Below are 56244 nucleotides of genomic sequence, written 5' to 3' on the forward strand. Positions count from 1 at the left end.
ATGACAGACGACACATGGGGTCTATTAAGAAAACGTTTGCTAAAAACGGTCGGGCAGAACAACTTCACCACTTGGATCGAGCCGCTTGAGCTGGACCAGGTGGATGGCGGCGTGGCGACGTTCCACGTGCCCACAAATTTCATGGGGAATTATGTGAGCCAGAACTTTGCAGATCTGATCCTGCATGAGTTCAACAAATCTGGCGAAGCTGTACAGCGACTGGCGTTCAAGGTCGCGGCCAATTCTCCGACCCGCCCGGTGCAACCAACGATGTCCGAAGCGATCGAGGAACCTGCCCCGCTTCAGACAACCGTTGTGGATCAACTGGGCAATCAAGAAGGGAATACGTCTGTGAAATCGCCGCCAGAAGACCTTCAGGCAGCGCCGCTTGACCCCCGTTTCACATTCGACAGTTTTGTGGTCGGCAAACCCAACGAGCTGGCACATGCGGCCGCGCGCCGTGTGGCCGAAGGTGGCCCGGTGACGTTCAATCCGTTGGTCCTTTATGGCGGCGTGGGTCTTGGTAAGACACACCTGATGCATGCGATCGCCTGGGAGTTGAAAGAGCGCAATCCCGAGCTGAACGTCCTGTATCTTTCCGCCGAACAGTTCATGTATCGGTTTGTTCAGGCGCTGCGCGAGCGCAAGATGATGGATTTCAAACATCTCTTCCGCTCTGTTGATGTGCTGATGGTGGATGACGTGCAGTTCATCGCCGGCAAGGATTCTACCCAAGAGGAGTTCTTCCATACCTTCAATGCGCTGGTGGACCAGAACAAGCAGATCATCATCTCCGCCGATCGCGCACCCGGCGAGATCAAGGATCTCGAGGATCGCGTAAAGTCGCGCCTGCAATGTGGTCTGGTGGTGGATCTGCATCCAACCGACTACGAACTGCGTCTGGGCATCCTTCAGACCAAGGTGCAGCAGAACCGCAAGAACTACCCGGATCTGAAAATCGCAGATGGTGTTCTGGAGCTGCTTGCGCACCGGATCTCGACCAATGTGCGCGTGCTCGAAGGCGCGTTGACACGCCTGTTTGCGTTCGCATCCCTTGTGGGCCGCGAAATCGACATGGACCTTACGCAGGATTGTCTTGCGGATGTGCTGCGCGCCTCCGAGCGCAAGATCACCGTCGAGGAAATCCAGCGCAAGGTGTCGGAGTATTACAACATCCGGATGTCGGATATCATCGGCCCCAAGCGCCTGCGGTCTTATGCGCGCCCGCGTCAGGTGGCGATGTATCTGTGCAAACAGCTGACCAGCCGCTCGCTACCGGAAATCGGGCGCCGTTTTGGTGGTCGGGATCATACCACCGTTATGCATGGTGTGCGTCGCATCGAAGAGTTGAAGACCATCGACGGCCAGATCGCCGAGGATGTGGAGATGCTGCGCCGCTCGCTCGAGGCGTAATGCACCGGTAGAATTGGCAGGCTGCGCCTCAACAGGTCTGCCAAGGTTTTTGCGGCCCCGGATGCCCACCGGGGCCGTTGCCATTTTTGGCGCGGCAATTGAGACGCATCTTGGATTGTTTTGCGACTTTGTGGTCGGGTGCGTCGCTCTGCTCTTGACGCTCCGCTCAATCCCTTGGAGAAATCAATAAAAACCTTGTGTTGAAGGGTAGGAACGTTAATCTGCCGCTCCGCTCGAACCACATGTTTCCAAAGACTGCCAGCCGAAGAGGATAGAGGGAAATGAAGATCAGCATTGAACGCGCAACGCTTCTGAAGGCTGTGGCCCAGGCGCAGTCGGTGGTTGAGCGCCGCAACACCATTCCGATCCTCGCCAATGTCCTGATCGAGGCCGAAGGCAGTGATGTGATGTTCCGCGCAACCGACCTCGATATCGAGGTCGTCGACAAGGCGCCCGCACAGGTGGAGCGTGCAGGCGCCACCACCGTTGCGGCCACCACATTGCATGAGATCGTGCGCAAGCTGCCCGACGGGGCACTGGTCACGCTTGATGCCGACGCGGCCAGTGGTCGCCTCACCGTGGAGGCTGGCCGGTCGAATTTTTCGCTGGCAACGCTGCCGCGAGAAGATTTTCCGGTTATGGCGACGTCGGAGTATCACTCCAACTTCACGGCAAATGCCGCCATGTTGCGGCGCCTGTTTGACAAGTCAAAGTTTGCGATCTCCACCGAAGAGACGCGCTATTACCTGAACGGTGTCTATATGCATGTGGCCACCGGTGAAAGCGGTGGCAAGGCGCTGCGCTGTGTGGCAACCGACGGGCACCGTCTTGCGCGTATTGATGCGGATTTGCCGATGGGTGCCGAGGACATGCCAGGCGTGATCGTGCCCCGCAAGACTGTGGGTGAGTTGCGCAAACTCCTCGACGAGGACGACATGGATATCGCTGTCTCTGTCTCAGAAACCAAAGTGCGCTTTGCCACGCCCAATATCACTCTGACATCCAAGGTGATTGATGGGACTTTCCCCGATTACACCCGCGTTATTCCGGTCGGCAATACCCGCCGTCTGGAGGTGGATGCCAGTGAGTTTGCGAAAGCTGTGGACCGGGTTGCCACGGTGTCTTCAGAGCGGTCACGCGCGGTAAAGCTGCAACTTGATGAAGATCGGCTTGTGTTGTCGGTGAATGCGCCTGACAGCGGTGCGGCCGAAGAAGAGCTGGCTGTTGCCTATAGCGACGAGCGGCTGGAAATCGGGTTTAACGCGAAATATCTTCTGGAGATTGCCAATCAGGTTGATCGAGAGAATGCCGTGTTCATGTTCAACTCTTCTGGTGATCCGACATTGATGCGCGAAGGCAGCGACGAAAGCGCGGTCTATGTGGTCATGCCGATGCGCGTCTGACCGGTGTTGCAACGGGTCTGACGGCCCGGCCTCCGGCGGAGGTATTTTTGAAAAGATGAAGCCCCGTGTTGGCACTGACGTCCCTGTTCATGTCTCACTTCCGCTCGCATTTGCGGGCGGATTTGCATTTGGATACGCGCCCGGTCGCGATCCACGGCAACAATGGTGCGGGCAAGACCAATATCCTTGAGGCAGTATCGTTGTTTTCCCCGGGGCGGGGGCTCCGGCGCGCCTCCGCGGCAGATATGGCGCGCCAGCCAGAGGCCCTGGGATGGAAGCTTCGGGGTGTGCTTCAGTCCTCCGGCCAGGCCTATGAGGTGGAGACCTCGTCTGAAGTTGGTAACGCCAGACAGGTCAAGATCGACAACAAGAGTGCAAGCCAGGTTGCGCTCGGGCGGATCGCTCGCGTTGTCTGGTTGGTTCCGGCGATGGATCGCTTGTGGATCGAGGGGGCTGAAGGGCGGCGGAGATTTCTCGATCGCATCGCGCTCAGTTTTGATCCGGATCACGCTGAGGCAAGTCTTTCCTATGAAAAAGCGATGCGGGAGCGCAATCGCCTGCTAAAGGACAACGTCCGGGATGCGGCATGGTATCGCGTGCTTGAGGGACAGATGGCCGAAACCGGTTTTCGCATCCATGAGGCCCGTATGGATGCGGTGGCACGGCTGACAGCGGCTCAAGCTGAGGCAGAGACCGCATTTCCGGTGGCGCAGTTGCAGCTTGTGCAGGCAGAAGGGGATATGCCCGCCAGTGCCGAAGCGCTGCGCGAAATGCTGGATGCAGGACGGATGCGCGATCTGACGGTTGGGCGAACTCTGGTCGGGCCACACCGAAGCGATTTGATTGGCACCTTCTTGGCCAAGGGGTTGCCAGCAAAGGATTGTTCCACAGGAGAGCAAAAGGCGCTGTTGGTCTCCTTGATCCTCGCCAATGCGCGCGCGCTGCAGGCACAGGAAGGGGCGGCCCCGATTCTGCTGCTGGACGAAGTGGCGGCGCATCTGGATGCGGGGCGGCGGGCCGCGCTCTATGACGAGATTTGCGCGTTGGGCACGCAGGCCTGGATGACGGGCACGGGACCTGAGCTGTTTCAAGAATTGGGCTCCCGCGCGCAACATTTGACCGTGAGCGATCGGGGCGGGACAAGCGAGGTTACACTGCAATGAGTCTGAGCCTTTGGGATCTGGTGATTTATGCCAGCGCTGTTTTTGTGCTGTTTCTGACGCCCGGACCGGTCTGGCTGGCCTTGGTGGCGCGGGCGATGTCTGGTGGATTTCACGCTGGGTGGCCGTTGGCGCTTGGAGTGGCGATTGGCGATGTGGTCTGGCCTCTGGTCGCCATCCTCGGAGTCGCGTGGATTACCGCAGCCTCAGCCCAGATTGCACTGGTCTTGAAAGGCGTCGCCGTTCTCGTGTTTGTGCTTATGGGACTCTCGACAATCCGCAGTGCGGGTCAGCCGATTTCAACAAACAGGCGTTTGACCAAGCCCGGACGATGGGCTGGGTTTGTGGCGGGCGTGATTGTTATTCTTGGCAACCCGAAGGCTGCCTTGTTCTATATGGGGATCTTACCCGGGTTCTTTGATCTGTCGCAGGTGGCATCGGCAGATATTGCCCTGATCTGCGCGGTTTCCATGGCAGTGCCGCTGATTGGAAACGTGATGCTGGCCGGATTTGTGAGCCAGGTGCGGGTGCTTCTATCGTCTCCGGTGGCGTTACGACGCATGAATCTCGGTGCCGGCTACCTGTTGATCGCTGTCGCCTGCATAATCCCCTTCACTTGAGGAGCCATTGCTCAAGATAGGGCACAAGAGCCTTTGACGGCGGTGGGGTGTTACTGTGTTCCATGCAGAAACCCGTTGCAAGGACATGGTTGAGAAAGCCCTGTATGCCTTCCGCCAGAAGCTCGGGATTGCCGTTTTGGGAAATCTGCCCCTTGGCCTGCATATTGGTTATCCAACGGATGAACAGTGCGATCTGGCGCAGGAAGCCTTCGGTGACGACTTCTTCGATTTCGGCGCCAGTGGTGCCGGAGTAGCGTAGCAACAGATCAAAGATGATCCGATCCTGGGATATGAAATCCAAGAGTGGCGCGAGTCGCTGCGCGATTTCTGCCGGGCTACTTGGTGCAGGTGCGTCTTCCATGTCCTCAATGTAGCGCATGACGCGCGCGCCCAGGATCACTGCCAGCAATCCGTCCTTGTCTCCGAAATGAGAAAAGAACGTGCCCTTTGCAACGCCGGCCTGCGCAACCACGTCTTCGACCCGCAATGCAGAAACACCATGTGAATCAATTATTTCTGCGGCAACCGTCAGCAGTTTAGCACGTGTTTCTAGGCGTCTTCTCTGCGGCGCGCGACCCATGTCTGAATGTCTCCCACATTTAATAAATTGACCAGGGTCAAAAATAAACTTGACCGCGGTCACTTATGGGGTCATTAAATTGACCGAAGTCACATTTAGCAATGCGGAGCCACAAATGTCCACGCGAAAGATTCTCGTTCTGAATGGCCACCCCGGTCAAAACTCGCTCAATAAATCCCTTGCCGATGCCTATCGGCGTGCTGCCGAAGCCGCCGGGCATGAGTTGCGGTATCAGGATCTGTCCCAGATGCAGTTCGATATGGATTTTGGCGAGGGGGGCTATCACGACACAAAGCCGTTGGAGCCCGCGCTGCAATCCTTTGTGGCAGATCTCGAATGGGCGGAGCATCTGGTGGTGACCACGCCACTTTGGTGGGGGGCGTTCCCAGCAAAACTCAAAGGTCTGTTTGACCGGGCGCTGTTGCCGGGGCAGGCGTTTGACACGCGCAACACAAACGCCTTTGGTGTGCCTGCGCCGATGATGACCGGCAAGACCGCACGCGTCATGCTGACCAGCGACACGCCGTCCTGGTTCCTGCGTCTGATCTACGGCAATGCCATCAAGAAGATCATGTCACGTCAAATCCTCGGCTTTGTGGGCATCAAGCCTGTGCGCTACACCAGCTTTGCGGCGGCCTCACATCCCAAGCCCGGACAGGCGGATCAATGGCTGAAAACAGTGGCTAATCTGGGGCGTGCGGCAGCGTGATTCAGCCAAGAAAAAAGGGGGCTTGCGCGTGACATCTCCCCTCGGAACGCGTATAAAATCCGAAAGCAAGAATAGGATCACGTGAATGTCCGAAAACGAGCAAGCCCCAGCAGAATATGGCGCAGATTCCATCAAGGTTCTCAAGGGGTTGGAGGCCGTGCGCAAGCGGCCTGGCATGTATATCGGCGACACCGATGACGGCTCCGGTCTGCACCACATGGTTTACGAAGTCGTCGACAACGGCATCGACGAGGCGCTGGCCGGCCATGCGGACCGGGTGACGGTCACGATCCACGCCGACTCCAGCGTCTCCGTGAGTGATAATGGTCGTGGTATCCCGGTTGATATCCACGCCGAGGAAGGCGTCTCCGCAGCAGAAGTCATCATGACCCAGCTGCACGCGGGCGGTAAGTTCGACAGCAATTCCTACAAGGTTTCCGGCGGCCTGCACGGGGTTGGCGTATCCGTTGTGAACGCGCTGTCGGATTGGCTCGAGCTGCGCATTTGGCGCAATGGCAAAGAACACGTCGCTCGCTTTGAGCGCGGGGATACCGTGAAACACCTCACCGTGGTGGGGGATTGTGGCGATCGCACCGGGACCGAAGTGCGCTTTTTGGCGTCTACCGATACGTTCTCGAACCTCGAATACTCCTTCGAGACACTGGAAAAGCGCCTGCGTGAACTGGCGTTTCTCAACTCCGGGGTGCGGATCGTGGTGGCGGACGAGCGCCCGGCCGAACGTCTGGAGAGCGAGCTTTTCTACGAGGGCGGCGTCAACGAGTTCGTGAAATACCTCGATCGCTCCAAAACCCCGGTGATGGATGCCCCGATCTATATCAAGGGCGAAAAAGACGACATCGGCGTTGAGATCGCGATGTGGTGGAATGACAGCTATCACGAGACGGTTCTGCCCTTCACCAACAACATTCCTCAGCGTGATGGAGGCACCCATGTCGCGGGCTTCCGTGGCGCGCTGACGCGGACCATCAACAGCTACGCGCAATCCTCCGGCATCGCGAAAAAGGAGAAAGTCTCCTTCACCGGCGACGACGCGCGCGAAGGCCTGACTTGTGTGCTCTCTGTCAAAGTCCCGGATCCCAAATTCTCGTCCCAGACCAAGGACAAACTGGTCTCCTCTGAGGTGCGCCCGGTTGTAGAGAGCCTGATGGGGGAAAAACTTGCCGAGTGGTTCGAGGAAAACCCCAACGTTGCCAAGCAGGTGGTCGGTAAGATCATCGAAGCGGCTCTGGCGCGCGAGGCCGCCCGCAAGGCGCGCGAACTCACACGTCGCAAAACCGCGATGGACGTGAATTTCCTCGCCGGAAAGCTCAAGGATTGCTCGGAGAAAGACCCCGCCAAGACCGAAGTCTTCCTTGTCGAGGGGGACTCTGCGGGGGGCTCGGCGCAGACTGGACGCGATCGCCAAACCCAGGCGATCCTGCCCTTGAAAGGTAAGATCCTGAACGTGGAACGCGCGCGCTTTGATCGGATGCTGTCGAGCCAGGAAATCGGCAATCTCGTGATGGCGCTGGGCACGGGCATCGGCCGTGACGAGTTCAACATCGAGAAACTGCGCTACCACAAGATCGTCATCATGACCGACGCGGACGTGGATGGGGCGCATATCCGGACGCTGCTGCTCACGTTCTTCTATCGCCAGATGCCGGAACTCATCGAAGGTGGCTATCTTTATATTGCGCAGCCGCCGCTTTATAAGGTCAGCCGTGGCAAGTCCGAGGTGTATCTCAAGGACCAAGCCGCGATGGACGACTATCTGATCAATCAGGGCGTCGACGGCGCGTTGCTGCGTCTGGGCGACGGGTCCGAGATTGCGGGTCAGGATCTCACGCGTGTCGTTGATGAGGCACGCCGTCTGAAGCGTCTTTTGGACGCGTTCCCGACGCATTACCCGCGTCACATCCTTGAACAAGCTGCCATTGCTGGGGCTTTTGTGCCCGGTGCGGTGGATGCGGATCTGCAGGGCGTTGCGGATAAGGTTGCGGCACGACTTGATTTGATCGCGCTGGAGTATGAGCGTGGCTGGCAGGGCCGTATCACGCAGGATCATGGCATCAGGCTGGCACGTATTTTGCGCGGGGTTGAAGAGGTCCGCACATTGGATGGCCCGATGCTGCGCTCTGGCGAAGCACGCAAGACCGGTAGCTTCACCAAGTCGCTCCAAGAGATTTACGGCGCCCCGGCCATACTGCATCGCAAGGATCGTCAGCAAGCGATCTACGGTCCTCTAGATCTCCTTAAGGCGATTTTGGAGGAAGGTGAAAAAGGTCTGACTCTCCAACGCTACAAGGGTCTGGGCGAGATGAACCCCGATCAGCTCTGGGAAACGACGCTGGATCCTGATGCAAGAACCCTGCTGCAGGTTCGTGTCGATGACATGATCGAGGCAGATGACCTCTTTACCAAGCTGATGGGCGACGTGGTGGAGCCGCGCCGCGAGTTCATCCAGAAAAACGCCCTGAGTGTCGAAAACCTCGACTTCTAAAGCAGGCCTTCGGAGCGAAAGGACAGCTCGTCCGACGCCCCGATGATCAGGTGGTCATGTAGCGTGATGTCGAGTGCGTCGAGCGCGGCCTCTACCTTGCGGGTCATGCCGATATCCGCCTGAGAGGGTGTCGGATCACCGGACGGATGATTGTGGACTAAAATCAGGGCGCTGGCGTTGAGCTCCAGCGCCCTTTTTGCGACCTCTCGCGGATAAACCGGGACGTGATCCACGGTGCCACGCGCCTGTTCTTCATCCGCGATCAAGATGTTCTTTCGGTCCAGATAGAGCACGCGGAACTGCTCTGTCTCACGATGCGCCATCGCTGTATGGCAGTAATCCAGCAGTGCATCCCAGCTTGCGATCACCTGGCGTTGAAGGACACGCGATCGCGCCATGCGCTGAGCTGCGGCCTCAAATATCTTGAGATCACAGATTACAGCCTGTCCGATGCCTTGCACCTCAGCGAGCCGCTCCGGAGAGGCGGTCACAACGCGGTTGAGATCACCAAAACTGGCAAGAAGCTGATGCGCCAAGGGCTTCACGTCCTTGCGTGGAATGGAGCGAAAGAGGATCAGCTCCAGAAGTTCATAGTCTGGCAGGCCGATTGCCCCTGCGCTCATGAAGCGTTCGCGCAAACGGGCGCGATGATCTCTGATGTAGGATGGGATCCGCCCCTGCATGATGGGCAGGAGAGGCGCCTCGTCACTGTCGCCATTCGCGCCCTCAAAGAGAGGCAGCATCTGTTCCTCAAAGCGTTCTGATTTCCCCATGCTGCCATGGTGTCGCCTTAATGGTTATCAAAGTGTTAACAGCGTTGGCGCAGATCGTGAGACTACCAAAAAGAAAAACGCCCCGAAGGGCGTTTTGAAGATCAAGACGGGCCAGATGGCCCGTCAGAGGGGGGTAATCACCCTTTCATTCCGTCCCAGAAGCTCTTGACCGAGGAGAAAAAGCTGCGCGTTTCAGGGTTGGTGTTTTCCTCTGAAATCTCGTCAAACTCCTTCAGGATCTCCTTCTGGCGCGGCGTCAGGTTGACAGGTGTCTCTACCGCAAGTTCGATGAACATGTCACCGGTCCCACCGCCACGCAGCGCAGGCATGCCTTTGCCTCGTAGGCGCATCTGGCGGCCCGACTGGCTGCCTTCGGGGATCTGGACACGCCCGCGACCACCGTCGATGGTGGGCACCTCGATCGCGCCGCCCAGCGCCGCCTTGGCCATGGAGACAGGAACCCGGCAGTGAAGGTTGTTGCCTTCGCGCTCAAAGAGTTCGTGGCGTGCGACCTCGATAAAGATGTAGAGATCGCCCGGAGGTCCACCACGCAGGCCTGCCTCGCCTTCGCCAGCGAGACGGATGCGGGTGCCGGTTTCAACACCTGCAGGAATGTTCACCGAGAGCGAGCGATCCTTTTCAACGCGGCCATGACCGTTACAGGTCTTGCAGGGGTTTTTGATCATCTGGCCCAGACCCGAACAGGTCGGGCAGGTCCGTTCCACCGTAAAGAAGCCCTGCTGCGCGCGGACCTTCCCCATCCCCGAACAGGTCGGGCAGGTTGTTGGCTCTGCGCCGCCCTCGGCACCTGTACCCTCACAGGAGGTGCAACTTACGGAGGTGGGCACGTTGATGGTCTTGTGAAGGCCGGCAAAGGCTTCCTCAAGCGACAGGCGCAGGTTGTAGCGCAGGTCCGCGCCGCGAGTTGCGCGCTGACGCGCGCCCGCGCGCCCGCCACCTCCGCCCATGAAGTCGCCAAAGAGGTCGTCAAAGACATCCGAAAAGGCAGAGGAGAAGTCCCCTCCAGGGTGACCGCCTGCGCGTCCACCGCCTCCGCCACCCATGCCGTTTTCAAAGGCGGCATGACCATAGCGATCATAGGCTGCCTTGCGTTCCGGATCTTTCAGAACGTCATAGGCCTCATTGGCTTCTTTGAACTGGGCTTCTGCGTCCGGGTTGTCCGCATTGCGATCCGGGTGCAGCTCTTTGGCCTTCTTGCGAAAGCCCTTTTTGATTTCGTCGGCGCTGGCCCCCTTAGAGACACCGAGCACCTCGTAATAGTCACGTTTTGACATCGGAAAATCCCTTCTGCCTCAACGAAAGAGGGCCGGTCCGGGATCGGACCGGCCCATCTTTGGCCAAGGTGCTGCCTTAGCGCTTGTTGTCGTCCAGATCTTCAAACTCGGCATCAACGATGTCGTCGTCACCGGGGCCTGCGGAAGCATCTTCATCAGCGGCAGAGGGCTCGTCCGCGCCACCTTCTTCGGCTTGTGCCTTGTAGATCGCCTCGCCCAGACGCATCGCCGCTTCGGTGACGTTCTGGATCCCGGATTTGATCTTCTCGGCATTCGCCTTGTCGCCTTCGAGATCGTCTTTGAGCGCCGCAATCGCCAGTTCAATCGCCTCGATGGTCGAGGGATCAACCTTGTCGCCGTGATCTTCGATCGATTTCTCGGTCGAGTGGATCAAGCTCTCGGCCTGGTTGCGTGCTTCGATGAGCTCGCGACGTTCCTTGTCAGCCTCGGCATTGTCCTCGGCGTCCTTGACCATCTTTTCGATGTCCTCGTCGGACAGGCCACCAGACGCTTGGATGGTGATCTTCTGCTCTTTGCCGGTGCCTTTGTCTTTGGCGGACACCGAAACGATACCGTTGGCGTCGATGTCAAAGGTCACTTCGATCTGAGGCATGCCGCGCGGTGCGGGCGGGATGTCTTCGAGGTTGAACTGACCGAGCATCTTGTTGTCGGCTGCCATTTCGCGTTCACCCTGGAATACGCGAATGGTCACGGCGTTCTGGTTGTCCTCGGCGGTGGAGAAGACCTGAGACTTCTTCGTCGGGATCGTGGTGTTGCGGTCGATCAGGCGGGTGAAGACGCCACCAAGGGTTTCGATGCCGAGCGACAGCGGGGTCACGTCGAGAAGAACAACGTCCTTCACGTCACCCTGCAGAACACCAGCCTGAATGGCGGCGCCCATGGCAACCACTTCGTCCGGGTTCACACCCTTGTGCGGCTCCTTGCCAAAGAATTTGGTCACCTCTTCGATGACCTTCGGCATGCGGGTCATACCACCGACCAGAACCACCTCGTCAATGTCGGACGCGGACAGGCCAGCATCCTTCAGCGCGGCGGCGCAGGGCTTCATGGAGTTCTTGATCAGATCGCCCACGAGGCTTTCGAGCTTTGCGCGGGTCAGTTTGATGACCAAGTGCAGCGGCTGGCCAGACGACGGGTCCATCGAGATGAACGGCTGGTTGATCTCGGTCTGCGAAGAGGACGACAGCTCGATCTTGGCTTTCTCTGCCGCTTCTTTCAGACGCTGAAGCGCCATCTTGTCTTTGGTCAGGTCGACGCCATGCTCTTTTTTGAACTCATCCGCGAGGTAGTTCACGATGCGCATGTCGAAGTCTTCACCACCGAGGAAGGTGTCACCGTTGGTGGATTTCACTTCAAACAGGCCATCGTCGATCTCGAGGATGGTAACGTCAAAGGTACCGCCACCAAGGTCATAGACTGCGATGGTCTGGGTTTCGGCCTTGTCGAGGCCATAGGCCAGCGCCGCTGCAGTCGGCTCGTTGATGATGCGCAGCACTTCGAGGCCAGCGATCTTGCCGGCGTCTTTGGTGGCCTGGCGCTGAGCGTCGTTGAAATACGCAGGAACGGTGATGACCGCTTGCGTCACTTCTTCGCCAAGATAGCTCTCGGCGGTTTCCTTCATCTTACCAAGGATGAAGGCGGAAATCTGGGAGGGGGAGTACTTCTCGGACTTCGCTTCGACCCATGCGTCGCCATTGCCGCCGTTGATTACGGCGAAGGGCAGATTTTTCTTGTCCTTGGCGAGGTCGCTGTCGTCAAACCGACGGCCAATGAGGCGCTTCACACCAAAGATGGTGTTGTCCGGGTTGGTCACGGCCTGGCGTTTTGCAGGCTGTCCAACAAGGCGCTCTTCATCGGTGAAGGCAACGATTGAAGGGGTGGTGCGTGCACCCTCGGCGTTTTCGATCACGCGCGGCTGAGAGCCGTCCATGATGGCAACGCAGGAGTTGGTGGTCCCGAGGTCAATCCCGATCACTTTGCTCATTGTGTTCGATCCCTTTACTTCATAAGGCGATTACCCGAAGCCGAAACCCGTTTTGGCATTCCGGCCCCGATTCAGTTGCGGTAGGAACAAGATCCGACCGCTTCTCGGCGTATATAGGGAGCGAAATTCACCCCTGCAACCGCGCGATTGCCCCGTCATAGGCAATTATCAGCGGTTTTGCGACAAACAGAGTAAAGATAGGGTAAATGACACGGCTGAAGGTGCGTGGATTCGAAATCCATAAGGGATTTCTATCAGTGCAGGCCCAAAAGGAGCTGATCTCAGCGCTGCGTCCAGTGCTACGGGCGGCCCCTTTATTTTCGCCCGAGGTTCCAGGGGGCGGGCAAATGTCCGTGCGGATGACCTCTGCGGGAGAATATGGCTGGTTCAGCGATCCCAGCGGCTATCGCTATGAAGGCAAACATCCCTCGGGGCGTAAGTGGCCGGAGATCCCGTCAGAAGTTCTAAACGTTTGGACCACTCTCGTTGATCGAGAGCGCCTCCCCGATTGTTGCCTCTTCAACTACTATGGAGAAGGCGCGCGGATGGGACTTCATCAGGACAAGGATGAAGCGGATTTCTCTTTCCCTGTGGTGTCGATTTCTCTGGGTGACGATGGGCTGCTGCGCCTTGGGGGTACCTCGCGCAAAGAAAAGACCCAGACGGTTTGGCTCAATTCGGGAGATGTTGTGGTAATGGGTGGCGAGGCTCGCCTCGCGTATCACGGGATCGACCGTATCCGGTTCCGCTCCTCGCGCTTGCTGCCTAAAGGGGGGCGCGTGAACCTGACGCTGCGCGTTGTAACGTAGTGGGAGTGTCGCAGGATTAGCGCCGTGCACCCCAGCTGAGCGAGACCGCGCGTCTTGTGTAAAACTCTCCCATCAGCCCCAAGACGAGGAAGATAAGCGCAAGCCACATGGTGTACTCCCACCAGGTGACATGGGGGTTATAGTTGATGAAGATGTAGCCACGTGCCTGATCGATCGTATGGAACAGAGGGTTCCAGATGAACATTGGCAGCATGTAGCCCGGCAGGGTGTTCGCCAGCACCATTTTGCCTGAAAACAACATGTTGGAGCGCTGGTAAATCGTTGAAATGATCCCGATCGCACTTGGCATCCAGGGTTTCAGAACATAGAGTACCAGGCCGATTGCAGCCCCGGAGGCCCAGGCCAATAGCAGCATGCCAAAGGCGGGGACCGGCTCCTCGATGTGGATCGGGGTAAATGCGACATGATACGCAAAGAGAATGATCAACATCGACAACACTTGCAGATAGAGCGCCCCAAGGGCCGCCGACAGGATTGCGATGGTTGTGTTCATCGGGGCGTGCTGCATCATGGGGCTCGAGGCCCCTTCGGCACCAACCACGGCGCCCACGGTTTTGGTGTGGGTCATGAACAGGAACACGCCGGACATCATGTAGAGTAGAAAGTCGCCCCGGATGGCGGCACCCTTGATGCCCATGACCGTGAACATGAAGTAGAAAAACATCACGAACAGCACAGACTGGATGATGTTGATCCCGAGCGCCATAAAGGCGTTGTTGTGCTTCGACCGCACGCTGCGCACCACTGAATGAAAGACAACTTCACTCAGCGTGATGGCGCGGGACAGCGGTGACTTATCGGTGCGATATCGAAACATGGCCTCAGAATTCAGCAGCAAGTGGCTTATTCTCACATGGATTTCTTGCTGATCCATTGAGAAGCAAGCATAAGAAGCGCAAACCATTGTGGCAATAAGTAGGTCTTTGGGAGACTCCGAGTGAATTATGATGATCTGGTAGTGGTGATGCGGCGCTTGGCCCTGGAAGCGGGCGACAAGATCATGGAGATCTACAACTCCGATGATTTCGACGTGAAGCAGAAATCAGACGATAGCCCTGTTACCGTTGCGGACGAGGCGGCAGACGCATTGATCTCGGCGGGGCTGCGCTCGGCTTTTCCGGACGTGATGCTCGTCACCGAAGAGCAAGCCGAGTCTCATAGCGCAACAGGCGATACATTCCTGATTGTTGACCCTCTGGACGGCACCAAGGAATTCATCAATCGCCGTGGCGACTTCACCGTCAATATCGCCTATGTCGAGGCAGGCGTGCCCACGCGCGGTGTGGTCTACGCGCCCGCCAGAGACCGTATGTTCTACACTCTTGCCGATGGATCAGCGGTCGAGGAAAAAGGCCCCTTCAGCAAGAATGAAGTGGGCGAGACCACGGCGCTCAAAGTGGCTGAGAGCGACAATAGCGCTCTGCTGGTGGTCGCGTCGAAATCCCACCGCGATCAGGCCACAGACGATTACATCAACAAATACAGCGTGAAAGACACCCGCAGCGCAGGGTCTTCGTTGAAATTCTGCCTTGTTGCGACGGGCGAGGCCGATCTTTATCCGCGCGTTGGCCGCACGATGGAGTGGGATACGGCGGCAGGGCATGCTGTTCTTGCGGGCGCGGGTGGCCGCGTTGTGCGTTTTGATGATCACAGCCCGCTGCGGTACGGCAAGGAAGGGTTTGCGAACCCGTTCTTTATCGCCCACGCGCCTGCGGTCGAGTTGAAAGACGCGTAAATGTCTGTTCTGATTGTCATTCCCGCGCGCTACGCCTCTACACGGTTTCCCGGTAAGCCTTTGGCTGAGCTGACTGGTGCTACAGGTAAGACACGGTCGCTTATCGAGCGCTCCTGGCGTGCGGCCTGCGCCGTGAATGGCGTGGACCGCGTGGTGGTTGCAACAGATGACGATCGCATCAAAGCGGCGTCAGAAGCCTTTGGGGCTGAGGTCGTAATGACCTCAGAGACATGCGCCAATGGTACCGAGCGCTGCGCCGAGGCGCATGCAGCCCTCGGGGGAGGCTATGAGGTGGTGGTGAACCTTCAGGGCGACGCCCCACTGACACCGCCTTGGTTCATCGAGGATCTGATCAATGGCCTTCAGGCGGCAGAAGGAATGGGGCTGGCGACGCCCGTGCTGCGCTGTGATGGCGCCACGCTCAACAGCTTGCTGGAGGATCGCCGTGCTGGGCGCGTTGGGGGAACCACTGCGGTCTTTGGGGCAGACCATAGCGCGCTCTATTTTTCCAAGGAAGTGATCCCATTCCAGTCTGGCAGTTATACTGACACAGAGGGCACTCCAGTCTTTCATCACGTTGGCGTATACGCCTACCGCCCGGACGCGCTTCTGGCCTATCCCACGTGGCCAGTTGGTCCGCTTGAGACACTAGAAGGCCTCGAACAGCTGAGGTTCCTGGAGAATGGCCGTAAGATTCTCTGTGTCGAAGTCGATGCAAGAGGACGGGAGTTCTGGGAGCTGAACAACCCAGAAGATCGGCCGAAAATCGAAGAAATGATGCGAAAAATGGGCGTCGAATAGGCGAATGCCCGCGAAATAGGCGAATTTTCTCGCCTTGGGTCGGAAACCTGTGACGCCGTCACAGGATTGCGATAGAGTTATGTTACTGTGGTGGAAGAGTTGAGCCAGACCCAGTTCCAAGTCGTCTTTGATAGACCAACGAGAGTGTAAATGCCTAGAAAAGTTACAAAAGCTATTTTCCCTGTTGCCGGTCTTGGCACGCGTTTTTTGCCTGCCACGAAGTCTGTGCCCAAAGAGATCATGACTCTCGTTGACCGGCCTCTCGTGCAATATGCCATCGACGAGGCGCGCGCTGCTGGCATCAAGGAATTCATCTTTGTGACATCTCGCGGCAAAGGGGCGCTTGAAGACTATTTCGACCACGCGCCTGTTCTGGAACAGGAACTGCGCAAAAAGGGCAAGGATCAGCTTCTCGAAGTTCTCAAGGCGACCAATATGGGATCAGGAGATATTGCCTATATTCGTCAGCACAAGGCGCTGGGATTGGGCCATGCGGTCTGGTGCGCGCGCCGTCTGATCGGGGATGAGCCATTTGCGGTGATGCTGCCTGACGATGTGATCGCGGCCGACAAGCCCTGCCTTCAGCAGATGGTCGAAGCCTATGCTGAAACCGGCGGCAACATGGTGGCAGCGATGGAAGTTGCGCCAGAGAAAACGTCGTCTTACGGGATCCTCGACGTCAAGGATAGCAAGGATGCCGTGATGCCGATCAATGCGATGATCGAAAAGCCGAGCCCCGAAGAAGCGCCCTCGAACCTCGCAGTGATCGGGCGTTATATTTTGTCGCCTTCGGTGCTTCAGAATCTCAATAAGCGCAAACAAGGGGCGGGCGGGGAGATCCAACTGACCGACGCGATTGCGGAGGATATTGCGCGGGACGTGCCGGTTTGTGGCTACCGTTTCAAAGGGCGCCGCTTTGATTGTGGCTCCAAGTCTGGGTTCTTGCAGGCTACGGTGGCCTTTGCGTTGGAACGTGAAGAACTGCGCGATGATCTCATGGAGTATCTTTCGACCCTGTCGGCCCATCGACAGGCTGCTGAATAAGCTTTACCGCGTTTTAAACGATCAAGCCTGCTCCCTTTGAAAAAGGGGGGCGGCTTCTGAGAAAATCATAGCAGAATTCCAAAGCCGGGAGGCAGACACGCATGGCCAATGTGCTGGTCACAGGAGGGGCGGGCTACATTGGCTCGCACGCATGTAAAGCTCTGAAACAGGCAGGCTATACGCCAGTCACATATGACAATCTGGTCACGGGCTGGCAGGATGCGGTGAAGTTCGGCCCCTTCGAACAAGGCGATCTGACCGACCGGGGCCGCCTTGATGAGGTGTTTGCACAATATAAACCCGTGGCCGTGATGCATTTTGCAGCCCTGAGCCAGGTGGGCGAGGCGATGTCCGAGCCGGGACGGTATTGGGCGAACAATGTTGGCGGCTCGCTCTGCCTGATTGAGGCAGCCGTGGCGGCAGGATGTCTGGATTTCGTCTTTTCGTCCACCTGCGCGACATATGGCGAGCACGACAATGTGGTTCTGGACGAGAATACTCCGCAGCAGCCTTTAAATGCCTATGGTGCGTCCAAGCGGGCGGTCGAGGATATCTTGAAAGACTTCGAAGCCGCGCATGGCCTGCGCAGCGTGATCTTTCGGTATTTCAATGTCGCGGGCGCAGATCCTGAGGCCGAGGTGGGAGAGTTCCACCAGCCTGAAACCCATTTGGTGCCACTGATGATTCAGGCGATCAAAGGCGAGCGGGCGGCGCTTACTGTGTTTGGGACCGACTATGACACCCCAGATGGCACCTGCATTCGCGACTATGTCCATGTCTGCGATTTGGTGGATGCTCATATCCTTGGCCTGAAATGGCTTGAGGATGGCAAAGGCAGCCGCGTGTTCAACCTTGGCACCGGCACCGGGTTTTCCGTCAAGGAAGTGCTGTCGCATTCTCATGCCGTAACGAATACCGAAGTGCCGCATGTCATCGGCCCGCGCCGTGCGGGCGACTGTACCAAGCTGGTGTCCGGCTCGGTGCGCGCTGGAGAGGAACTGGGCTGGGAGCCGAAGCGCTCCACCATGGACCAGATGATCTCTGACGCATGGCGCTGGCACCAAAGCGGCTACTACGAGCGCTGAGGTGAGCGCACCGCCGATGCCCAAGATCTCGCTGATGGCCGCCTACCGGTTGCGCCTGAAGCGGCGGCGGTGTCTGTGGCGGGCCTATCGGGCAAAGCGACAGCTTCGGTGCATCGTCGACAACACCACCAACATAGGGCGCAATGATATTCTCGTGGTGGTGGTGCTGCGCAATGAAGCGCAGCGCCTACCATATTTTCTGGATTATTATCGTCGGCTTGGCGCAGCGCATTTTCTGGTGGTGGACAACACGAGCGAAGATGGCAGCCTTGCCCTGCTGCAACGCGAAGCCCGGCGTGGCGATCTCTCGCTTTGGCAAACCCACGACAGCTATCGCGCGAGCCGCTTTGGGATTGATTGGTCGGGCTGGTTGCTGATGCATTACGGCAGTGGTCATTGGTGCCTGACGGTCGATGCCGACGAGCTGCTCGTCTATCCCGGCATGGATCAGATGGACTTGCCAATGCTCACGCAAAGACTGGATCAGATTGGGCTGGAGGGATTTGGCGCGCTGATGCTTGACCTCTACCCAAAGGGGCCGCTCGGCACTCAAGAGTATCGCGCTGGGCAAGACCCGACAGAGGTGCTCCGGTGGTTTGATGCGTCACCCTATCACGCTGTGCGGCAGGCCCCGCAGGGCAACCTTTGGCTTCAGGGTGGCGCGCGGGCGCGCATGTTCTTTGCTGACACCCCAGAGCGGGCTCCGACGCTCAACAAGATCCCGCTCATGCGATGGCATTGGCGCTACGCTTACACGAATGCGACGCATGCGCTTTTGCCGCCTCGGCTCAACGCGATTTATGGTGGGACCGAAGGACAGGCACCTTCGGGCGTGCTCCTTCACACCAAGTTCCTGCCAGAAATCGTAAGCAAGTCGAAACAGGAGCGCAGCCGCGCAGAGCATTTCCACAACCCGACCCTCTTTGAGGGGTATTACGCACAGATTGAAACCAAGCCTGATTTCTGGCATCCAGATTCACAAGAGTATCACAGCCCCGAACAGTTGGCCGAGCTCGGGCTTTGTCGGGGATTTGACGCGCGTACCACCGTTGCGGGTGGACAACGTAACCAGTTCTAAACACATTGTTTCCTATTCGTGGACATGACATATTGATGCGACCTTGCGTGGCTTGAGGCGAGCCATGCCTGTATCGGGGTCTTGGGGCAGACTCCGAAGAGCGGGGACACAGATTTGGGGCTTTGGGATTCTTACCGGATGCGGATCAGGCGCAAGCGCCGGATCCTGCGTGCGTTGCGCAAGTCCCGAAACCTGCATTGCGTGCAAAATAATACCTCTCGCATCCGCCCGGGCGATATTCTCCTCGTCTGCACCTTTCGTAATGAACAGATCCGCCTGCCCTATTTTCTGCAGTATTACCGCAGCCTTGGGGTGAACCACTTTCTGTTCATCGACAATGGATCCACCGATGGGGCACAGGGCTATTTGGCTGGCCTGCAGGATGTATCGGTCTGGAACGCGCAAGGCAGCTATAAGCGCGCCACCTTTGGTGTCGACTGGGCCAACGCCCTACTGCGCAAATATGGTCACGGGCACTGGTGTCTCGTGGTCGATGCGGATGAGCTTTTTGTTTATCCGTTCTGCGATACGCGTCCGATCCGGGCGCTGACCGATTGGCTCGACAGCTCTCAGATCCGCAGTTTCTCGGCCATGCTGCTGGATATGTATCCCAAAGGTCGTGTGGATGAGGTGCCGTATAAGCCCGGTCAGGACCCCCTTGAGATCACGCAGTGGTTTGACAGCGGCAACTATTCGATCACGCGCAACAAGCGCTATGGTAACTTGTGGATCCAAGGCGGGCCTCGGGCGCGGGTGTTTTTTGCCGACCGCCCCAAACTGGCGCCTGCCCTCAATAAAATCCCTCTGGTCAAGTGGGATCGGCGCTATGCCTACGTCAGCTCCACCCACATGCTTTTGCCGCGCGGGCTCAATCAGGTCTATGAAATCAATGGTGGCGAGAAGGCCAGCGGGATCCTGATGCATACGAAGTTCCTCGACACTTTTCCGGCCAAGGCGGAAGAGGAGTTGAAGCGGCGCGAACATTATGCAGGGTCGGTCGAATACCAGGCCTATGTCAAAGAAGCCGAGAGCAGTCCGGAGCTTTGGTGCAAGTGGAGTGAGAAATACATCAACTGGCGCCAGTTGGAAATTCTTGGCCTCATGTCCAAAGGAAACTGGGCATGAGCAACGTTGGCGTGATCATGTTGGTGCATACGGCCCTCGAGCGGGCCGAGCAGGTCGTGCGCCACTGGACCGCCGCGGGCTGCCCAGTAGTGCTGCATGTAGACCGGCAAGTGAGCAAACAGGTGTTTCAGGAGTTCTGCGCGCGCCTGAAAGACGATCCTCTGGTGCGCTTTTCGCGCCGCCACAGATGTGAATGGGGGACCTGGGGCATTGTGGCCGCCTCTCAAAGCGCGTCTGAATTGATGCTCTCCGAGTTCCCGGATGTGAGCCACATCTATCTGACCTCCGGGTCCTGCCTGCCGTTGCGCCCGGTGAAAGAGCTGCAGACCTACCTCGCGGCCCGGCCCGATATTGATTTCATCGAAAGCGCCACAACCTCGGATGTCCCATGGATCGTTGGGGGTCTCAGCACCGAGCGCTTTACGATGCGGTTTCCCTTCTCCTGGAAACGGCACCGCAAGCTGTTTGATCGCTATGTCCGGCTGCAACGGAAACTGAAGTTGCGACGTCGGATCCCGGCCGGATTGGTCCCCCACATGGGGAGCCAATGGTGGTGCCTTACTCGACGCACTTTGACCGCCATTCTCACGGATGCCGAGAGAGCGCGGTATGACGCGTATTTTCGTCACGTCTGGATCCCGGACGAGAGCTACTATCAAACGCTTGCCCGGCTCCATTCCGACAATATCGAGAGCCGGTCACTGACCCTTTCGAAGTTCGACTATCAGGGCAAACCGCATGTGTTCTATGACGATCACCTGCAACTCTTGCGGCGTTCCGACTGTTTTGTCGCGCGCAAGATCTGGCCGCATGCAGAGCGGCTCTATCAGGCCTTCCTGTGCCCATCGGCCACTGACATCAACCGCACAGAGCCCAATCCGGGCAAGATCGACAGGATTTTTGCCAAAGCGGTGGAGCGTCGCATCCGAGGGCGCAAGGGGCTCTACATGCAGAGCCGCTTTCCCGCCAAAGGAGTCGAAAGCCCGCAGACCTGTGGGCCGTATTCGGTGTTTCAAGGTTTTTCCGAATTGTTTGAGGATTTTGAAAGCTGGCTGGCGCGCGCAACCGGTGCGCGCGTGCATGGCCATCTTTTTGCGCCTGAACGGGCCGAATTCGCGGGGGAGCAGAGGCTGTTCAACGGCTGTCTGAGCGACAGTGCGCTCCTGCGTGATCGAAACCCCCAGAGCTTTCTGTCGAACCTGATCTGGAACACACGCGGCGAGCGGCAGTGTTTCCAATTCGGACCCCATGACACCCAGAGCATCAACTGGTTTATCGCGCAGGACAGCAATGCGCAGATCTCGGTGATCTCTGGGGCATGGTCTGTGTCCCTGTTTAAGACTAACCGAAGCTTTAGCGATCTTAGGCGCGAGGCGGCAAAGCTGCAGCGCATTGAGGCTGAGCATCTCAAGATCTTGCGAGGGCGCTGGACCCATGCCCGGATCCGGGTCTGGAGCATGGCGGAGTTTATCGAGGCGCCGATGGAAAACCTGCAAACCATCGTGGATGAGATCGGTCCCATGTCCCGTAGCCATATCCTAGAAGCGCCGCAGATGGTGGATCTCACAGGGTTTGGCCAGTTCCTGCAAAATCTGAAAAATCAGGGGATGCACCCCTATTTGATGGGGGATTTCCCCGCGCGCTCTGCGCCAAAGCAACCCATGCGCCAGGCGCGCAAAACCTATATCGTGAAGTAATCCCTGATGTCCGCCGATTTCACATCCTTCGTGGTGCTGGCAGAGATGCGCACCGGCTCAAACTTTCTCGAAGCCAATCTGAATGCTCTTAGAGGCGTGAGCTGTCTGGGAGAGGCGTTTAATCCTCATTTCATTGGCTATCCAAACCAAGAGTCCATCCTCGAGGTTTCCAGAGAAGCACGCGATGACGATCCGCATGCGCTCGTGGACGCGATCCACGCGGCGGAGGGGCTGTGCGGCTTTCGCTATTTCCATGACCATGATCCCCGGATCCTTGAGAGGATCCTGAACGACCCGCAGGTTGCCAAGATCATTCTGACCCGGAACCCGCTCGACAGCTATGTATCGTGGAAGATCGCTCGGACGACAGGGCAGTGGAAGCTGACCAATGTAAAGCGGCGCAAGGAGGCCAAGGCGGTCTTTGATGCAGAGGAATTTGGCGCCCATGTGGATGGCCTCCAAGAATTCCAGATCGCTGTCTTGAACCAATTGCAACGCACAGGGCAGACGGCGTTTTATGTCGCTTATGAGGATCTTCAGAGCCTTGAGGTCATGAATGGTTTGGCGACTTGGCTAGGGGTGGATGCGCGGCTCGATGCGCTGGACGACAGTCTAAAACGTCAAAACCCCGCGCCCGTCATTGCCAAGGTCGAAAACCCCGAGGAAATGACCGAGGCCCTTGCGGGGATGGACCGGTTCAACCTCACACGCACGCCGAATTTTGAGCCACGCCGCGGTCCCTCCGTTCCCGGATATGTTGCGGGAGTGGTGACGCCGATCCTCTATATGCCAGTGCGGAATGGGCTTGAGTCTCATGTGAGCGAGTGGATCGGGGGGCTCGACAAAGTCCCGGCCGAAGGGTTGATCACCGGCATGAACCAAAAGCAGCTTCGCCAGTGGCGTTATGCGAATCCGGGGCACCGCAGTTTCACGGTTGTGCGTCACCCATTGGCGCGTGCGCACCATGTGTTCTGTACCAAGATCCTGCCGAATGGGCCCGGAAGCATGAAGCATATCCGCAATACGTTGCGGCGCCAATTTCATCTGGATATTCCGCAAGATGGCATTGATGTTGGCTATTCTCGCGAGAGACACCGTCAGGCGTTTGGGCAGTTTTTGACATTTCTCAAGTCCAACCTTGCGGGCCAGACCGCGATCCGGGTGGATGCACGCTGGGCAAGTCAGGCGCAGAGCATCAGCGGATTTGCTGAGTTGGGTGCGCCGGATCTGATCCTGCGTGAAGAGGATCTTGCAACAGATCTACCGTGGCTTGCGCGCAAGCTGGGTCGGATGTCTCCGGCGGAAGTTCCCCCTGTGCCCGCGGATCAGCCGATCGCACTGGCGGAGATTTACGATGACGCGCTCGAGATCCTGTGCCGGTCGATTTACACCCGCGACTATTTGACGTTCGGTTTTGACAGTTGGTCGCCCAGGATCGAGCGCTAGCGCCTGATCCTGCCCGATCTCGGCGCAGGCCAGTTCGGGTTTTCTACTGCTTGGGTGCGAGGAAACGCGGGACTCAGGCCGCCTGTACAGACTGGCTTTCGGTCAGGATTGTGTACAGGGTCGCTGTATCCGGGTTTGCGCGCAGCTTGGTGCAAAAGCTCTGCTCGCGCAGGGTGCGAGAGACCAGCGCCAATGCTTTCAAGTGTTCCACGCCGGCATCAACGGGCGCCAGAAGCGCAAAAACGATGTCGACGGGTTGGCGATCAACGGCACCGAAATCCAGTGGCTTTTCCAAGGAGACATAGACACCCACCACCCGGTCAATGCCGCTCAGCCGAGCGTGCGGCAGGGCTACGCCATGGCCAACGCCAGTTGGACCCAGGCTTTCGCGGTCCAGCAATGCCTCAACGGTGAGCGATGCCTTCAGGCCATAGGCGGTTTGTGCGACCTCGGCGACTTCCTGAAACAGGCGCTTTTTGCTCGACGCCGCACCGATAACGCGGACGGCCTCCTGCGTGAGGATGTTCGAAATCTGCATTGCCACTGCTCCATTCGGGGTGAAGGGGCCTTATCTTGGCCCCTTCGGAATTCAATCAGGGATCGATCCAGCCGATGTTGCCATCTTCACGCCGATACACCACGTTCAGTCCGTCTTTACCTTCGTTGCGGAACACGAGAACCGGGGAGCCCGCAAGCTCCATCTGCATCACGGCCTCACCGACCGACAGAGACGGGATCTTGGTTTCCATCTCCGCCACGATAATGGGCTGCAGCGAGTCCGGTTCCTGGTCGGATTCCGCTTCTTCAGACGCGAGGATATACGAGCTCGCCCCCATAAGTTCAACCGGCTCGGCGCGATCGCGGTGATGGTCCTTCAGACGCCGCTTGTAACGGCGCAGCTGCTTGTCCATTTTTTCAAGGCAGCTTTCAAAAGACGCATAGATCTCAGTGGCATGGGCTTTGGCCTGACATGTCAGGCCGGTAGACAGGTGCACGATTGCTTCGCAGACAAATTCATGCGCGTTGCGGGAGAAAACGACCTGAGCATCGGTCGGTCGGCCTGCGTATTTCTCCAGAACCGCACTCAACTCAGTCTCTACGTGGGTTTGCAGAGATTCGCCGATGTCGATCTGTTTTCCGCTGACTTTGTAACGCATGTGATCTCCTTTTTGTTTTGCCCGGGTCCGCACAGCACAGTGCGCATGTTCGCACGGTCTATGTCAGGATCGCCAGGAAGGATGGGCACGAAATGCAATGTGCAGAAACCGGGATCCCGAAAGCGGGATCAAAGCGGAGACTGCTGCGGTTTGCACATGTGCCATACTTCAATTCGATGCCAAACCCCGGACGGAGTCAATGGAATTCAGACTGCATTTTTAAGTGTGGGACAACTTATCGGCGAGCCCCTGCCAATGACTCCGCGCGCAAGGGTTATGCCCACGCCCATGCGCCTGCACTGTGGGACTGGCTCTGAGATCAGGAAATCCGGAAGTTGTCGCCGAGGTAGACCCGCCGGACGTTTTCGTTCTCGACCACTTCCGAGGGGCTGCCGGACATCAGGACCTGCCCATCATGCAGGATATAGGCCCGGTCCACGATTTCGAGCGTTTCGCGCACATTGTGGTCCGTAATGAGGACGCCGATGCCGCGGTTCTTCAAGTCTGCAACGAGGTTGCGGATGTCGCCAACAGAGATTGGATCAACACCTGCAAAGGGTTCATCCAGCAGAAGATATTTGGGATCGGCCGCGAGACAGCGCGCGATCTCGACCCGGCGCCGTTCACCACCGGACAGCGCCAGCGCGGGTGCGCGGCGCAGATGCTCGATCGAGAAATCCGACAGCAGCTCTTCTAGGCGCTCGCGACGTTTGTGATCGTCAGAAACGGCAATATCCAGAACTGCCGAGATGTTGTCCTCGACGGAAAGGCCGCGAAAAATCGACATTTCCTGGGGCAGATAGCCGATACCCAGTCGGGCGCGGCGATACATCGGCAGCGAGGTGACATTCTGCCCGTCCAGTGTGACGCGCCCAGCTTCGGGGAAAACCAGCCCGGCAATGGTATAAAAACTCGTGGTCTTGCCCGAGCCGTTTGGCCCCAGCAAGGCCACGACCTCACCGCGGTTCAGTTCCATCGAGACGTCACGGATCACCACACGTTTGCGATAGCTTTTGCGCATCTTCTCAATGCGCAGACCCGACGAGCCGGAGGTGACTTCTAGTTTTGGTTTTGCCATCAGTTGCCGCCACTGCCCGGCAGGGTGGTGCGCACGCGGCCGCTCAGCGTGGCATTCCCGGTGGTCATATTGACCGTCATCTGCTCTGCGCCAAGGGTATTGCCCTGCTGCGTCAAAAGCACATTGCCACGCATCACCACGGTACCACTCTGAATGGTGTAATCCGCCTCGCGCGCCTCGGCAGCATCCTCGCCACTTACGAGCAGAACGTTGCCACGCGCCTCTAGGCGTTCGATCCCATTGCCCTCGGTGCGCCGGACCACAAGCACGTTGTCCGCACTCAGGCGCATTTCGCCCTGGATAATCAGCACATTGCCTGTCAGCAACGCAGAGCCATCTTCTTGATTTACGCTCATATTGTCAGAGGCAATATCAACGGGCTGCGAAGTGTCCGTTTGCAGCACCCCAAAGGAGACGCCTGTCCCCTGCGCCATTGCGGCGGATGGGGCATGCAAGATGCAAATCAAACCAAGAAGAATAACAAATGTCAGTCGTCGCACGGGTTATCTTTCTATTTTTGCAGGATCGTACACCAGCTTTACGCCTTCCGTGAACTCTATATGTACCGGGGCGTTCTTCGAATCCGTGAAGATCCGCATTGTCCCGGCGCTAAAATCGCCCATTGGCCCTTGTGCGGTGACCGGGCCGGGGCTGACCACCTGAAGTCCACTGAGCTCTGCGTTGAGGCGCTCGGACTCCACGCGGGTGCCATCTGCCGTGATAATACGGACATTGCCCACCAGGACGGCAAGGTCTTGGTCCGGTCGAATAGAGCCCCGATCCGAGAGCAATAAGATGCGGCGTCCCTCGGTGGTGAGGATTTCTGCCTCGAGATCACTTGCCGAAGCCCCTTCGCCATCACCGCCCGGAAGCGCTTTCGTTGCAGCAATCGTGATCTCCTGTCCGGTGGCCGTGGTGCCGGTGAAAAACGGAGCAGTAACCTGTTGGCCGCGCAGCCTGTTTTCCAGTTCGATCTCGGCAAACGGGATCGAGGGGTCCGTATTGATGTTGTGTGAGATCAGGAACAATGTCGACAAGAGCGCCAAGGCCGTGAGTGGCAGCGCCACTTTGAGATAAGAGACGACGCGGGAATAGCGATCCATTGCGGTGTCTCCTTTCTCTTGTGTCTTCTATGTCATTGCGTGTCTTCAGGGCAAAGTCACGGCTGGGTGATGTCAGGAATGGGCGAAAATATCGGTGTCTGGCCAGCCGGCCAAATCCAGTCGCGCCCGTGTCGGCAGAAAGTCAAAACAGGCCTGGGCAAGGTCGCTACGCCCCTCGCGCACAAGGCGTTGATCAAGGGCGTCGCGCAATCGGTGCAGATGTAGAACGTCCGAGGCCGCATAATCCATTTGCGCCCGCGTGAGTGTTTCCGCGCCCCAGTCGCTCATTTGCTGCTGTTTGGAGATGTCTTGGCCGAGCAGATCTTGGGTCAGGTTTTTCAACCCGTGACGATCCGTATAGGTGCGCACCAGACGGCTGGCGATCTTGGTGCAATAGACCGGCGCCGCCAGCGCTCCAAAGCGATGGTAGAGTGCCGCGATGTCAAAGCGCCCGTAGTGAAACAGCTTGAGCACATCCGGGTTGGTAAGCATCGCGGTCAGGTTCGGAGCGTCGGTTTGCCCCTTTGCGATCTGCACAAGATGCGCGTCGCCGTCGCCGCTCGACATCTGCACAACGCAGAGACGATCGCGATGCGGGTTGAGCCCCATGGTTTCGCAGTCAATTGCCACCACAGGTCCGAGATCGAGGGAATCTGGCAAATCGTGTTGGTAAAGATGCGTGGCCACGGCGCGGTCCCTGATCGTGCGATGAAAATGGGTTGATGCCGACATAGGCTCTTTGAGGGGCGAACTCAACAGGCAGAGGGCGGCGGATCAAGCTGGACCAGAGCCACTGATGGTTGCCATCGGCGCTGTGTTGGAAGGGTGCGAGAGTTTTGTTGTTGCAAAGATTGACAGCGAATGACGTATCTGTTTTTATTTTACTAGCCGAATTAAATATGTGCATGACCCTCGTTGGCGTGCGCGCGTGGCGATTGGGAGGACATCTATGTTTTTGGGTCTTGACGTGGGGACGTCGGGGCTGCGCGCATTGCTGGCCGATGAGGGCGGCAATGTCATTGGCGTGGCAGATGCGGCGTACGGAGTCTCTCATCCGAAAACCGGGTGGAGCGAACAGGACCCGCAGGACTGGATCACTGCGTGCCAGAGCGCGGTTGCAGAGCTGAGAGGCGAGCATCCAGAAGCCATATCCGCCTTGCGTGGCATCGGCCTCAGCGGCCATATGCATGGCGCAACCCTTCTGGACGCGGATGGCAAGGTTCTGCGCCCCTGTATCCTGTGGAACGATACGCGCTCTGCAATAGAGGCTGCCGAACTCGATGGCACCGAAGGCGTGCGGGATCTGTCAGGGAACATCGTCTTTCCGGGTTTTACCGCGCCAAAGCTGGCTTGGGTCAAAACTCACGAGCCAGACATCTACGCGCAAATCGCCAAGGTTCTCTTGCCGAAGGATTATCTGCGCTTCTGGCTTACTGGTTCCTATATTTCGGACATGTCCGATAGTGCGGGGACATCCTGGCTCGATGTGGGGGCGCGCGACTGGTCGCCGACACTGCTTGAGGCTTCAGGCATGCGCCGCGATCAGATGCCTGATCTGGTCGAAGGCTCGGCAGCCGGCGGGGAGCTGCGCGCGGATCTTCGGGCCGATTGGGGCATCAAGGGCTCTGTGGTTGTGGCAGGTGGCGGTGGAGATAACGCCGTTGCGGCCTGTGGCGCGGGCTGTTTTCGCGAGGGGGAGGGGTTTGTGAGCCTTGGCACTTCCGGCGTGCTCTTGGCAGCCAAGTCGGCCTATAAACCCGACCCAGCATCTGCGGTTCATACCTTCTGTCATGCGGTGCCTCAGACCTGGTATCAGATGGGGGTGATCCTCGCGGCGACCGATTGTCTGAACTGGCTGTCACGCACTTTGGGTCAGACCCCCGCGACCCTCGCGGGGCGCTTGCCAAATGAGGTCAAAGGACCTTCCAGCATTACTTTTTTGCCGTATCTGTCCGGCGAACGCACGCCGCATAATGATGCGCAGATCCGCGCCACACTGGCGGGGCTGGATATAGGCGACGGCCCGGCAGAGCTTACACAGGCAGTGATGGAGGGCGTGGCATTTGCCCTACGCGATTGCCTAGAGGCGCTCAAGGGCACCGACACGTCGTTCACCCGACTGCTGGCAGTCGGTGGCGGCACCCGTTCACCCTACTGGGTCGAGACCCTTGCAACCGTGCTTGGGGTATCGCTCGACATCCCCGACAAAGGCGAATTTGGTGCCGCATTGGGCGCGGCACGTCTGGCTATGACAGCGACCGGCGCCGATCTGGCGACCGTTATGCGCGCGCCGCCCATCTCTCACACTATTGATCCGCGCAGTGATCTCATCGAGGCCTATGATACGTCATATGCCCGGTATCGCGCGCTTTATCCTAACATGAAGGCACTCATGACATGACCACTGGTTTTTTTGGCGATGTTTCCAAGATCACGTTCGAAGGGGCAGACAGCACCAACCCGCTGGCGTTTCGACATTACAATCCCGACGAGGTGATCCTCGGTAAGCGGATGGAAGAGCATCTGCGGTTTGCAACCTGCTACTGGCACAACTTTGTGTGGCCGGGCGGTGATCCGTTTGGTGGTCAGACCTTTGATCGCCCTTGGTTCAAGGACACGATGGACGCCGCCAAGCTCAAGGCCGATGTGGCCTTCGAGATGTTCACGCTGCTGCAGTCGCCCTACTACTGCTTCCACGATGCGGACGTGCGGCCTGAAGGGGCGAATTTTGCGGAAAACACACGCAATCTCAACGAGATCGTCGACTATTTCGCGCAGAAGCAGGAAGAGACCGGCGTGAAGCTTCTCTGGGGCACCGCGAACCTCTTTTCAAACGCCCGCTACATGTCTGGGGCGTCGACCAACCCGGATCCGGACGTCTTTGCGTTTTCGGCGGCGACGATCAAAACCTGCATGGATGCCACCCACCGTTTGGGCGGCGAGAACTATGTGCTCTGGGGCGGTCGCGAAGGCTATGAGACGTTGCTGAACACCGACCTCGCACAGGAAGATCAGCAAATGGGCCGGATGCTCAACATGGTGGTCGAGTATAAGCATAAGATTGGCTTCAAAGGCGCGATCCTTGTGGAACCCAAGCCGCAGGAGCCCTCCAAACATCAGTACGATTACGACGCGGCCACCGTTTACGGTTTCCTCAAGCGTCACGGGCTTGAAAACGAGGTGAAGCTCAATCTCGAACAGGGGCATGCGATTCTTGCGGGCCATTCGTTTGAACACGAAATCGCAACGGCGCAAGCGCTGGGCATTTTTGGCTCTATTGATATGAACCGCAATGATTACCAGTCGGGCTGGGATACAGATCAGTTCCCCAACAACACGCCCGAGGTGGCGCTGGCCTATTACCACATCCTGAAACATGGCGGGTTCACGACAGGGGGCACCAACTTTGATGCCAAGCTGCGCCGTCAGTCCATTGATGCCGAGGATCTCTTGATGGCGCATATCGGCGGCATGGACATCTGTGCGCGTGGCTTCAAGGCGGCTGCGGCTATGATCGAGGACGGTACCTTGGATCAATTTGTTACCGACCGCTATGCAGGCTGGCAGACCGATCCGGCGCAGGACATGCTTGCGGGCAAACTTTCGCTTGATGACATTGCAAAGCGTGTCGAGGCCGAAGATATCAACCCCAAGCCGCGCTCCGGGCGGCAGGAATATCTTGAGAACCTCATCAACCGGTTTGTCTGAATGAAAGATGCGCAGATCGTGGAGCATGGTCTCCATCGTGGACATATGCTGAAGGAAGCTCGACTGCAAAGCGCCGGGCTTTCCATCAGCCTGTTGAACTTTGGGGCCGTGACCCGCGATCTGCGCCTTCTGGAGGAGAACCGTTCGCTGATCCTCGGCTTTCAGGACCCAGCGGACTATCTGCACAACCCAGGCTACCTCGGTGTGATCGCAGGCCGCGTCGCCGGACGGATCAAGAACGCCCGTTTCACACTCGGCAGGCAGAGGTTTCAGCTCAATCCCAACGAGGGCGATACCCTCCTGCACGGTGGTGCCAACGGGCTGTGTCATGTGTTCTGGAACCTTGAGGTCCTGTCAGAAAACACGGCTCGACTGCGCTATCACTCGCCCGAAGGCGAGGGTGGTTTTCCCGGTGCGGCCAAGATAGCCCTCACGGTAACGCTTGAGGCAAAGGCGGTTGTCTATGACCTGACGGCCGAAGTAACGGCGCCAACGCCAATCAGCCTTGCGCAGCACAATTATTACAACCTCATGGGGGGCGCTCAGTCGATCCGGGAGCATCGATTGCAGGTTGATGCCACAAGCTACCTCGGACTGGACGATGCAAATGTTCCAGATGGCAGGCTTTTGGCGCTTGACGGGTGTCACCATGATTTCCGTTTGGGGCGCAGCTTTGCGGAACTTGATCCGCAGACCAAAGGCAGTGACGTGGCCGTGGTGTTTGATGAGTGTCGCGACCCGGAGCAGCCAGTAGCCTCTCTCATTGCGCCGGACGGTCTGCAGATGCGGGTGATCAGCGATCAGCCCTGCGCGCAGATCTACACGGCCAGCGCTCTGCCAGAACAGCCCGGCGCTTTGCCGGGACAGCGGATCGGGTCCGACATGGGCGTCTGTATTGAGCCACAGGGCTATGCCAACGCGGTAAACCTGCCGCAGTTTCCAAGCATGATCGCAACGCCGGAACGGCCCTACCGGCAACGTCTGCGCCTTGAGTTTGGGAGGATCTGATGCGCTGGTTTATATTGCTGACACTCATGGGCGCCTCAGCCACGCAGGCGCAGAGCCGCCCAGATCTTGGCCCGCGCCCAGCGTTTCCCGCCCCGGACATGGCTGCGGTCGAGCTGGGGCAGTTGCTATTTTACGATCCTATCCTGTCTGGCAATCGCAATATCGCCTGTTCCACCTGTCATCACCCACGCCTTGGAACAGGAGATGGGCTATCGCTGGGGTTGGGCGAGGGGGGCATCGGCCTTGGCCCGGACCGAAAACCAGATCCAGCCAACCTGCCCGAGCAACGCATTCCCCGCAATGCGCCGGGGCTCTGGAATCTTGGTGCGCCCGAATTCACGGTGATGTTTCATGACGGGCGGCTCGAGGATCACCCCGATCATCCCGGTGGCATCCGCACCCCCTTGGGAGAAGATATGGTTGCGGGGTTTGATGACGCGCTCGCCGCGCAGGCCATGTTTCCGGTGCTCTCCGCAGACGAGATGGCCGGGCATTATTCAGAAAACGAAGTGGCGCAGGCGGTGCGGCTGGGCCAGCTTTCAACACCGGGCGGGGCCTGGGACAGAATCGCGGCGCGGGTGGAGGCGATTCCGGCCTATCGTGTCGCATTTGACGAGGTCTTGGGCGAGGGCACGCCCATTACCTTTGCCGACATTGGCAATGTTCTTGCCGATTTCATTCGCTTTGAATGGCGCGCGGATATGAGCCCATTTGACGCATACATGCTGGGGCAGGGGGATCTGCCCAAAGCGGCCAAACGCGGGATGGAGCTGTTTTATGGCGCGGCGGACTGTAGCCAGTGCCATACTGGGTGGTTCCAGACGGACCACGGTTTTCACGCCTTGGCCGTGCCTCAGATCGGGCCGGGCAAGGCCGCGCGCTTTGAAACTCATAGTCGGGACGAGGGCCGTATCCGCGTGACGGGCCGAGCGGAGGATGCTTTTGCCTTCCGCACGCCGTCTTTGCGCAATGTGGGTCAAACTGCGCCATATGGGCATTCGGGGGCCTTTGCGACCCTAGAAGACATCGTGTGGCATCATCTGTCGCCAGAGCAATCCTTGAGCAGCTATTCCAAATCGCAAGCCGTACTACCCCAACTGGAAGGCGCCCAGGACTGGACGATCCAGGACAACGCGGCAGAGCGCGCCGCGTTGATAGCCGCTGTGGATCTCGACCCGGTCTCGCTTACGGCCGCGGAAGTGGCTGACATTGTTGCCTTCTTGCACGCGCTCACCGATGAAGAGGCCGCAAAGGGGCGTCTTGGCGTTCCCGCAGAAGTCCCAAGTGGCTTGCCCGTAGATCAGTGAGCTGTGAGATCCGCAGCGCTTTTCTTGATCACAAAAGCCATTCAACCGGCAGCACGCCAATTACCGCGATTGCAATCTGCTGGAACCAGGTGGCGCCGGGCTCTTCCTGGTAGATCAATGTCTCGCCATCTTCGATTGGCTCGCGCCATATCATCTTGCCTTTGGGTGTCAGCGCCGGTTGATAGGACACCGTCAGGAGTGGGCCGTCAAAGCCTGCGCTGACCTGCCCGGCGAGCGTCGGACTTTCGATGAGAAACCCCATCTCGCAATTCAGGGTGGCCGAGCGCGGATCAAAGTTGAAAGAGCCGATAAAAACGCGGTCACCGTCGACGGCAAAGGTCTTGGCGTGCAGGCTCGCCCCCGAAAGACCAAAGGGTTTGAGTTGCCGGTTGGCGTCAGCCGACAGCTGAGCGCGCAGTTTCAACTCGTAGAGCGAAACATCCGCTTCCAGCAGCGCGCGGCGGTACCGCGTGTAGCCAGAATGCACCATCAAGACATCCGTGGTGTTCATCGCATTGGTCAACACACGCACATCCACGCCAGCAGCCGCCAAATCGGTGAGGTACTCCGTTCCCCGCCGCCCGGGTACAAAATAGGCCGAAACTAGATCCAAGCGGGTCTCGACCTGGCCGAGGATCTCGCCCAGACGAGTGATCATCAACTGATCTGATGTCGCGCTGCCCTGACCTTTCACAGGGTCATCGGCCACCACGCGAACATTGGTCCACTCCATCGGCATCTCACCACGCGCGAATTTATCTGCACTGTTTTGCAGATCGCCCATAAGGCTTTGAGCCTCTGGTGTGGCCATCACCTCTGATACGCGTTGTTCAAAGGCAATCAGGTCCCCATCGGATGATACGATCGACTCAAGCGCAAAAACGGAGGGGCTGTTCCAGTAGTCATCAAAGACTGTGGCCGTTTCCGGCACCACTTTGCCCGCAGCCAGCGCATCCATGTCGATATAAAATGCATCCCGCTGCACGTCGAAGTACTCGTCGCCAATGTTGCGCCCGCCAATGATCGCAACCGCCCCGTCCACGATAAGGGACTTGTTGTGCATTCTCCGGTTCATACGAAAGAAATCAAAGCTGTAGCCCAAGAGCTTTGGGCGCCGGATCGTTGAGGGGTTGAACAGTCGGATTTCGAAATTGGGTTGCGCGTTGAGCGTAGCCATTGTTGCGTCAAGCCCAGGCACGCCGTTATCGTCCAGCAGAAGTCGGACCCGCACGCCCCGCAGCGCCGCGTTGCGCAATTCCTCTAGCAGGAGAACCCCGGAGGTGTCGTCGTGCCAAATGTAGTATTGCGCGTCGATCGAGGCTTCGGCGCGACGGATCAGTTCGACCCGGCTTGCAAGCGCATCCGTCCCGCTGCGCAGCGGGATGATCCCTGACTGGCCGACATGCGCCGCGCTCAGATCTGCAACTGTCGCCCCGATCGAAGTCTGATCGCTCGCCGGAAGGGCCGAGCTGATCTCGCGATTGGAAATGTCGGGCAAAGGAAAAAGAAGCCGTGCGAGCATCACAAATGCCGCAAGCGTAAGGCCAATCAAAGCCAGTGTTTTTAAGAACCGCATCATCCTCGCATGCTAGCACCTAACCACTGCGCTGCAGCGGGAAAATCTTGCCACATGTCTCATGTGCAAACCGGTGTAGACATTGAGCCGCATAAGCCAGCCTGAAGGGGACTGGATGGAAAGTGCACTACCGCTTCTGTCAAATTTGTTGTCTGCTGGCCGTGGTCCACGGGACCAGAGGGGGGCACGTCAACGCAGAGGGCGGAAGGATCGCAGCCTCTGAGCGCGCGCATTGAGGGGAGTGATAAAACTCTAGCGCGCCGTTTTCGCCGCCTTGTTGCGCCCAATCGCGTCCGATTTAAACGTCGCGAGAGGTATATTTTGCATGAGGAAATACTCTTGATATGACTTTTCTAATCCTGCTCGTGCTTTTGGCCTTTGCGCTTTATTCCTTGTTCAGCAAGCGGATAGATCGCAGTGTTCTGACCCTGCCTATCTTGTTTACAGGGCTTGGGTTTTTGCTCTCAAAGCCGCTCAGTGAGGTGATCCCCGCCGGGCTTATTCACGAAGGCAAAGCAGGGCTTGCGGAGGTGACGTTGATCCTCGTGCTGTTTTCCGATGCCAGCCACGTGCGATTGCGCAGCCTGGCACGGGGCTGGCAGTATCCGACACGGATGCTGGTGATCGGGTTGCCGCTCACCATTGCCTCGGGCACGGCGGTTGCATTCTGGCTCAACCCCAGTTCCGGGCTCGCCGTCGCGCTCCTGACGGCTGCAGTCTTGACGCCGACCGACGCGGCCTTGGGGCAGGCGGTTGTGAACAGCCCGGATGTCCCGGACCGTCTCGCACAGACGATCAATGTCGAAAGCGGCCTCAATGATGGGCTGGTGCTTCCCTTTGTGCTGACGGGGGCGATACTTGCTTCGGGTTTTGCGGGCGAGGCGCATACCGGGGGGCTCGTTCTTGAGGCGCTCATCGAAGTGATCCTTGGGCCTCTGGCGGGGATTGCGGTTGGCTGGGTTGCGGCGCGGGCGATGGATTGGGCGCAGAACCGTGACCTCATGCAGGAGGCGGCGGGCGCAGTCGTGTTTCTGGTCACAGCCTTTGCAGCCTATCTGTTTGCGGTTCTGATCCACGGAAACGGTTTTATCGCGGCATTTGTCGCGGGCATGGTGTTTGGCAACAGCTATCGTCACAACATTCATTTCATAAGCGAGTTCATGGAGGGCGCAGGACAGTTGCTCACGATGGCCGCCTTTCTGGTGTTCGGCGCATTCCTGTTGCCAGACGGGCTGGCTCATGCGGGCGTCTCCACTTTGGTCTTGGCGCTCTTGTTTTTGACGGTAGTTCGCATGGGGCCGATCCTGCTGTCGCTCATCGGAAGCGGCCTTCCCACACGCGAGAAACTATTTCTGGGCTGGTTTGGCCCGCGCGGCCTCGCTTCGATCCTGTTCACACTGTTGATGATGGATCAGTTCGACATCCCAAATGAGGAGGAGCTGCTCGCCTGTGTTTCTCTGACGGTCGGACTGTCGATCCTCCTGCATGGTATCACATCCACGCCGCTTGCCAGTTGGATCAGTCAGGAGGGCAAGCGCAACACATGAGAGCGCCGCACCTTGCGCTGGTGCTTCTGGGCAAGGAGGATTGCCCCCCCCCGCCCAGAAGGTAATTTAAGCAGTCTCCACGCTCGCCACGCGATTTGCCGAAGCATTCAGAAGGTGCTGTGTGTAATCATGGGCGGTTTTGCCAGCGCGCATGTCGTCGATGCTGAGAATCTCCATGATCTCGCCGTTGCGCATCACCGCAGCCGTACTGCACATATGCGCAACCACAGCAAGATCATGCGATACCATTACATAGGTGAGGTCATGCTCGGCCTGTAGATCCTTCAGGAGATTGAGGATTTCGGCCTGCACGGACACATCAAGCGCCGATGTGGGCTCATCCAGCAGTAGGATCTTGGGGTTCGGCGCAAGCGCACGCGCGATCGCAACCCGTTGCCGCTGCCCACCCGAGAGCTGGTGCGGGTAGCGAAAGCGAAATGCCGGGCCAAGGCCCACGTCCTTCAGCAGCTGATCCACTCGGTCGTTGATGTCCTTGAACCCATGCAGACGCAGCGTTTCCGACAGCACTTGATCGACAGATTGGCGTGGATGCAGCGAGGCATAGGGATCCTGAAATACCATCTGCACAGTCTTATAGAAGGTCCGGTCGCGTTTGCCCGCGAGGGGGTGGGCCGCCACCGTCATTTCGCCTTCCCAATAGGGCGCAAGGCCGGTGATCGCCTTTAGGATCGTGGACTTGCCGGACCCTGATTCCCCCACAAGGCCAAAGCTCGCGCCGCTATCTACCGAGAACGACGCATTCTTGACGGCATGAAAGAGATTGTGACTGTCCCCAAAGTAGACGTTCAACCCCTTGATATCGATGGCTGTTCTCATGGCCTGCCCTCTACGCTTGCAGTGTCGCGCCATTGGGGGTCGCGATTCAGCACCTGAAGCCGTGGCTTGGGGTGATCGAACCGCGGCAAAGATCCCAAAAGCCCCTGAGTATAAGGGTGTTTGGCCTCGTGCAGCTTGTCAGCGTCGCAGACCTCGATGATGCGCCCCGCATACATGATGAGCACGCGGTCACAGAACTGCGACACCAGATTGAGATCGTGACTGATGAAAATCAGCCCCATGCCTCGCTCGCGCACAAGCTTGTCCATGATCGACAAAACCTGCCCCTGCACGGAGACATCCAGGGCCGAAGTCGGTTCATCCGCGATCAGGATTTCCGGGTTCGGGATCAGCATCATCGCGATCATGATGCGCTGGCCCATACCGCCCGACATCTCGTGCGGATAGGCCTTCATCACCCGTTCCGGGTCACGGATCGACACCGCCTCCAGCATCTCGATGGCCTTGGTGCGGGCCTCTGCCCTGCTGGCCCTGGCATGCAATCGGTAGGCCTCGATGATCTGATCGCCCACCGTGACAACCGGATTGAGCGAGAACTTCGGATCCTGCATCACCATGGAAATCTTCTCGCCCCGCACCTTGCGCATGTCACGCTCGGACAGGTCCAGAAGATTGGTGTCATGCAGGTTGATATGGCCCGCCTCGACAATGCCGGGTTTGCGGATCAGACGCAGGATCGCGCGCCCGGTCATGGATTTGCCGGACCCGCTTTCCCCCACAATGCCAAGCCGTTCCTTCCCGAGCGAAAAGCTCACCCCGCGTACCGCATCGAACATGCCGCTGCGGGTCGGAAACTTCACCCAGAGGTTTTCAATATCCAGAAGCGTCGTCATGAGGTGCTATCCTTTGGATCAAGCACATCGCGCAGACCATCCCCCAACAGGTTGAAGGCCAGCGAAACAGCAAAAATGGCAAGACCGGGCATGGTGGCGACCCACCAGTAGTCCAGAATGAAGCGGCGCCCCTCGGAGATCATCGCGCCCCATTCCGGGCTTGGAGGTTGTGCGCCAAGGCCCAGAAAGCCAAGTCCCGCAGCCGCCAGAATGATCCCCGCCATATCCAGCGTCACCCGCACGATCAGCGAACTGATACAGAGCGGCCAGATATGTTTGGTGATGATCAGGAGCGGCCCCGCCCCTTGCAGACGGATCGCGCTGATGAAATCCGACGAACGGATGGTGAGCGTCTCGGCCCGTGCCAGACGCGCGTAGGGGGGCCAGGCCGTGAGTGAAATCGCCAGCACTGCGTTCTCAATCCCGGCTCCCAGCGCCGCCACAAAGGCCAGCGCCAGCACAAGGCGTGGGAACGCAAGGAAAATATCCGTCACCCGCATCAGCATGATGTCGACCCAGCCGCCCACGTAGCCGGAGACCGTTCCGACCAACAACCCGACGATGGGCGCGATCATGGCGACAAGTGCGACGATGTAGAGCGTGATCCGTGCGCCCCAGATGAGGCGGCTCAGGATGTCCCGCCCCAGCGAGTCGGTGCCGAGGATATGCCCCTCGGTGCCCAAGGGCTGAAGCCGATTGCCAAGATCCTGATAGTAGGGATCATGGGGCGCAAGCAGCGGTGCAAAGATTGCAACGGCGACGAGCAGAACGATGATTGCCAGCCCCCCCATCGCCATATGGTTGGACCGTAAGGTTAGCCAGCCTTTGTAATAGGCGGCCAGCCTGGCCTGACGGCGCGACGTTGGCGTATCCGTCAAGAGCCACTCTCGAAGTGTCATGGTCTGGCTGCTCATTTCGACCTCGGATCAAAGACTCTGTAGAGGAGGTCGGAAAAAACGTTCAGTACGATGAACACGAGGCCGACGACCACGGTGCCACCAAGCACGGCGTTCATGTCAGCCGACAACAATGCCGTGGTGATGTAGTTGCCGATCCCCGGCCAGGAAAAGATGATCTCCGTCAGCACCGATCCCTCAAGGAGGTTCGCATAAGAGAGCGCGATCACGGTGATGAGCTGCACGCGGATATTCTTGAACGCATGGTTCATGACCACCGCCCATTCGCTCATGCCTTTGACGCGGGCTGTGGTGATGTACTCGGCCGAAAGCTGTTCCAGCATGAACGAACGCGTCATGCGGCTGATGTAGGCCAAGGAGTAGTATCCCAGCAGAGAGGCGGGCAGGATGATATGGGAAAACGCATCCCAGAAGGCGCCCCAGTCGCCTGCAATGATCGAATCCACAAGGATCATGCCCGTTACGGAGGGGATCATGTCCTCGTAAAAGATGCCCTGCCGCCCCGGTCCGCCGACCCAGCCGAGCATGCCATAAAAGAGCAAAAGCCCCATCAGGCCCAGCCAGAAGATCGGCATTGAATAGCCCACCAGTGCCACCACGCGGGCGATCTGATCCACCCAACTGCCACGGCGCACCGCGGCGATGACCCCCAGCGGCACCCCGAGGACGCAGCCAAAGATAATGCCAATCGTCGCAAGCTCAAAGGTGGCAGGAAACACGCGTGCGATGTCCTCGGACACCGGGCGCGCAGTCAGAAGCGATTTTCCAAAGTCACCCTGCAGGACATCGCCAACGTAATAGAAAAACTGTATGATCAATGGTTTATCGAGCCCAAGCTCCAGATAAACCGCATTGTATTGCTCTTCGCTGGCGCGTTCGCCAACCACCGCCAGAACCGGGTCAATCGGCATGACCCGCCCGATCAGGAAGGTGACGAACAAGAGCCCCAGCATGGTGATTGAAACGGAAAGCAGGGTGATCCCCATGCTTCTTGCCCAAGGGGGAAGAGGCAGCCAAGGCTGCCTCTTCGGGACGTTGCTGTAAAACGCCATCTTACTTGGTCACGTCCCAGTAAGCGGCTGCGGTGATCGCGCCACCAAGGTTCAGACCCTCGACCTTTTCGCTGATGCCAGCCTGTTCAACCAGCTGGAACATCACGGCAAAAGGCGCGGTATCGCGGAACTCGGCCTGGATCTCGTGATACATGTCTGCACGTTTCACCGTATCGCCTTCGACCACGGCTGCGGCGACTTTGTCGGTCAGCCCTGCAGTGTCCCAACCGTTGCGCCACGCCAGAAGGCCCGTTGCATTGGCCGCGTCAGAGTTGTCGGGGTTATAGGCAAATGTGCCCGCGTTGGTCTGAGGATCGGGATAATCCGGACCCCAGGCGCCAAGGTAGATGTCCAGTTCCCGCGCGCGGTACTTGCCCAGAACCTGCTTGCCGGTGCCGACCTCGAGGTTCAACTTGATGCCTGCCTGCGCAAAGGTGTTTTGCAGCGATTGGGCGATCTCCAGACGCTCTTGCGCCTCGCGCACACCAACCGTCAGCTCCAGCCCTTCGGGCACACCGGCCTCTGCCAGCAGTTCCTTGGCTTTCTCGATATTGAGCGAGAAGGGGTTTTCATCCACGGCACCCAGATAGGTCTTTGGCAGGAAGTTCTGGTGCTTCACATACCAGTTCTTGAGGAAGCTGTTTTCCATGCCGTCATAGTCGATCAGATACTTCAGCGCCTGACGGACCTGCGGCTTGGAGAGCTCGGGATGCTTTTGGTTGAAGGACACATACATCAGGCGACCGCGCATCTCGCGCTGCACTTCGACGCCGTCGATACCTGCCAGGCCGTCCACATCCGCAGGCGTCAAGTCACGAGCCACGTCAATATCGCCGCGCTCCAGCATCAGCCGCTGGGTCGCACTTTCCTGAACGTGACGCACGATCACGCGCTGCATCGCCGGGGCGCCTTCATAGTAGTCTGGGTTTGCGGTCAGCGTGACGCTTTCCTTGGGCTTCCAAGAGGCCAGCTTGTAGGGGCCGGAGCCGGCGGAGTTGGTCATCAGCCACTCGTTGCCGAGGTCGCCGTCCTTGTCGTGCTCCATCACCAGTTTTTCGTCGACGATTGCGCCCAAGGTCGCTGTCAGGCAGTTCAGCACAAAGGAGGTCGCATAGCGTTTGTCGGTCGTGATCGACACGGTGTTGCCATCGACGGTGATCATCTCATCGACGTTTTCCGGAGTGAACCCAAACTGTGTCAGGATGAACGACGGCGTTTTGTTGAGCTTGATCACGCGGCGCAGCGAGAAGGCCGCATCTTCGGCCCGAACCGGGTTGCCAGAGTGGAACTTCACGCCCTCGCGCATGGTGAAGGTGATGGTTTTGCCATCTTCTGAGACGGTCCAGCTTTCGGCCAGATCGGGCTGATAGCCTGCCTCAAGGTTGGAGGGGTCGAAATTCACCAGCTTGCCGTACATGTTGCGGATCACATCCGCTCCCGCAAATTCAAAGCTTTGTGCCGGATCCAGCGTGGTGATGTCGTCGATACGGTTGGCGATGACCAGCATATTGTCCGGTGTCGCGGCGATCGTCGGCAGGGCGGTCACACCCAGCGCGAGCCCAAGTGCAGCAGAGCCGATTAGTTTGGAAAAAGCGTTCATTTAATGAACTCCCTGTTTTTGATTTGATTATAAACGCCGGTTTTTGCCCGGCTTTTGGTTATTCTCCCCAGGTCTTGCCCAGGACTCGGAGCCAGTTTTCATGGCAGAGTTTCTTCATCAAAGCATCGTCATAGCCGCGGTCCCGCATCGCGCGGCGCAACGCCGGCAGGCCTGCGATCGTGCCGATCTCGGCGGGTACCGTTGCCCCGTCGAAATCCGAGCCCATGCCGACCCGATCCTCGCCAACCTCTGCGATGAGGTAATCGAGATGATCCAACATGCGTGAGATCGGTGTGTTCTCGTCCATGCGTCCGTCTTCGCGCAGGAAGGCCACCGCAAAATTCAGCCCGACCATGCCGTCACTGTCCCGGATCGCATGCAACTGGCGGTCGGTCAGGTTGCGACTGTGCCGGGTGAGCGCCACCGCGTTCGAGTGGGTCGCCACCAAAGGCGCATCACTGACGCGGGCCACATCCCAGAAACCGGCTTCCGTCATGTGCGAGAGATCGACCATAATCCGCATATCATTGCAGCGTTTGATCAGGCGAAACCCATCTTCTGTCAGGCCCTCGCCCGTGTCCCCGGTGGAGGGATAGCGAAACGGAACCCCATGGCCAAAGCGGGTTGGGCGGCTCCAGACCGGCCCAAGAGAGCGCAGCCCCGCGCCGTGCAGGACGTCAAGCGTGTGGAAATCACGGTCGATTGCCTCTGCACCTTCCATATGCATGACGGCGGCCATCAGACCTTGTTCCATCGCCGTGCGAATTTCTGCGGTCGAGCGGCAAATCCGTAGCGCGCCCTGCCTTTCGAGCTCGATCAGGAGAGCGGCCTGGGACAGGGCAACCTTGATGGCGTCGTGCCACGTAACCTGCTCGGGAAGCGGCAGGTCATAGGTGTCCTTCATCATCTCTTCGTCATGGGAGACCGACTCTTCGCCGGGCACAAAGATGGCGAAGAATCCGCCGCCGAACCCACCGGCCTTGGCTTTATCAACGTCAATCTGGCGGCCTCCGCTGCCAAAAACCCCCGCCTGGTCCATTCCTACATCTTTATTGTGAAGGCGCAGCAGCAGGTCGTTGTGACCATCGAAAATAAGCGGAGTGTTCATTATTCAGCCAGTAAATTTGATCCCCGACGTCCGGTATTCCCGTGCTTCGGGAAGCCGTCGGCGCAATGTGATCGGTAACTCTAGGTAAAGCCTGCGCCAAGTTTGTTCACTTGGCAAGTATGTAGCGGGAAAAGATCCGGCTTTTTGGTTCAAGGCGCGGTCGCGCGCTCATGAGGTCGGCAGGCCAAGGGCAACAGAGGCACACGGCGCATCTGCTGCACCACGACAGATCAAGAGCCCTGCCGATCATCTTCTGTAGACAGGGTTTTTTTCGTAGATGTAGTAAGGTCTCCATCACCGGCTCCAAGCTGGCACACGCATCTTTAAGGATCGATCCCGATGAAAGCCGTCCTCTATGAGACCTTTAAGGAGTTGCCAAAACTGGTGACGGTCGAGGATCCCACCCCGGATCCGGATGGCGTGGTGATCAAGGTCGAGGCCACCGGGCTCTGCCGCTCAGACTGGCATGGCTGGATGGGGCATGACAGCGACATCGTGCTACCGCATGTGCCCGGCCATGAATTTGCAGGTGTGATTGTGGCCTTGGGGAAGAATGTCCGCAACTGGACGGTTGGGGATCGCGTGACCGTGCCATTCATCTCTGGATGCGGAGCCTGTTCGGAGTGTCACGCCGGCCACCAGCAGGTTTGCCACAACCAGCAACAGCCGGGATTTACCCATTGGGGGTCTTTTGCGGAATATGTGGGGGTCCGTCAGGCCGATCTGAACCTCGTGGCGCTGCCACAGGAAATGGATTTTGCCACCGCAGCAAGCCTTGGGTGCCGCTTTGCCACCTCCTTTCGCGCAGTGGTCGATCAGGCCCAAACGCGGGCCGGACAATGGGTTGCGGTGCATGGATGCGGTGGCGTGGGATTGTCTGCGGTGATGATTGCTCAGGCGGTTGGCGCCAATGTGATCGCTATTGATATCGACGACGAAAAACTCAATCTCGCCCAAGAACTCGGAGCCGTTGCGACTATCAATGGTGCGCGCGTGGCCGATGTCCCAGAGGCGGTGATCGACCTCAGCAGAGGCGGCGCGCATGTCTCGCTGGATGCACTGGGCCACCCGGTGACCTGCTTCAACTCGATCCAGAACCTGCGCCCTCGCGGCAAACACGTGCAGGTGGGCTTGATGCTCGCAGAGCACAGCACGCCGTCGGTGCCGATGGCGAAAGTCATTGCAAAAGAGTTGGAGATCCTCGGATCCCACGGCATGCAAGCGCATCGGTACGACGCCATGCTGGATATGATCGCATCCGGAAAACTTGATCCCAGGCGGCTTGTGGGGCGTGAAATCAGCCTCGATGCGGCCCCCTCCGCCCTTGTGAAGATGGATCAGTTCCAATCGATCGGCGCGACGGTTATCACCACCTTCTGAATCTCGCATCGTCTGTGGATGTATTCATGCCCACCCGCAGGAGATAGACTGTTCTAAAACGGAGAGCGCGCGCTCCGACATCAAGGCCATGAGGGGCGAAGCATATGCAGGACTGGGATGCGGTCGTGATTGGAGGCGGTCCGGCTGGATTGATGGCAGCAGGGGAGGTCGCGCGTCAGGGCCATCGGGTGCTCTTGGTGGAGGCCAAGCCGTCGCCTGCGCGCAAGTTTCTGATGGCCGGAAAATCCGGTCTAAACCTGACCAAAGACGAACCCTTTGAGGATTTGCTGGCGCAGTATGGCGACTCGGCTGTGTGGCTGGCACCGATGATCAAGGCGTTTGACGCTGCGGCTGTGCAAGACTGGGCGCGCGGGCTCGGGCAGGAGCTTTTTACCGGGTCGACGGGACGGGTGTTTCCCACGGTCATGAAGGGCTCTCCCTTGTTGCGGGCGTGGCTTCAGGATCTGGACACACATCGCGTTACCCGGCAACTCGGCTGGCGCTGGACAGGTTGGCAGCAGGACGGGCAGCTGTTGTTCGGTACGGCTGCAGGCCCAGAAGTCGTGACATCCCGCGCCACCATACTGGCGCTTGGTGGTGCGAGCTGGGCACGGCTTGGTTCGGATGGCGCCTGGGCGGCCCTATTGGCGTCGCGCGGCGTCGCCTTGGCACCGTTTCAACCGTCGAACGCTGCCCTTTCGGTCGCCTGGAGTGATCACATGACGCCGCATTTTGGCGCAGCACTCAAGGCAGTGGCCTGGCAGGCAGGCGCATTGCAGGCCCGTGGTGAGGCGACCCTGTCGCAACGCGGGCTCGAAGGCGGTGGGCTTTACACGTTGACCCCAGCTCTGCGCGAAGGGCAGCCGCTTTTTGTCGACTTGTCGCCGGACCTCAACGAGGGTGATCTTGCCCGGCGGCTCGCGAAACCGCGTGGCAAGACGAGCTGGTCGAACCACATGCGCCGCACGCTAAAGCTTGCGACGGTGAAAATGGCACTATTGCAAGAGTTTGGCCGCCCGCTGCCGCAGGATTCAGAGAGCCTGGCCCGTCTCATCAAACACTTGCCCGTGCGCCATGCAGGGCTGCGTCCGATGGACGAGGCAATCTCGACGGCTGGCGGCGTACGCCGCGATGCCTTGGATGACGGCCTTATGCTAAAGGCGATCCCCGGCACGTTTTGCGCCGGAGAGATGCTTGATTGGGATGCGCCTACGGGAGGGTATCTCTTGACTGCCTGCTTTGCGACCGGCCGTTGGGCAGGGCAAGCGGCGGCGCGCTACTTGGCGAGTTCCGCCACGCGCTGAAATGCCGGTCGCGCGCGCATGCGCTTGCCATAGTCCAGCACCGCATCGCCTTCGACGTCAAATTTCGCGCCACGCGCCCAGTTGAGGCAATGCGTCATCAAGACATCTGCGATCGTGAACTGATCGCCAGCGACAAATTCCCCGCTGAGCTGCGCGTTGATGCGTTTGATGGAATTGGCGAATTCCCACCTGAGGGAGTCTTTGATCTCTGGCACCCGGCGGTCTTCGGGCAGAATGAAGCTGTGACGCGCTGCCGTCCAGAGGATCGCGTCCATCTCGTCGATCACCATATTGGTGATGGCGTCCTGTCTTGCGCGCGCCAAAGTGCCTGCAGGTGCGGTCAGAGCGCCATGTTTGTCGGCCAGATAGGTGATGATCGCCACAGAATCGGTGATGCTCTCGCCGTCCTCAACCAGCGCCGGGACCTTGCCCGAAGGATTGGCAGCGCGCGCCTCCGCGCTTTGGGGTTGTGCCGGGACCAGATCGTAGCTCTGCCCCAGCTCCTCGAGAGTCCACAACACCCGGAACGCGCGGGTCTTGGGAACGCCAATCACTTGATACATTGGAAATCTCCTCGTTTGTTGCCGCGCAGGGTTGCCGCCAATCCAAGAGAGGTCAAGCATCAGCTTGAGGTGCGCTCAACGTGCGCGGGCGAGCATCGCAAGCCGGATCATCGCGCGCTCCGTCAACGCAAGGGCAGGTGCGCTTTGCCCGGCGGAGCGCAATTGCAAGTCGGTGTCGGTCAGAATCGTCAGCGCGTTTTGCAACTTCTGCGCCCCCCAGCCCTGTGCCTGCCGCAGCATGCGATCGCGGCGCTTGCCATAGAGCGGCGGACGCAGGCCTCCGATGCCTTGGGCAGCGCCTCCGGGATGGGCGGCAATGGTATAGAGCGTGCGAAAATGACGAGTCGCCCCGATGCAGAGCGTCACCGCATTGGTGCCCTGCGCCTGCAGCCTTCGCAGGACCGGACCGATGTCGGCACTGCGCCCCTCAGCCACCACATTGAGGAGATCGTCGAGCGCCGCCTCTGTGGATTGCGGGGCCACGGCGTCGATGTCCTCCAGCGTCAACGGGCTGTTATCGCCATGTTTGTAGAGGCTCAGTTTCTCGATCATTCGGGAAAAATCGCCGGGGCCAATGTCATTGGCGATATCCGCGAGCGCAGACATGCTGTCGCCCGGCACATCCCGTACGCCTGCTTCACTCAGGATTCGCTCAATTTCTGCACGCGAGGGAGGATCGTCATAGATGCCGGTCGCATAGGCATTGGTATGAGTTTCAAACGCCTTGCGCAGTTTGGATGACGCCTTGAGCTGACCTGCTGTCACCACGATCTGCGCATCACCGGGTTGCCAGGCCTCGAGCGCGGTGGTGATCGCCGGGGTCGCAGAATCATTGGCATCCTCGACAAACACGGCGCGAATGCCGGGAAAGAAACCGACCGCCTTGACCGCGTCCAGAAGCTGCGCGGGATCCTTGCGCAGATCGCTTGCGGGCATCCGCGTGAGGCGCATCTCCTCCTCCGCACCCGGTCCGAGGAGCGCAGCCAGCATCTGCTGGCGCTTGAGCGAGACGCGCATGGCGTCCGCACCGTAGATCAACAGCCCGGTCTTGCCGGGGTCGGGACGGGCGAAATAGCCCTCGGCCTCGCGCGGGCTGAGTTTCATGAGTCTTCGGGACGGCCCAATCCGGGCACCGCATAGAGGCGGGTCACAATCTGATCCGCCAGAATCACCATCAGTCGCTCATGCGCATCGGTTTCCCCCGCCTGCGTCTGAACTGTTGTGCCGCTCGCCGAATAGCCAGAGAAGTTTTCGACCTCGCCGCTGGCAACAATCTGCCCGTCCGAGAGGCGCACGAGGTTGTAACCAGCGGTGCCGGTCAGGGAATAGCGGGTGATGCTGCCTTCTGCAGTGATCGCTTGGCCCACCTCTTTGGTGTCGAGCGTCAGGTCCATCCGATACGCAGGGGCGCCCGCGCGCCCAAGCCGAGTTTCGAGCCTGCGCACAAAGTAATAGGCGTCACTGTCGCGTGGCGCGCCGATGGTTTCGGGGGACTGAAACGCGATTTGGTCACGCAGCGCGGTGCCAGCCCCATCCGGGCCATAAACAGGCTCAAACCCGCAGGCAGAAAGGCTGGCGCCAAGAGGCAGCGCCAGCGTGAGCTTCAAGAATTTGCGTCGATCAGGCAACAACATTTACGATCCGCCCCGGCACCACGATCACCTTTTTGGGTGCGGCACCTTCCAGCACCCGTTGCACAGCTTCGTGGGCCAGCGCGAGTTTTTCAACCTCTGCCTTATCGAGATCCTTCGCCACGGTGATCTCACCGCGCCGTTTGCCATTCACCTGAATGGGCAGGGTGACGCTGTCTTCGACGAGCATCGACTCGTCCGCCACAGGCCAAGCTGCGTTGGCAATCAGGCCCTCGCCACCTTGATGCGCCCAGATATCCTCGGCAAGGTGCGGCGTCATCGGCGACATCAGCTGCGCCAGAGTCTTGATGGCCTGTTTTTGCACGGCGGCGCTCGCCTTGGATTTCGACAGCGTATTTGTAAAGCCATAGAGCTTTGCAATGGCGGCATTAAAACCAAAACTTTCAACACCGAGCGTCACGTCACGGATCGCCTTGTGCATCTCGCGCAATAGCTCCTCGTCGCCTTCGCCCTTGGCATCCGGGTCCATCTCGCCAATGCGGTCACAGAGGTTCCAGACCCGATTGAGGTGCTTGTAGGCCGCTTCGGCGCCAGAGGCCGTCCATTCCACATCCCGTTCGGGCGGCGAATCGGACAGAACAAACCAGCGCGCGGTATCAGCGCCGTAGGTGGAGATGATCGCCAGTGGATCGACCACATTGTTCTTGGACTTAGACATCTTGGCAGAGGGGATCACCTTGATCCGCTCGCCGGTCTCCTTGACGAAGACGCCGCCGTCGCGCTCCTCGACCTCGCTCGGGTAATGATAGATCGCGCGGCCGTTGTCGTCTTTGCGCTCGGCATTCTCATATATCGCATGAGTCACCATGCCTTGTGTAAAGAGCGCGTCAAACGGCTCTTTGGCGCTCTCGGGGAGGTGGCCGCAGATCTGCATCGCGCGGGCAAAGAACCGCGAGTAGAGCAGGTGGAGAATCGCATGCTCGATGCCGCCGATATATTGATCGACGTTCATCCAATAGTTTGCCGCGTCCAGATCGGTCGGTGTTTCCGCGCGCGGTGCGGTGAAACGGGCAAAATACCAGCTCGAGTCCACAAAGGTGTCCATCGTGTCCGTTTCGCGCTGGGCGGGCTTGCCACAGTTGGGGCAGGCACAGTTGCGCCAGCTCGGGTGACGGTCGAGCGGATTACCCGGCACCGAGAAGTCAATCGCCTTGCCGTCCTCATCATACGGCAGCGCGATGGGTAGATTTTCTTTCTTTTCGGGCACCACGCCGCAGTCGGGGCAGTGGACGACCGGAATCGGGCAGCCCCAATACCGCTGACGGGACAGACCCCAATCGCGCAGACGGAATTTGGTGACACCTTGGCCCCAGCCTTCGGCTTCGGCCTTGTCGACGGCGGTATTTACGCCTTCTTCGCCGGTCTGCAGCTCATCACCTGCAAATCCGCGGACATAGCGGACTTTTTCGGCTTTTGTCGGCACATAGGCCTCGGTCAGTTCACCTGCGCCCTCGACGGGTTCGAGAACGGGGATGATCGGCAGGTTGTATTTGGTGGCAAATTCAAAGTCGCGCTGGTCATGCGCCGGGCAGGCAAAGATCGCACCGGTGCCGTAGTCCATCAGGATGAAGTTGGCGATCCAGACCGGCAGCTCCCAGTTCGGGTCCAGCGGGTGCTTGACCCGCAGGCCGGTGTCATAGCCCAGTTTATCGGCGGTTTCGATCGCCTCTTCAGTGGTGCCACCCTTGCGGCATTCCGCAACAAAATCGGCCACCTCTTGCGATTCGGCCTCGAGCTTCTTGGCAATCGGGTGATCCGGTGAGATGCCGACAAAGCTCGCGCCCATCAGCGTGTCGGGGCGAGTCGTATAGACCTCGATCGCCTCTTCCCCATCGGTGCGCTCGAAGCTGAACTGCAGCCCGCGGGACTTGCCGATCCAGTTTTCCTGCATCAGGCGCACCTTGGCGGGCCAATTCTCCAGGCCGTCCAGTGCCTCAAGGAGTTCGTCGGAATAGTCGGAGATCTTAAAGAACCACTGCGTCAGTTCGCGCCGTTCCACCAGCGCGCCAGAGCGCCAGCCACGGCCGTTCTCGACCTGCTCATTGGCCAGAACGGTCATGTCCACGGGGTCCCAGTTGACCACAGCGTTTTTGCGGTAGACCAGACCTTTTTCAAGGAAATCAAGGAACAAAGCCTGCTGCTGGCCATAGTATTCGGGGTCGCAGGTGGCAAACATGCGCGACCAGTCAAGCGAGAGACCCAGCGGCTTCATCTGCTCGACCATCGTGTCGATGTTGGAATAGGTCCAGTCCTTGGGGTGTCCGCCCGAGGCCATGGCAGCGTTTTCCGCAGGCATCCCAAAGGCGTCAAATCCCATGGGGTGCAGCACGTTATGGCCGGTGGACAGCTTGTAGCGCGCGATCACGTCGCCCATCGTGTAGTTGCGCACATGGCCCATGTGCAGCTTGCCCGATGGGTAGGGGAACATCTCCAGCACATAGTACTTGGGTTTGCTGTGATCTTCTTTCGCTTGGAAAATGGCAGCCTCTTCCCAGGCTTTTTGCCATCTGGCTTCGATGTCCGAGGCTTCGTAACGCGACATGTGAGCGGTCCTTTGACTAAAAACGCCGGGCTTTAGACCCGGCGCTTCTGATACGTGGTATTCGTGTTGGGTTCCAGTGCAGAGGCGTCAGATCTTCTTGTCGGCCATGCGTAGTTGGCGCGCGCGAGAGAGAATCGCATCCTCAACAGCGCGTGCGGTCGCGGAGCTGACGGCGCCACCGCGGCTCTGGAGCGCGACATTCAATGCGCGCGCTTCAAGAGCAGGGTCTTTGATGTGAATCGTCGCGCGATATGCGCGACCGCCACCCGGGGGCGTGCCATATCCGGTGATGATCACACCGGTGAAGGGATCGACGGATTGAACAGGCAAGAAATCCAGAACCTCCAGGCTTGCGGCCCAGAGATAGCGATTCACCTGAACACGCTGTTCGCTTCTGCGCGGCCCGAAGGCTTCCCAGATCGTAGTCTTGTCGTCGTTGGCTTCGCGGCCTTCGCCCGCAAGGACGATGGTATCTGTGTCATTGACCTCTGTGCTGGTGTCCAATGACCGAAATGCACCGCAGGATGCTGTGACAGCCAGCGCTGAAAGAAGGAAAAAGGTCTTGATACCACGCATGTTGACCGTGCCCGCTCCTGAATTTGCAGTTGGACTACTCCTAGACAAGCGGGCATGCGCCAACAAGCCTATTCTTTAAAGACTATCTCCTGCTGCCTTTTGCAGAGTGGCTCGGGGAAAACGACTGTGACCTTGATGCATCATTTGGTTGATGAATGGTTTTCAGCTTTCAGCACCTACTTGCTTCATGACCCCCTTTCGAGCGAGAGGATGTGCGTACTTGAGGAGCGAAGTGGCGTCAGCCGATTGCTTCTTTGGAAATTCAAACCCGAGGGAAAACCATGAAAAAGATTCTCTTCGCTTCGACCGCACTGGTCGCGACTGCAGGCGTCGCAGCAGCAGAACTGACCATCGGCGGCTCCGCCCGTTTTGGTCTGGCATACGACGAGTCCCAAACTGAAGAGACCCGCATCGAACAGCGTATGCGCGTCAACATCACCGGCATCGCGGAAACCGACGCTGGCGTGAAACTGGAAGCTCGCTTCCGTCTCGAAGCCAACGAAGACTCCCACGCGAACGACATCTCCGGTCGTGGCCCGGGCGCAGCTGGCTTCGCAGTGTCCTACGGCGGTCTGCGTGTTGACGTTGGTAACGTCTCCAACGTTCTCGACTCCGGTGACCAGGTTGACTACTACGGCTACGGCGTTGGCTTCACCTCCTTCCTGGAGCACAATGCCAACTTCAACGGCCCGGCAACCGGTTTCGGTGCTGGTAGCCAAGATGCGACCACCATCAAAGCACGCTACAACGTTGGCGACTTCTCCGCATCGCTCTCCTACAAAGAGACCCGTGCGCAGGCAGCAGTTGCAAACGCACCCGGCGTTCTGGGCTCCACCGCAGTTGCAGCTGACGAAGAGTGGCAGCTGGGTCTGGGTTACACCCTGGCAAACGGCATGGCGATCGGCGCAGTTTATTCTGACACCGACTCCTCCGGCGACTACTGGGTCATCGGCCTGAACGGCACCGCCGGTGCAGTTGGCTACTCCGTAATCGTGGGTGACGGCGACAACCAAGCCGACGCTTCCTTCGGTGCGTCCATCAACTACGAAGTGTCCTCCGCGACCTCCATCCGCGCTGTTGTTTCCGACGGTGGCGCAGCCAACGCAGACACCTCCTACGGCCTCGGCTTCCGCCACGGTCTCGGCGGTGGTGTGACCCTCGCAGGTGGTGTTGGTTCCAAGAACGACAACACCCTGGCAGACCTCGGTGTGTCCTTCTCCTTCTAATTGGAGAACGGAACCACTCGGTTCTTGGGGCGGGCTCTTCGGAGCTCGCCCTTTTCTTTTGTGCGTAAACAGTGTTTTGTCCGGCCCAACAGTATTTCCAAAGTGAAACGAGGCCGAGATGTCGCTGAGTGAGATCAAATCCCGCATTGCCGCTGCCGAATCTGCCGCTGGACGCGTGCCCGGGTCGGTGGAATTGATTGCCGTATCCAAAGTGCAGCCCAACGAACGTGTTGAGGCAGTGTTAGAGGAAGGCCACCGCTGCTTTGGCGAAAACCGTGTGCAAGAGGCCGCAGGCAAATGGCCTCAGTTTCGTGAAAAGTTCACTGGCGTGGATCTGCACCTGATCGGGCCGCTGCAGACAAACAAGGCGCGACAGGCGATGGAACTGGTGAATGTGATCCACTCAGTTGACCGGCCGAAGCTCGCAAATGCCTTGGCGCGATTGGCGCAGGAACTCGGCCATTGTCCGGATCTTTTCATCCAGGTGAACACCGGAGAAGAAGAACAAAAGGCCGGTATCTTGCCTCAGGATGCAGACGGCTTTGTTGCGGAATGCCGCAAGCTGGATCTGCCGATCAAGGGGCTCATGTGCATCCCGCCCGTGGATGAAGAGCCGAGCCTGCATTTCGCGCTCCTCGCCAAAATGGCAGAGCGCAACGGTTTGAACGGGCTTTCCATGGGGATGAGCGGAGACTTCGAGAGCGCCATCGCGCTGGGGGCGACCCATGTGCGTGTTGGCTCCGCGATCTTCGGGGCGCGTGCCTATTCAGCGTGAGCCAACTATCAATTGGGCACCGGGGCGCAGGCGTTCAGCGATCCAGCGCAGATTCTGACGGGAAAAGGCAATGCACCCCTCGGTAGGGTAGCCGGGTCTGCGCCACTGGTGCAAAAAAATCGCCGAGCCCCGCCCTGAGGTCGCTTTGGGCCAGTTCCAATCCGTGAGCAGCACCAGATCATATAGTGGATCTGCCCGGCGCAGGCGCTCGTGGCTGAAGGCGTAGGGTGCGCGCACCATCTGGTTGTAGTCGTGCGCCTGCGTGTCATCCGACCATAGATCACCGGGCAAAATCGGGCGCGCCCAATCTTGGGGTGCCGAGATCCGGTCAGGACGATAGAGCATGCCACTGATGCGATGCGTCCCCACAGGTGTTGCCCCGTCCCCTTCGCGTTTCGCCGTCGAAAGTCCGCCCTTGCCGATTGTACAGGGCAGAAGCCGACCCATGAAACGCAGGCCCTTCGGTGTCAGAACCAGGTCTGCGGGGCTCATAGCATGTGGCCTGATTTTGCAGCCTTGGTCGCGAGATAGTGACGGTTAAACGCGTTCTCACCGACCTTAAGCGGTACGCGTTCGACAACGGAAATCCCGGTTTTCTCCATCATGGCGATCTTGCCGGGATTGTTGGTCATGAGGCGCACGGAAGAAAACCCAAGTTCGCGCAAAATCGACGCGCCAAGGCGAAAATCGCGCTCATCATCCTCAAAGCCAAGGCGATGATTGGCCTCGACTGTGTCAAATCCCTGATCTTGAAGGGAATAGGCGCGCATCTTATTGGCCAGCCCGATGCCGCGGCCCTCTTGGTTGAGATACAGAAGGATGCCCGCGCCCTCTTGGCCCATGTGACTCAATGCACCGCGCAGCTGCGGTCCGCAGTCACATTTCAATGATCCCAACACATCACCGGTGAAACAGGCTGAGTGTAGCCGCGCCAAGACCGGCTGGCTCCGATCCGGGCGACCGATCTCGATCGCATAGTGTTCCTCGCCGCCATCTTCTGGGCGAAAGATATGCAAGCGACCTGCCTCGGAGGCCTCCATGGGCAGGCGCGCGGCCGCAACCGGGTGGAGGGGCGAGCTGGTATTCAGCAGAGGCTCGGCTGCGGACTGCGGCAGCAGGGTCAGGTCGTGTTTCAGCGCAAAGTCACCAGCATTCTCAAGCGCGACGTAGGCGATCGCAGGCAGAAGACGGGCGGATTTTACCATTGCTATTGCAAGGCGCGGCAGGGACGCATCGCCTTCGCGCTCACTCAATAGGGGGCCTTTCATCGGGGTCTCGAGATCATCCGCAGGGTCCGCCAGCGCCTGAACCCAGGCCAGGCCTGCGTCGCTGGGCACCGTGACGCGCGCAATATCATTGTCATAAACGCGCGCCTTCAGCGTAGCCGCCCGCCGTGCAGTCAGCGCCAGAGTCACTGGGCCGAGGCTGCGCAGATCCGTAAGCCGCTCCGGGCTGAGACTCTCGACGGAAATGGCAAGAATGGCGCTCTCACCGGTGGTCAAGATCACCGGCAGTCCCATCCTCAGATCCATTCGGGCGCGGGCGATCCGCTCCAGCATTGTCGGCATTAGGCTCATCAGGTCTTCGTCCCGGCTGTAACATCAGGAGCTTACTCCTATGCTCAATTGCTGCAAAAGTGAAATATTTCCGCGTCTGCGGACACGTCGACGTGAAGCTGACGCTGCAAAGCTTGTTCTTTTGTGAGCCTGGGCACATCTGTCAAAGCAAGACACCAGGAGAGATACGATGGCCCAGTTGAAGAAGATCCTGCTCGTCGACGATGACGAGGACCTGCGCGAGGCGCTGAGCGAACAGCTTGTTATGACCGAAGATTTCGACGTCTTCGAGGCCGGCGATGGTCAAGGAGCGATGGAGCGCGCGAAGGAAGCGATCTATGACCTGATCATCCTCGACGTGGGCCTGCCAGATACGGATGGGCGTGAGCTTTGCCGCCTGATGCGCAAGCAAGGGGTTAAATCCCCGATCCTCATGCTGACCGGTCATGACAGCGACGCCGACACCATTCTGGGACTGGATGCAGGCGCAAATGACTATGTGACCAAGCCGTTCAAGTTCCCGGTGCTGTTGGCGCGTATCCGGGCCCAACTGCGCCAGCACGAACAATCGGAGGACGCGGTCTTTGTGCTTGGCCCCTATACTTTCAAGCCTGCGATGAAGATCCTGATCACCGAAGACGAGCGCAAGATCCGGTTGACCGAGAAGGAAACCAATATTCTGAAGTTCCTCTATCGCTCCAACAATGGGGTGGTGCCGCGGGATGTCCTGCTGCACGAGGTCTGGGGCTACAATGCGGGGGTGACGACGCACACGCTCGAGACCCATATCTACCGCCTGCGCCAGAAAATTGAGCCCGATCCGTCGAATGCGCGGCTTCTGGTGACGGAATCAGGCGGTTACCGTCTCGTGGCCTGAGCCACAGTCAAAGTCGAGAAGGTCTGAGCCGCATCGCGACCGCAACAGGACTTCGAGAGATCCCGCGCATATCCGGGTCACGATATGCATCCTCCCTGTCGGACTGGCCGGGCTTCGCGCCCGGCCTTTTTTGTGGCCTCACTGCCCGCGATGCAGAACGCGCAGTCGGCTCTCGAACTCCCCGCGGTCCACATAGCATCCATGCAAGTGCCGATACCCGGTCTGAGGATCAAAGGCCTCGCGGCCATGCAGGACACGCCTGTTGTCAAACACAACCATCTCGCCACCTTTGAGCTTGAGCGTCACGAGGTAGTCGGTTGAGCGCGTCAGGATCATGAATTTCCGGTATGCGCGGTAGTAGCGCTGCATCAGCGCGGGCTCTAGGTCAAATATATCCGCCAAATGGGCATTGAAACAGATCTCGATCACGCGCCCGTCCTCATCCAGCGTGATGACCTTTTTGCGGTTTCGGATGTCGGTGTCCTGATCGTGGAACCGAAACGGCACCGAGACGGTCGCTAGAAGCTCAAAACTCTCGGGATCATCCAGGCGCAGGTCTTCGGCAATGGCATATCCATCGCAAAACAGAGAACCACCGCCCCTGGCCTCGTTCGCAAGACAGTGCAGGAACTGAAACCCGGGCGGCAATTCCTGGTTGGTCAGATCCGTATGCAGGGGCAGCGCGATCGGAGTATAGGCGAGATTGTTGGGGTTGGGTTTGGATTTGACCTCGAAGGTCACGCCAAAGTTGGTTTGGCGCAAAAAGCCGATACGGCGTGCCACATCCATGCCCGCCTCGGTGCTGTCCGCAAGCCCCTCGACGATGGAGATCCCATAGATTTGGGTCTGTTCCAGCCATGTCCGCAGGGCAAGATCTGAGCTCAGGATCTCTTGTGCTGTGGCGCGCGGAATTCCGGCTGCACCCAGGTCGCAGCGCCAGTGCTGAAACCCGGTGCGGGCGGGGTCCGCAGTGCGTGTGCCCGGCACATAGCTGCGCAACCAATTCAGGTCAAAGCGGCTGGTGGCGGAATCAGCGCCTTCCCAGTGGATGAGAAGCTGAGAGCCGTTCAGCTCGACATCTGCCACCGTAATGTCTGGCGATATTGCAGAAAGATCGGTGATCCGTTCCTGCGTGTCAGGGTGAAACCCTTCCGGGTCGTTGTCGCGCAGCCAGATATAGGGGTACTGCGCCGTTGTTCCGTCGGAAAACGAGAGGAGAACGCAAGCGTTCTGTGGCTGCAAAGCGGCCTGTGCCATGAGAAACCTCCTGGCGTTAGATATGTCGTGTGTAAGAGCGGTCTGCGCCTTAGCGCACAGCGGCGCGACCCGGTGGTGGCCACCAGTCATAGGCTTTTTTGTAAGGGTGCCCGGGGCGTTGCCCCAATCGCGGTGCCATGGACCGGCCTGTCCTCACAGAGTTACAGTTCTCCGCTAAATCTAGAATATGAGACCGTCCATTTTGCAAGGGTTTTCGTGGCGCTTCGATTGTGCAGGAAACCACAGCAGAGCCACTGGCATCTCCCGCGCGGCGCAGGCAATATTCGCCCAACCACTTACCACAGATTGAGAGCCCGCATGTCCTTTACCCTTGCCACATGGAACATCAACTCCGTGCGTCTGCGCGAACCGATCGTTGTCA

At 58.7% G+C, this 56244-nt stretch carries 52 protein-coding genes (1 of these 52 only partly in view); 26 read left to right on the top strand and 26 right to left on the bottom strand.

Annotated features, from left to right (window positions below; genetic code table 11):
* From dnaA to ACZ1HH_RS00020, 4 genes are all read left to right on the top strand, one after another.
* Positions 1 to 1413, top strand: a complete 1413-nt coding sequence (gene dnaA / locus ACZ1HH_RS00005) for a chromosomal replication initiator protein DnaA (protein WP_011537372.1) — start codon at positions 1 to 3, stop codon at positions 1411 to 1413.
* Positions 1414 to 1694: 281 nt separating this feature from the next.
* Positions 1695 to 2816: a DNA polymerase III subunit beta gene (gene dnaN / locus ACZ1HH_RS00010; protein ID WP_011537373.1), complete on the top strand. Its 1122-nt coding sequence runs from the start codon at positions 1695 to 1697 to the stop codon at positions 2814 to 2816.
* A gap of 65 nt (positions 2817 to 2881) precedes the next feature.
* Positions 2882 to 3979 carry a DNA replication/repair protein RecF gene (recF, locus tag ACZ1HH_RS00015; RefSeq protein ID WP_472636972.1) on the top strand — a complete coding sequence of 366 codons (1098 nt, stop codon included), beginning with the start codon at positions 2882 to 2884 and terminating at the stop codon, positions 3977 to 3979.
* Entirely contained in the window at positions 3976 to 4596 is a 621-nt protein-coding gene (locus tag ACZ1HH_RS00020; RefSeq protein ID WP_472636973.1) for a LysE family translocator, read from the top strand. Before recF ends, ACZ1HH_RS00020 begins: the two co-directional genes overlap by 4 nt.
* Here ACZ1HH_RS00020 and ACZ1HH_RS00025 read toward each other — a convergent pair.
* A complete protein-coding gene (locus tag ACZ1HH_RS00025; RefSeq protein ID WP_011537376.1) occupies positions 4589 to 5176 on the bottom strand; it encodes a TetR/AcrR family transcriptional regulator in 588 nt (195 codons plus the stop codon). The genes ACZ1HH_RS00020 and ACZ1HH_RS00025 overlap by 8 nt on opposite strands.
* A 115-nt stretch (positions 5177 to 5291) precedes the next feature.
* Here ACZ1HH_RS00025 and ACZ1HH_RS00030 point away from each other — a divergent pair, with 115 nt between their 5' ends.
* Both ACZ1HH_RS00030 and gyrB read left to right on the top strand, forming a co-directional pair.
* Positions 5292 to 5885, top strand: coding sequence for an NAD(P)H-dependent oxidoreductase (locus ACZ1HH_RS00030; RefSeq protein WP_472636974.1), 594 nt, complete (start codon positions 5292 to 5294; stop codon positions 5883 to 5885).
* An 85-nt stretch (positions 5886 to 5970) separates the two neighbouring features.
* On the top strand, positions 5971 to 8388 hold the full coding sequence (gyrB, locus tag ACZ1HH_RS00035; RefSeq protein WP_416367660.1) for a DNA topoisomerase (ATP-hydrolyzing) subunit B: 2418 nt from the start codon (positions 5971 to 5973) through the stop codon (positions 8386 to 8388).
* On the opposite strand, the gene radC is transcribed toward gyrB, so the two are convergent.
* The 3 genes from radC to dnaK form a co-directional block, all read right to left on the bottom strand.
* Positions 8385 to 9161, bottom strand: coding sequence for a RadC family protein (radC, locus tag ACZ1HH_RS00040; protein ID WP_472636975.1), 777 nt, complete (start codon positions 9159 to 9161; stop codon positions 8385 to 8387). The genes gyrB and radC overlap by 4 nt on opposite strands.
* A gap of 137 nt (positions 9162 to 9298) precedes the next feature.
* Positions 9299 to 10456, bottom strand: coding sequence for a molecular chaperone DnaJ (dnaJ, locus tag ACZ1HH_RS00045; protein WP_011537380.1), 1158 nt, complete (start codon positions 10454 to 10456; stop codon positions 9299 to 9301).
* Positions 10457 to 10532: 76 nt separating this feature from the next.
* Positions 10533 to 12461, bottom strand: a complete 1929-nt coding sequence (dnaK, locus tag ACZ1HH_RS00050; RefSeq protein WP_011537381.1) for a molecular chaperone DnaK — start codon at positions 12459 to 12461, stop codon at positions 10533 to 10535.
* A 206-nt stretch (positions 12462 to 12667) separates the two neighbouring features.
* Here dnaK and ACZ1HH_RS00055 point away from each other — a divergent pair, with 206 nt between their 5' ends.
* Complete coding sequence (locus ACZ1HH_RS00055; RefSeq protein WP_011537382.1) at positions 12668 to 13270, top strand: alpha-ketoglutarate-dependent dioxygenase AlkB family protein; 603 nt, start codon at positions 12668 to 12670, stop codon at positions 13268 to 13270.
* Positions 13271 to 13286: 16 nt separating this feature from the next.
* On the opposite strand, the gene ACZ1HH_RS00060 is transcribed toward ACZ1HH_RS00055, so the two are convergent.
* Positions 13287 to 14108: an ABC transporter permease gene (locus ACZ1HH_RS00060; protein WP_044026970.1), complete on the bottom strand. Its 822-nt coding sequence runs from the start codon at positions 14106 to 14108 to the stop codon at positions 13287 to 13289.
* A gap of 120 nt (positions 14109 to 14228) precedes the next feature.
* Here ACZ1HH_RS00060 and cysQ point away from each other — a divergent pair, with 120 nt between their 5' ends.
* The 8 genes from cysQ to ACZ1HH_RS00100 all read left to right on the top strand — a co-directional run bounded on the left by cysQ (position 14229) and on the right by ACZ1HH_RS00100 (position 23302).
* On the top strand, positions 14229 to 15026 hold the full coding sequence (gene cysQ, locus ACZ1HH_RS00065; protein ID WP_472636976.1) for a 3'(2'),5'-bisphosphate nucleotidase CysQ: 798 nt from the start codon (positions 14229 to 14231) through the stop codon (positions 15024 to 15026).
* A complete protein-coding gene (locus ACZ1HH_RS00070; RefSeq protein WP_472636977.1) occupies positions 15027 to 15827 on the top strand; it encodes a 3-deoxy-manno-octulosonate cytidylyltransferase in 801 nt (266 codons plus the stop codon). It abuts the gene before it with no gap.
* A gap of 150 nt (positions 15828 to 15977) precedes the next feature.
* Positions 15978 to 16871, top strand: coding sequence for a UTP--glucose-1-phosphate uridylyltransferase GalU (gene galU, locus ACZ1HH_RS00075; protein ID WP_011537386.1), 894 nt, complete (start codon positions 15978 to 15980; stop codon positions 16869 to 16871).
* A 101-nt stretch (positions 16872 to 16972) separates the two neighbouring features.
* Complete coding sequence (galE, locus tag ACZ1HH_RS00080; protein WP_168610107.1) at positions 16973 to 17956, top strand: UDP-glucose 4-epimerase GalE; 984 nt, start codon at positions 16973 to 16975, stop codon at positions 17954 to 17956.
* A 16-nt stretch (positions 17957 to 17972) separates the two neighbouring features.
* Positions 17973 to 19034 (top strand): glycosyltransferase family 2 protein, encoded by a 1062-nt coding sequence (locus ACZ1HH_RS00085; RefSeq protein ID WP_416369355.1) that lies wholly within the window; start codon positions 17973 to 17975, stop codon positions 19032 to 19034.
* A gap of 138 nt (positions 19035 to 19172) precedes the next feature.
* Complete coding sequence (locus ACZ1HH_RS00090) at positions 19173 to 20159, top strand: glycosyltransferase family 2 protein (protein WP_472636978.1); 987 nt, start codon at positions 19173 to 19175, stop codon at positions 20157 to 20159.
* Positions 20156 to 21856: a DUF5927 domain-containing protein gene (locus ACZ1HH_RS00095; protein ID WP_472636979.1), complete on the top strand. Its 1701-nt coding sequence runs from the start codon at positions 20156 to 20158 to the stop codon at positions 21854 to 21856. The genes ACZ1HH_RS00090 and ACZ1HH_RS00095 overlap by 4 nt, the downstream gene beginning before the upstream one ends.
* Positions 21857 to 21862: 6 nt before the next feature.
* Positions 21863 to 23302 carry a nodulation protein NodH gene (locus ACZ1HH_RS00100; RefSeq protein WP_472636980.1) on the top strand — a complete coding sequence of 480 codons (1440 nt, stop codon included), beginning with the start codon at positions 21863 to 21865 and terminating at the stop codon, positions 23300 to 23302.
* Between the two features lie 73 nt (positions 23303 to 23375).
* Here ACZ1HH_RS00100 and ACZ1HH_RS00105 read toward each other — a convergent pair whose 3' ends face one another.
* The 6 genes from ACZ1HH_RS00105 to ACZ1HH_RS00130 form a co-directional block, all read right to left on the bottom strand.
* Entirely contained in the window at positions 23376 to 23840 is a 465-nt protein-coding gene (locus tag ACZ1HH_RS00105; protein ID WP_011537392.1) for a PTS sugar transporter subunit IIA, read from the bottom strand.
* 55 nt (positions 23841 to 23895) lie between these two features.
* A complete protein-coding gene (gene hpf, locus ACZ1HH_RS00110) occupies positions 23896 to 24459 on the bottom strand; it encodes a ribosome hibernation-promoting factor, HPF/YfiA family (RefSeq protein ID WP_011537393.1) in 564 nt (187 codons plus the stop codon).
* 319 nt (positions 24460 to 24778) lie between these two features.
* Positions 24779 to 25537 (bottom strand): LPS export ABC transporter ATP-binding protein, encoded by a 759-nt coding sequence (gene lptB / locus ACZ1HH_RS00115; RefSeq protein ID WP_011537395.1) that lies wholly within the window; start codon positions 25535 to 25537, stop codon positions 24779 to 24781.
* Complete coding sequence (gene lptA, locus ACZ1HH_RS00120) at positions 25537 to 26037, bottom strand: lipopolysaccharide transport periplasmic protein LptA (RefSeq protein WP_472636981.1); 501 nt, start codon at positions 26035 to 26037, stop codon at positions 25537 to 25539. The genes lptB and lptA overlap by 1 nt, the downstream gene beginning before the upstream one ends.
* Positions 26038 to 26040: 3 nt before the next feature.
* Positions 26041 to 26640: an LPS export ABC transporter periplasmic protein LptC gene (gene lptC, locus ACZ1HH_RS00125; protein WP_011537397.1), complete on the bottom strand. Its 600-nt coding sequence runs from the start codon at positions 26638 to 26640 to the stop codon at positions 26041 to 26043.
* A gap of 72 nt (positions 26641 to 26712) precedes the next feature.
* The gene (locus ACZ1HH_RS00130; RefSeq protein ID WP_168610101.1) at positions 26713 to 27327 is read right to left on the bottom strand and encodes a ribonuclease D; all 615 of its coding nucleotides are present in this window, start codon (positions 27325 to 27327) and stop codon (positions 26713 to 26715) included.
* 262 nt (positions 27328 to 27589) lie between these two features.
* On the opposite strand from ACZ1HH_RS00130, the gene xylB reads away from it, so the two are divergent.
* From xylB to ACZ1HH_RS00150, 4 genes are read left to right on the top strand one after another with little or no spacing between them, the layout of a single operon-like run.
* A complete protein-coding gene (gene xylB, locus ACZ1HH_RS00135) occupies positions 27590 to 29041 on the top strand; it encodes a xylulokinase (protein ID WP_472636982.1) in 1452 nt (483 codons plus the stop codon).
* Positions 29038 to 30348, top strand: a complete 1311-nt coding sequence (gene xylA, locus ACZ1HH_RS00140; RefSeq protein ID WP_472636983.1) for a xylose isomerase — start codon at positions 29038 to 29040, stop codon at positions 30346 to 30348. The genes xylB and xylA overlap by 4 nt, the downstream gene beginning before the upstream one ends.
* Positions 30349 to 31356: an aldose epimerase family protein gene (locus ACZ1HH_RS00145; RefSeq protein WP_472636984.1), complete on the top strand. Its 1008-nt coding sequence runs from the start codon at positions 30349 to 30351 to the stop codon at positions 31354 to 31356.
* Positions 31356 to 32663, top strand: a complete 1308-nt coding sequence (locus ACZ1HH_RS00150) for a cytochrome-c peroxidase (protein ID WP_011537402.1) — start codon at positions 31356 to 31358, stop codon at positions 32661 to 32663. Before ACZ1HH_RS00145 ends, ACZ1HH_RS00150 begins: the two co-directional genes overlap by 1 nt.
* Positions 32664 to 32691: 28 nt before the next feature.
* Here the strand turns inward: ACZ1HH_RS00150 and ACZ1HH_RS00155 are convergent, their stop codons facing one another.
* Positions 32692 to 34242, bottom strand: a complete 1551-nt coding sequence (locus ACZ1HH_RS00155; RefSeq protein ID WP_472636985.1) for a phospholipase D family protein — start codon at positions 34240 to 34242, stop codon at positions 32692 to 32694.
* Positions 34243 to 34583: 341 nt separating this feature from the next.
* Between ACZ1HH_RS00155 and ACZ1HH_RS00160 the strand changes: the two genes are divergently transcribed.
* A complete protein-coding gene (locus tag ACZ1HH_RS00160; RefSeq protein ID WP_472636986.1) occupies positions 34584 to 35786 on the top strand; it encodes a cation:proton antiporter in 1203 nt (400 codons plus the stop codon).
* A gap of 66 nt (positions 35787 to 35852) precedes the next feature.
* Here the strand turns inward: ACZ1HH_RS00160 and ACZ1HH_RS00165 are convergent, their stop codons facing one another.
* The 6 genes from ACZ1HH_RS00165 to ACZ1HH_RS00190 all read right to left on the bottom strand — a co-directional run bounded on the left by ACZ1HH_RS00165 (position 35853) and on the right by ACZ1HH_RS00190 (position 42154).
* Positions 35853 to 36623 (bottom strand): ABC transporter ATP-binding protein, encoded by a 771-nt coding sequence (locus tag ACZ1HH_RS00165; protein WP_472636987.1) that lies wholly within the window; start codon positions 36621 to 36623, stop codon positions 35853 to 35855.
* Complete coding sequence (locus ACZ1HH_RS00170; RefSeq protein ID WP_487320323.1) at positions 36620 to 37477, bottom strand: ABC transporter ATP-binding protein; 858 nt, start codon at positions 37475 to 37477, stop codon at positions 36620 to 36622. The genes ACZ1HH_RS00165 and ACZ1HH_RS00170 overlap by 4 nt, the downstream gene beginning before the upstream one ends.
* Positions 37474 to 38391 carry an ABC transporter permease gene (locus ACZ1HH_RS00175; RefSeq protein ID WP_472636988.1) on the bottom strand — a complete coding sequence of 306 codons (918 nt, stop codon included), beginning with the start codon at positions 38389 to 38391 and terminating at the stop codon, positions 37474 to 37476. The genes ACZ1HH_RS00170 and ACZ1HH_RS00175 overlap by 4 nt, the downstream gene beginning before the upstream one ends.
* Positions 38388 to 39380, bottom strand: coding sequence for an ABC transporter permease (locus tag ACZ1HH_RS00180; protein WP_472636989.1), 993 nt, complete (start codon positions 39378 to 39380; stop codon positions 38388 to 38390). The genes ACZ1HH_RS00175 and ACZ1HH_RS00180 overlap by 4 nt, the downstream gene beginning before the upstream one ends.
* Positions 39381 to 39447: 67 nt before the next feature.
* On the bottom strand, positions 39448 to 41046 hold the full coding sequence (locus ACZ1HH_RS00185) for an ABC transporter substrate-binding protein (protein WP_472636990.1): 1599 nt from the start codon (positions 41044 to 41046) through the stop codon (positions 39448 to 39450).
* A gap of 58 nt (positions 41047 to 41104) precedes the next feature.
* Complete coding sequence (locus tag ACZ1HH_RS00190; protein WP_472636991.1) at positions 41105 to 42154, bottom strand: dipeptidase; 1050 nt, start codon at positions 42152 to 42154, stop codon at positions 41105 to 41107.
* A gap of 339 nt (positions 42155 to 42493) precedes the next feature.
* Between ACZ1HH_RS00190 and ACZ1HH_RS00195 the strand changes: the two genes are divergently transcribed.
* Positions 42494 to 43534 carry a zinc-dependent alcohol dehydrogenase family protein gene (locus tag ACZ1HH_RS00195; protein ID WP_472636992.1) on the top strand — a complete coding sequence of 347 codons (1041 nt, stop codon included), beginning with the start codon at positions 42494 to 42496 and terminating at the stop codon, positions 43532 to 43534.
* A 104-nt stretch (positions 43535 to 43638) separates the two neighbouring features.
* Positions 43639 to 44838: a TIGR03862 family flavoprotein gene (locus ACZ1HH_RS00200; protein ID WP_416367676.1), complete on the top strand. Its 1200-nt coding sequence runs from the start codon at positions 43639 to 43641 to the stop codon at positions 44836 to 44838.
* Here ACZ1HH_RS00200 and ACZ1HH_RS00205 read toward each other — a convergent pair.
* The 5 genes from ACZ1HH_RS00205 to ACZ1HH_RS00225 all read right to left on the bottom strand — a co-directional run bounded on the left by ACZ1HH_RS00205 (position 44811) and on the right by ACZ1HH_RS00225 (position 50171).
* Positions 44811 to 45401 (bottom strand): glutathione S-transferase family protein, encoded by a 591-nt coding sequence (locus ACZ1HH_RS00205; protein ID WP_011537413.1) that lies wholly within the window; start codon positions 45399 to 45401, stop codon positions 44811 to 44813. The two genes, ACZ1HH_RS00200 and ACZ1HH_RS00205, sit on opposite strands and share 28 nt — an antisense overlap.
* A gap of 75 nt (positions 45402 to 45476) precedes the next feature.
* Positions 45477 to 46505 carry a DNA polymerase III subunit delta gene (gene holA / locus ACZ1HH_RS00210; protein WP_472636993.1) on the bottom strand — a complete coding sequence of 343 codons (1029 nt, stop codon included), beginning with the start codon at positions 46503 to 46505 and terminating at the stop codon, positions 45477 to 45479.
* Positions 46502 to 47035, bottom strand: coding sequence for an LPS assembly lipoprotein LptE (gene lptE / locus ACZ1HH_RS00215; protein WP_472636994.1), 534 nt, complete (start codon positions 47033 to 47035; stop codon positions 46502 to 46504). The genes holA and lptE overlap by 4 nt, the downstream gene beginning before the upstream one ends.
* The gene (leuS, locus tag ACZ1HH_RS00220; protein ID WP_472636995.1) at positions 47022 to 49595 is read right to left on the bottom strand and encodes a leucine--tRNA ligase; all 2574 of its coding nucleotides are present in this window, start codon (positions 49593 to 49595) and stop codon (positions 47022 to 47024) included. The genes lptE and leuS overlap by 14 nt, the downstream gene beginning before the upstream one ends.
* 87 nt (positions 49596 to 49682) lie before the next feature.
* On the bottom strand, positions 49683 to 50171 hold the full coding sequence (locus tag ACZ1HH_RS00225) for a DUF3576 domain-containing protein (RefSeq protein WP_472636996.1): 489 nt from the start codon (positions 50169 to 50171) through the stop codon (positions 49683 to 49685).
* A gap of 281 nt (positions 50172 to 50452) precedes the next feature.
* Here ACZ1HH_RS00225 and ACZ1HH_RS00230 point away from each other — a divergent pair, with 281 nt between their 5' ends.
* Together ACZ1HH_RS00230 and ACZ1HH_RS00235 are read left to right on the top strand one after the other, a co-directional pair.
* Complete coding sequence (locus tag ACZ1HH_RS00230) at positions 50453 to 51397, top strand: porin (protein WP_011537418.1); 945 nt, start codon at positions 50453 to 50455, stop codon at positions 51395 to 51397.
* 118 nt (positions 51398 to 51515) lie between these two features.
* The gene (locus ACZ1HH_RS00235; RefSeq protein WP_011537419.1) at positions 51516 to 52172 is read left to right on the top strand and encodes a YggS family pyridoxal phosphate-dependent enzyme; all 657 of its coding nucleotides are present in this window, start codon (positions 51516 to 51518) and stop codon (positions 52170 to 52172) included.
* Here the strand turns inward: ACZ1HH_RS00235 and ACZ1HH_RS00240 are convergent.
* Both ACZ1HH_RS00240 and ribA read right to left on the bottom strand, forming a co-directional pair.
* Complete coding sequence (locus tag ACZ1HH_RS00240; protein ID WP_472636997.1) at positions 52164 to 52664, bottom strand: L,D-transpeptidase family protein; 501 nt, start codon at positions 52662 to 52664, stop codon at positions 52164 to 52166. The genes ACZ1HH_RS00235 and ACZ1HH_RS00240 overlap by 9 nt on opposite strands.
* On the bottom strand, positions 52661 to 53749 hold the full coding sequence (gene ribA, locus ACZ1HH_RS00245; RefSeq protein ID WP_472636998.1) for a GTP cyclohydrolase II: 1089 nt from the start codon (positions 53747 to 53749) through the stop codon (positions 52661 to 52663). Before ribA ends, ACZ1HH_RS00240 begins: the two co-directional genes overlap by 4 nt.
* A gap of 169 nt (positions 53750 to 53918) precedes the next feature.
* Here ribA and ACZ1HH_RS00250 point away from each other — a divergent pair, with 169 nt between their 5' ends.
* A complete protein-coding gene (locus ACZ1HH_RS00250) occupies positions 53919 to 54605 on the top strand; it encodes a response regulator transcription factor (protein ID WP_011537422.1) in 687 nt (228 codons plus the stop codon).
* A 138-nt stretch (positions 54606 to 54743) separates the two neighbouring features.
* Here the strand turns inward: ACZ1HH_RS00250 and ACZ1HH_RS00255 are convergent, their stop codons facing one another.
* A complete protein-coding gene (locus tag ACZ1HH_RS00255) occupies positions 54744 to 55862 on the bottom strand; it encodes a TauD/TfdA family dioxygenase (protein ID WP_472636999.1) in 1119 nt (372 codons plus the stop codon).
* Between the two features lie 318 nt (positions 55863 to 56180).
* Between ACZ1HH_RS00255 and ACZ1HH_RS00260 the strand changes: the two genes are divergently transcribed.
* A protein-coding gene (locus ACZ1HH_RS00260; protein ID WP_472637000.1) for an exodeoxyribonuclease III crosses the window boundary here: on the top strand, positions 56181 to 56244 show its 5' portion. Its footprint extends 725 nt past the window's final position; only the first 64 of its 789 coding nucleotides appear in the window; it begins with the start codon at positions 56181 to 56183; its stop codon lies beyond the right edge, outside the window.

This window comes from Epibacterium sp. HA2-3 (assembly GCF_055693725.2).

What these genes read in the sequence shown, in the direction of transcription:
- dnaA (WP_011537372.1), top strand. Translation starts at nt 1, where the DNA reads ATGACAGACGACACATGGGGTCTATTAAGAAAACGTTTGCTAAAAACG.
- dnaN (WP_011537373.1), top strand. Translation starts at nt 1,695, where the DNA reads ATGAAGATCAGCATTGAACGCGCAACGCTTCTGAAGGCTGTGGCCCAG.
- ACZ1HH_RS00020 (WP_472636973.1), top strand. Translation starts at nt 3,976, where the DNA reads ATGAGTCTGAGCCTTTGGGATCTGGTGATTTATGCCAGCGCTGTTTTT.
- ACZ1HH_RS00025 (WP_011537376.1), bottom strand. Translation starts at nt 5,176, where the DNA reads ATGGGTCGCGCGCCGCAGAGAAGACGCCTAGAAACACGTGCTAAACTG.
- ACZ1HH_RS00030 (WP_472636974.1), top strand. Translation starts at nt 5,292, where the DNA reads ATGTCCACGCGAAAGATTCTCGTTCTGAATGGCCACCCCGGTCAAAAC.
- gyrB (WP_416367660.1), top strand. Translation starts at nt 5,971, where the DNA reads ATGTCCGAAAACGAGCAAGCCCCAGCAGAATATGGCGCAGATTCCATC.
- radC (WP_472636975.1), bottom strand. Translation starts at nt 9,161, where the DNA reads ATGGGGAAATCAGAACGCTTTGAGGAACAGATGCTGCCTCTCTTTGAG.
- dnaJ (WP_011537380.1), bottom strand. Translation starts at nt 10,456, where the DNA reads ATGTCAAAACGTGACTATTACGAGGTGCTCGGTGTCTCTAAGGGGGCC.
- dnaK (WP_011537381.1), bottom strand. Translation starts at nt 12,461, where the DNA reads ATGAGCAAAGTGATCGGGATTGACCTCGGGACCACCAACTCCTGCGTT.
- ACZ1HH_RS00055 (WP_011537382.1), top strand. Translation starts at nt 12,668, where the DNA reads ATGACACGGCTGAAGGTGCGTGGATTCGAAATCCATAAGGGATTTCTA.
- ACZ1HH_RS00060 (WP_044026970.1), bottom strand. Translation starts at nt 14,108, where the DNA reads ATGTTTCGATATCGCACCGATAAGTCACCGCTGTCCCGCGCCATCACG.
- ACZ1HH_RS00070 (WP_472636977.1), top strand. Translation starts at nt 15,027, where the DNA reads ATGTCTGTTCTGATTGTCATTCCCGCGCGCTACGCCTCTACACGGTTT.
- galU (WP_011537386.1), top strand. Translation starts at nt 15,978, where the DNA reads ATGCCTAGAAAAGTTACAAAAGCTATTTTCCCTGTTGCCGGTCTTGGC.
- galE (WP_168610107.1), top strand. Translation starts at nt 16,973, where the DNA reads ATGGCCAATGTGCTGGTCACAGGAGGGGCGGGCTACATTGGCTCGCAC.
- ACZ1HH_RS00085 (WP_416369355.1), top strand. Translation starts at nt 17,973, where the DNA reads ATGCCCAAGATCTCGCTGATGGCCGCCTACCGGTTGCGCCTGAAGCGG.
- ACZ1HH_RS00090 (WP_472636978.1), top strand. Translation starts at nt 19,173, where the DNA reads ATGCGGATCAGGCGCAAGCGCCGGATCCTGCGTGCGTTGCGCAAGTCC.
- ACZ1HH_RS00095 (WP_472636979.1), top strand. Translation starts at nt 20,156, where the DNA reads ATGAGCAACGTTGGCGTGATCATGTTGGTGCATACGGCCCTCGAGCGG.
- ACZ1HH_RS00100 (WP_472636980.1), top strand. Translation starts at nt 21,863, where the DNA reads ATGTCCGCCGATTTCACATCCTTCGTGGTGCTGGCAGAGATGCGCACC.
- ACZ1HH_RS00105 (WP_011537392.1), bottom strand. Translation starts at nt 23,840, where the DNA reads ATGCAGATTTCGAACATCCTCACGCAGGAGGCCGTCCGCGTTATCGGT.
- hpf (WP_011537393.1), bottom strand. Translation starts at nt 24,459, where the DNA reads ATGCGTTACAAAGTCAGCGGAAAACAGATCGACATCGGCGAATCTCTG.
- lptB (WP_011537395.1), bottom strand. Translation starts at nt 25,537, where the DNA reads ATGGCAAAACCAAAACTAGAAGTCACCTCCGGCTCGTCGGGTCTGCGC.
- lptC (WP_011537397.1), bottom strand. Translation starts at nt 26,640, where the DNA reads ATGGATCGCTATTCCCGCGTCGTCTCTTATCTCAAAGTGGCGCTGCCA.
- xylB (WP_472636982.1), top strand. Translation starts at nt 27,590, where the DNA reads ATGTTTTTGGGTCTTGACGTGGGGACGTCGGGGCTGCGCGCATTGCTG.
- xylA (WP_472636983.1), top strand. Translation starts at nt 29,038, where the DNA reads ATGACCACTGGTTTTTTTGGCGATGTTTCCAAGATCACGTTCGAAGGG.
- ACZ1HH_RS00145 (WP_472636984.1), top strand. Translation starts at nt 30,349, where the DNA reads ATGAAAGATGCGCAGATCGTGGAGCATGGTCTCCATCGTGGACATATG.
- ACZ1HH_RS00150 (WP_011537402.1), top strand. Translation starts at nt 31,356, where the DNA reads ATGCGCTGGTTTATATTGCTGACACTCATGGGCGCCTCAGCCACGCAG.
- ACZ1HH_RS00155 (WP_472636985.1), bottom strand. Translation starts at nt 34,242, where the DNA reads ATGATGCGGTTCTTAAAAACACTGGCTTTGATTGGCCTTACGCTTGCG.
- ACZ1HH_RS00160 (WP_472636986.1), top strand. Translation starts at nt 34,584, where the DNA reads ATGACTTTTCTAATCCTGCTCGTGCTTTTGGCCTTTGCGCTTTATTCC.
- ACZ1HH_RS00165 (WP_472636987.1), bottom strand. Translation starts at nt 36,623, where the DNA reads ATGAGAACAGCCATCGATATCAAGGGGTTGAACGTCTACTTTGGGGAC.
- ACZ1HH_RS00170 (WP_487320323.1), bottom strand. Translation starts at nt 37,477, where the DNA reads ATGACGACGCTTCTGGATATTGAAAACCTCTGGGTGAAGTTTCCGACC.
- ACZ1HH_RS00175 (WP_472636988.1), bottom strand. Translation starts at nt 38,391, where the DNA reads ATGAGCAGCCAGACCATGACACTTCGAGAGTGGCTCTTGACGGATACG.
- ACZ1HH_RS00180 (WP_472636989.1), bottom strand. Translation starts at nt 39,380, where the DNA reads ATGGGGATCACCCTGCTTTCCGTTTCAATCACCATGCTGGGGCTCTTG.
- ACZ1HH_RS00185 (WP_472636990.1), bottom strand. Translation starts at nt 41,046, where the DNA reads ATGAACGCTTTTTCCAAACTAATCGGCTCTGCTGCACTTGGGCTCGCG.
- ACZ1HH_RS00190 (WP_472636991.1), bottom strand. Translation starts at nt 42,154, where the DNA reads ATGAACACTCCGCTTATTTTCGATGGTCACAACGACCTGCTGCTGCGC.
- ACZ1HH_RS00195 (WP_472636992.1), top strand. Translation starts at nt 42,494, where the DNA reads ATGAAAGCCGTCCTCTATGAGACCTTTAAGGAGTTGCCAAAACTGGTG.
- ACZ1HH_RS00200 (WP_416367676.1), top strand. Translation starts at nt 43,639, where the DNA reads ATGCAGGACTGGGATGCGGTCGTGATTGGAGGCGGTCCGGCTGGATTG.
- ACZ1HH_RS00205 (WP_011537413.1), bottom strand. Translation starts at nt 45,401, where the DNA reads ATGTATCAAGTGATTGGCGTTCCCAAGACCCGCGCGTTCCGGGTGTTG.
- holA (WP_472636993.1), bottom strand. Translation starts at nt 46,505, where the DNA reads ATGAAACTCAGCCCGCGCGAGGCCGAGGGCTATTTCGCCCGTCCCGAC.
- lptE (WP_472636994.1), bottom strand. Translation starts at nt 47,035, where the DNA reads ATGTTGTTGCCTGATCGACGCAAATTCTTGAAGCTCACGCTGGCGCTG.
- leuS (WP_472636995.1), bottom strand. Translation starts at nt 49,595, where the DNA reads ATGTCGCGTTACGAAGCCTCGGACATCGAAGCCAGATGGCAAAAAGCC.
- ACZ1HH_RS00225 (WP_472636996.1), bottom strand. Translation starts at nt 50,171, where the DNA reads ATGCGTGGTATCAAGACCTTTTTCCTTCTTTCAGCGCTGGCTGTCACA.
- ACZ1HH_RS00230 (WP_011537418.1), top strand. Translation starts at nt 50,453, where the DNA reads ATGAAAAAGATTCTCTTCGCTTCGACCGCACTGGTCGCGACTGCAGGC.
- ACZ1HH_RS00235 (WP_011537419.1), top strand. Translation starts at nt 51,516, where the DNA reads ATGTCGCTGAGTGAGATCAAATCCCGCATTGCCGCTGCCGAATCTGCC.
- ACZ1HH_RS00240 (WP_472636997.1), bottom strand. Translation starts at nt 52,664, where the DNA reads ATGAGCCCCGCAGACCTGGTTCTGACACCGAAGGGCCTGCGTTTCATG.
- ribA (WP_472636998.1), bottom strand. Translation starts at nt 53,749, where the DNA reads ATGAGCCTAATGCCGACAATGCTGGAGCGGATCGCCCGCGCCCGAATG.
- ACZ1HH_RS00250 (WP_011537422.1), top strand. Translation starts at nt 53,919, where the DNA reads ATGGCCCAGTTGAAGAAGATCCTGCTCGTCGACGATGACGAGGACCTG.
- ACZ1HH_RS00255 (WP_472636999.1), bottom strand. Translation starts at nt 55,862, where the DNA reads ATGGCACAGGCCGCTTTGCAGCCACAGAACGCTTGCGTTCTCCTCTCG.